This is a genomic window from Kitasatospora sp. NPDC088742, assembly GCF_055584905.1.
Map to the genome: position 1 here is coordinate 1 of NZ_JBVJLD010000064.1, position 44,164 is coordinate 44,164.

Here is a 44,164-nt window from a genome sequence, read left to right on the forward strand (position 1 = left end):
CCGCCTTCCAGCGGGCCCTCCGGGCGCTTCGTTCTTTCGTGTTTCAAGCTTATCAGATGCTTTCCGCTCCGTTTTACCGGAGTTTCGCTTTCCGACTTCGCTTTTCGCCTTTCGGCGCTCCCGAACTCTAGCAGAGTTTTTCTGGCCGCTTTTCCGCTCTCGAATTCGATTCGGGAGTTTCCGCTCGGCCCTCGGGGCAACTCGGACTACGTTAGGGCACCGCATCGTCCGCGTCAAACACGAGGGGCCGGATCTGGCTGGATCCGGCCCCTCGGTGGCGTACTGGCTGTTCAACCGCCGTGCGGTTTCGGCCAGTCGTCGTTACTGCGGTGCGACCTCGATGGCCGCGATGTTGCGCTTGCCGCGGCGCAGGACGAGCCAGCGGCCGTGGAGGAGGTCGGAGGTGGCCGGGGCGGCCTCCTCGTCGGCCACCTTCTCGTTGTTGAGGTAGGCGCCGCCCTCCTTGATGGTGCGTCGGGCGCCGGAGCGGCTGGGGGCCAGGCCGGACTCGACCAGGAGGTCGACGATCGGGAGCAGCTCGGGGACCGTGGCCTTGGGGACCTCGGCCAGGGCCGCCGCCAGGGTGGCGGGGTCCAGGTCGGCCAGGGCGCCCTGGCCGAAGAGGGCCTTGGAGGCGGCGACCGCGCGCTCGTACTGCTCGGCGCCGTGGACCAGGGTGGTGAGCTCCTCGGCCAGGGCGCGCTGGGCGAGGCGGGCCTGCGGGCGCTCGGCGGTCTCCCGCTCCAGCTCCTCGACCTCCTCCTTCGAACGGAAGGAGAAGATGCGCAGGAAGTTGGCCACGTCCCGGTCGTCCGCGTTCAGCCAGAACTGGTAGAAGGCGTAGGGGGTGGTCAGCTCCGGGTCCAGCCAGATGGTGCCGGACTCGGTCTTGCCGAACTTCGTGCCGTCGGCCTTGACGATCAGCGGGGTCGCCAGGGCGTGGGCGGACTTGCCCTCGGCCTTGCGGATCAGGTCGGTGCCGGCGGTGAGGTTGCCCCACTGGTCGCTGCCGCCGGTCTGCAGGGTGCAGTCGTAGCGGCGGTTGAGCTCCAGGAAGTCCATGCCTTGGAGGACCTGGTAGCTGAACTCGGTGTAGGAGATGCCTGCCTCGGAGTTGAGCCGTCGGGCGACGGCCTCCTTGGCGATCATGTTGTTGACCCGGAAGTACTTGCCGATGTCGCGCAGCAGGCCGATGGCCGAGATGCCCGAGGTCCAGTCCAGGTTGTTGACCATGCGGGCGGCGAACTCGCCCTCGAAGTCGAGGAACTTCGAGATCTGGCCACGCAAACGCTCGACCCAGGCGGCCACCGTCTCGGGGTCGTTGAGGACCCGCTCGGCATTGGGCTTGGGGTCGCCGATCAGGCCGGTGGCGCCGCCGACCAGACCGAGCGGGAGGTTGCCGGCCTGCTGGATGCGACGCATGGTCAGGATCTGGACCAGGTTGCCGAGGTGCAGGCTGGGGGCCGTCGGGTCGAAGCCGCAATAGAACGTGACCGGGCCGTCCGCGAACGCCTTGCGCAGTGCGTCCTCGTCGGTCGAAAGGGCGATCAGCCCTCGCCACCGCAGCTCGTCGACGATGTCCGTCACGGTCACGCTTCTCCTTCGGTCGGGCGCCCCGCCGCGTGCTCGGGTCCGTTCGGTCGGGCCCGGCGGGGGGGACGGTTCCAGCGTGCAAGAGCCTACGCGGTCCGGGCCAGCGGGTTTCCGCTCCGTCCGGACGGCCGGACGCCGGGGCGCGGAAATTCCGTTGTTCGCGGCAGGGGCGGACGTTCAGAGTGGAGTACCGCCGACCGGCGGACAGGTTCTGGACGGGCGTGCCGTCGGGCACGGTCCGCAGGAAGGTGGCCCGAGGTGCGCAACACGCTGGTGCTGAACGCGAGCTACGAACCGCTGACGACGGTGTCGCTCAAGCGTGCCGTGGTGCTGGTACTGCAGGACAAGGCGGTGGTGGAGCACGCCCATCCGCTGGGCATGGTGCGCGGTTCGGGGCTGTCCGTACCGGTGCCCCGGGTGATCAGGCTCCAACGGTACGTACGGGTGCCGTTCCGACAACGGGCCCCGTGGTCGCGGCGGGGGGTGCTGGCGAGGGACCAGTTCCTCTGCGCGTACTGCGGGCGGCGGGCCACCACGGTGGACCACCTGCAGCCGAAGTCGCGGGGCGGGGCCGACTCCTGGCTGAACACCGTCGCGGCCTGCGCGGAGGACAACCAGCGCAAGGCGGACCGGACGCCGGAGCAGGCGGGGATGCGGCTGCTGCGGCAGCCGTTCGAGCCGACTCCGGAGGCCACGCTGATGCTGGCGCTCGGGCTGCGCGGCTCCGACATGGCAGAGCTGGCCCCGTGGCTGCCGGCGGCCGCGATGGCGGTCGCTTGAGGGCGGCCGGAGCGACGGTGAGAGTGACACACAGAGCCCTGGTGGGCCGACCCGGTCGGGGGACAGGTCGGACCGCCAGTGAGGTCGGGAGCTGACGGGCCGTCGGCTCCCGGCACGGGGTCAGGGGCTCAGCCCTTGGCCTGGAAGGCGGTGGCGAGGCCGAAGTTGGTGGAGTGCTCAGGCACCGCCACGACCTTGCCACCGCCCGTCAGCAGTCGGCCCGAGGTGAGCAGGGAGCCGGTGCCCTGGGCGAAGCCGCCGCCGGCGGCCGCCCGGCCGTCGGTCAGGGGGTAGCGGCTGAGGTGGGCGGGCTGGTCGATGCGTTCGTCGGTGGCCAGCAGCAGGGCCCCGTCGGCGAGGCCGACCGGGGCGGTCTTGCCCTTCTCGCTGACCGGGGTCTTCCACTTCTGCTTGCCGGTGGTGAGGTCGTAGGCGACCGCCACCGGCTGTCCGCCGTTCCCGGGGGTGAGGGTGGTGGCCAGGGTCTGCTCGTGGAAGAAGACCGAGGGGGTGGCGGAGAGCGCGCCCCGGGTGGCCTCCAGGCGGCCGCCGTCGGTGCTGAGCGGGATCTCGGTGGCCGGGTCGCCGCTGTCGCCCCAGGCGAAGATCCGGTCGTCGGCGGGGGCGCCGCCGGTGGTGAGCACGACGGCCGGTTCGGCGGAGAGCACGGTGACGGTCTTGGGCTGGTTGTTGAGGCCGCGCCACCAGTGCACCTTGCCGTCGGCGGCGTTGAGCGCGACGGCCTGGTCGTTGGGGTTGCTGTCGGCGCAGGTGCTGTGGAGCAGCACCCGGTTGCCGGCCGCGGTGCCGCTCAGGGTGCAGTACTGGCCCTGCCCGGCGTATGCCCAGAGGTCCTTGCCGTCGGCGGCGGCCCAGGCGGCGGCGCGGTCGTCGCCGACCACCACGATCCGGTCGGCCAGCACCGCGGCGTGGGCGGTGTAGTTCTCCTTGGCGTCCGAGACGGGCTTGGTCCAGGCGTTCTTGCCGGTCTTGGTGTCGACGGCGGCGAGCAGGGTGCAGGGGCTCTTCGGGTCGGCGGAGGTGCGGAACAGGGCGGCGCCCAGGCCCTCGGAGTTGACGGTGGGTGAGAGGCCGCAGGGGACGGCGCCGTCGGCGGGCGGGGTGGCCGTCCAGGTGGGCCTGCCGTCCGCGAGGGCGTACGCGTGCACGCCGGTGGAGTCGGCGCGGACCACGGCGTCGGCGGTGATCCAGCTGCCGAGCAGGGTGTCGTCCGCCCCGGCGGCCGGAGGGGTGGCGGGCTGGGCGGTCCAGGTCTTGGCGTGCGCCACGCTGAAGGTCTTGGGGGCGGCGGCGGGGCCAGCCGCGGCGGTCTCCTCGTCCTGGTCGCCGGTGACCGTCAGCGCGGCGGCGACCAGGACGAGGAGGGCGGCGACGCCGGCGCCGGTGCGGATCGCCAGGGCACGCTTGCCGGGGGCGTGCTCGCCGGAGAGGGCGGAGCCGACCAGGTCCTTGACGCGGTCGACCGGTGAGCCGCCGGAGGCCTTGGCGGGGGACTTGGCAGCGGCCTTCCCCGAGGAGCCCTTGGCAGACGAGCCCTTGGCGGCGGCGCGGGCCGCGCGGCGTCCCTGGGCGGGCAGGGCGACGGCCGGGGCCACGGCGGCCTCGGCGGCGGACACGTCCGGCGCGGGCTCGGGCAGGGGCGGGGGCGCGAAGGCCGGTGCGGCCTGCGGTTCCTGGTAGTCCGTCGGGGCGTACGGCGAGGGGTCGTAGTACTGCTGCCCCGCGTACTGCTCCTGCGGCTGGTACTGCGGCTGCTCCTGGGTCGGGTACCAGCCCGGCTGGTAGTCGTAGCCGACCGGGTCCGGCCCGGCGGGGCCGGGGTAGTCCTGGGCCATGCGATCCGTCCGTCCGAGTGCGTGGTGCGGGGGCCAGCTTCTCACGCCCTCGGGGGCATCCCGCCCGGAACCGGCGCTTTTCGGGCATCCTGGCGGCGTGCGACGGGGTGTCAGAGGGCGCGCAGCGCCTGGTCGATGCGGGCGGCCATGGTGAGGTCGAGGGCGGTGAGGCCGCCCGCGCTGTGGGTGGAGAGGACGAACCGCAGGGTGCGCCAGCGGATGTCGATGTCGGGGTGGTGGTCGAGCGCCTCGGCGTCCACGGCGACCCGGTCCACCACGGCGATGGCGGTGGGGAAGCTCGCGGTCTCGGCGGTGCGGACGATGCTGCCGCCCTCCCGGGTCCACTCCGGGAGGGCGGCCAGGCCCTCGGTGATCTGAGCCTCGGTCAGCGGGGTGCGGTCTGTCATGCCGTCAGGCTATGCGCGGCGGCCCGCCGTGGTGCTCAGGTGAGGAGCATCCGGGTCACGGCGACCAGGCCGACGGCCACGATCAGGCAGCGCAGGGCGAGCGGGGAGAGGCGGCGGCCGACCTTGGCGCCGATCTGGCCGCCGGCGGCGGAGCCGACCGCGATCAGGCCGACCACCAGCCAGTCGATCTCGGAGGTGAAGAGGAAGAAGACCGCGGCCACGCCGTTGACGACCATGGCGAGCACGTTCTTGATGCCGTTGAGCTTCTGCATCGGGTCCTGGAGCAGCATGCCGAGCAGGGCGATCAGCAGCACGCCCTGGGCGGCGCCGAAGTAGCCGCCGTAGATCCCGGCCAGGAAGACGCCGGTCAGCAGGACCGGGCCGATGCCGCGCGGCTCGCCGCCCTCGCGGGTGCGGGCGGCCATCGCGCGGGCGACCCGTGGCTGGATCACGACCAGCACCAGGGCGAGCAGGATGAGCACCGGCACGATGGCGTCGAACGCGGAGCCGGGGAGTTCGATCAGCAGCCAGGCGCCGAGCAGGCCGCCGAGCAGTGAGGCGGCGCCCAGGCGGAGCAGCTGGGGCGCGGTGCCCTTGAGTTCGTCCCGGTAGCCGATGGCGCCGCTGAGGCTGCCGGGGACCAGGCCGATGGTGTTGGAGACGTTGGCGGTGACCGGTGGCACGCCGAAGGCGAGCAGCACCGGGAAGGTGATCAGGGTGCCGGAGCCGACCACGGTGTTGATGGTTCCGGCGGCGACCCCGGCGAGCAGGACCGCGAGGTCCTCCCAGAGCGTCATGCGTGTTCCCCTCCCTGGTCCGGTCCACGGCCCCTCGAGGGTGCTCGCAGCCGGACGTCCGGACGATTGGTCCGCTGATCATGCATCAGGGCGGGGCCCGGCGGATAGGGGCGTCCGGTACGCGAACAGGCCCGCCCCCGGTGCGGGGGCGGGCCTGTCCGGAAGGCGGTGCGGCCTACTCGGGGTCGAGCGTGGGGTACTCGCGGCTGGGCTCCACCCGGGGGCGGGCGGCGCCCTTCTCGGTGTCGACCGGGCGGGGGCCGGCGGCCGGCGGGACGGACGGGCGGTCGACCGGGACCTGGGTGGGCGCCGCGGCGGGGGCGGCTCCGCCGGTGAGGCCGGTGAAGGCGCCGCCGAGGCCCTTGAGCGCGTCGCCGACCTCGCTCGGGATGATCCAGAGCTTGTTGGAGTCGCCCTTGGCCAGCTCGGGCAGGGTCTGCAGGTACTGGTAGGCGAGCAGCTTCTGGTCGGCGTCGCCGTCGTGGATCGCCTCGAAGACGGTCCGGATCGCGGCGGCCTCACCGTCGGCGCGGAGCACGGCGGCCTGCGCCTCACCCTCGGCCTTGAGCACCTCGGCCTGCTTGTCACCCTCGGCGCGGAGGATGGCGGCCTGCCGCGCGCCCTCGGCAGTGAGGATCGCGGCGCGCTTGTCGCGGTCGGCGCGCATCTGCTTCTCCATCGAGTCCTGGATGGAGGTGGGCGGCTCGATCGCCTTGAGCTCGACCCGGTTGACCCGGATGCCCCACTTGCCGGTGGCCTCGTCGAGGACGCCGCGCAGCCCTGCGTTGATCACCTCACGGGACGTCAGGGTGGACTCCAGGTCCATCGAGCCGATGATGTTGCGCAGCGTGGTGACGGTGAGCTGCTCGATCGCCTGGATGTAGCTGGCCACCTCGTAGGTGGCGGCCCGGGCGTCGGTGACCTGGTAGTAGATCACCGTGTCGATGTTCACCACCAGGTTGTCCTGGGTGATCACCGGCTGCGGCGGGAAGGGGACGACCTGCTCGCGCAGGTCGATCCGGTTCCGGACGCGGTCGATGAACGGGACGACGATGTTCAGACCCGCGTTCAGCGTGCGGGTGTAGCGGCCGAACCGCTCCACGATCGCTGCGCTGGCCTGCGGGATCACCTGGATCGTCTTGATCAGTGCGATGAAGGCCACCACGACCAGGACGATCAGGACGATCAGGACGGGTTCCACGCGTTCTCCCCTAGACGACCAGGGCGGTGGCGCCCTGGATTTCGACGACGTCGACCTGCTGTCCCGGCTCGTAGACACTGCCGGGGTTCAGAGCACGGGCCGACCAGATCTCGCCGTTCAGCTTGATCCGCCCTCCCTGCCCGTCGACCTGCTCCTGCACGATGGCGGTGGCCCCGGTGAGCGCCTCGATGCCCGTCCGGATCTGCGGCCCCTTCTTCAACTGGCGCCGCACGATCGGCCGGACGAACACCAGCTGGGCGGCCGAGGCCCCGACGAAGATCAGCACCTGCCCGGTCAGGCCGACACCGAGCGCCGCCGCCCCGGCGGCCACCCCGGCGCCGATGGCGAACATGGCGATCTCCGGCATGGCGGTGAGCACCAGCGGTATGCAGAGTCCGACGGAGGCCAGGAGCCACCAGATCCAGCTGTCCACGAGTCCATCCTAGGGAGGTGAGGTCTCTCCCGGCGGAAAGTTCCCGCAGGTGGACGGGCGGAAACCGGCCGCGTGTGCGACCGGCCCAGGTTCAGTCCTCGTTCCGCGCGTTCAGCGCGGCGTACAGCGCCGTTCAGCCGAGCGGGAGGCCCTGGGCTGCCCAGCGGTCGCCGTGGCGCTCCAGGGTCAGCGGCAGGCCGAAGCAGAGCGAGAGGTTTCGGGCCGTCAGCTCGGTGTCGATCGGGCCGGCGGTGAGCACCTTGCCCTGACGGATCATCAGGACGTGGGTGAAGCCGGGGACGATCTCCTCCACGTGGTGGGTGACCATCGCCATCGCCGGGGCGAACTCGTCCTGGGCCAGCGCGCCGAGACGGCGGATCAGGTCCTCGCGGCCGCCGAGGTCCAGGCCGGCGGCCGGCTCGTCGAGCAGCAGCAGCTCGGGGTCGGTCATCAGGGCGCGGGCGATCATGGTGCGCTTGCGCTCGCCCTCGGAGAGGGTGCCGAACTTGCGGTCGACGTAGGCCGACATGCCGAGCCGGTCGAGCAGCGCCAGGGCGCGGTACGAGTCGGTGTTCTCGTACTCCTCGTTCCAGGTGGCGGTCATGCCGTAGGCGGCGGTGAGCACGGTCTGCAGCACGGTCTGCTGGGCGGGGAGCTTGTCCAGCAGCGAGGCGGAGGCCAGGCCGATCCGGGCGCGCAGCTCGAAGACGTCGACCTCGCCGAGCTTCTCGCCGAGCACGGCGGCCTTGCCGGTGGTGGGGTGCAGGTAGGTGGAGGCGACCTGGAGGAGAGTGGTCTTGCCCGCCCCGTTCGGGCCGAGGATGACCCAGCGCTCGCCCTCGGAGATCGACCAGGAGACCTGGTCGACCAGCGCGCGCCCCTCCCGGACCACGGATACGTCCACCAGTTCCAGCACGTCGCTCATGCCTACGCCTTCCCCAAAGCAAGAAATATTCGGCGGTGTCCGAGGGCCCCGGGCGCCGGGCCCTCGGGATTGCTGTCCAAACCTACGCCACGCAGATGGCCGTACTTTCCGTAGGCTGGCCGGATGCCTGCCTTTGCCGCCGACAATCCGGCCGACAATCCGTACGAAGAGCCGCGCTCCGGACGCCTGGCGGCGTGGGGCAATGCGCTGCTGACCGGCCACACCTCGCCCGACCACGCGGCCACCGCCGTGGCCGGGGCCGACGACGGCCACCGGGTGGCCGGGCTGCCGGGTGACGCCGAGGGCGAACTGCACGGGCTCACCTGGGCGCTGGGGCGGCTGAGGGTGCTCGGCGCGACCGGGCTGCGGCTGGCCCTGCCGGTCTCCGGGCACCCGCTCGGGCTGACCGGCCCGGCCGGCTTCAACGACGCCGCGATGGTGGCCGGCGAGGCGGTGCTCGCGGTCGGCCTGCCGATCGGCTTCGTCCCCGAGGTGGAGGTGTACGGACCCGCCGGTGACCAGGGTGTCCGGGTGCTCTGGCGCTGCTCCGCGGTCAACGACGGGCCGCCGGCTGACGTGCCGTCACTGCACGAGGCGGAGCGGGAGCTGGCCGACGGGCTGCGCGAGACCACCCTGATGCTCACCAAGCTGGACGTGGCCGGTGCCGGTCCGCAGGCGCTGCGGGCGCTGGACCAGTGGCGCCGCCGGGGCCACACCGAGCTGCTCGCGCCGGGCTACCCGCCCCGGGCGGTACGGGTGCTGGAGTCGGCCCGGCAGATCTCCGCGCTGCTCTGGATCGCCCTCGGGCACGGCGACGGCGCGGCGGTCTCCGCCTCCGAGATGGCCTCCCGGCGGGAGGTGCTGGCCCCCCTGGGCCGCACCACGCGACGGGCCAAGGCGGCGGCGTACAACGCCCTGGTGGACGATCGGGACTGACCCCGCCCGGACGATCGGCAGGCGGCCGACACCCCGTCAGGTCGGCATGGCAGACTCCCCCGCCGGATCACCGATCACTCGTGGGGGAATCGTTCCATGCACGCCACTCGACGCAGTCTCCTGTTCGCGGCGGCCGGGGCCGGTGCGGCCGGCCTGGCCTCGGCCACGCCGGCCGCCGCGGCCACCACCACTCCCTGGATCGACGTGACCGCCGCGCCCTACGGCGCGGTGGGCGACGGCACCACGGACGACACCGACGCGGTCAACCGGGCGCTGGCCGCCTGCCCCGTCGGCGGCGTGGTGCACCTGCCGGCCGGGGTGTACGCCACCTCGGCCCCGCTGGTGGTGCCGCCCGGCGTCACGCTGCGCGGCAGCCACGGCACCCACCTGGACCTGCTGGCCTGCTCGGTCCGGCCGCTGGCCTCGTTCGCCGGCGACGCGGTGATCCGCTTCGTCGACCAGGCAACCGGCGGCTACCCGCTGGTGAGCAACGAGCAGCGGCTGACCGAGCTGACGGTGGACGGCTCCCGGCTGCCGGCCGGGAACACCGTGGCCGGCATCCGGGCCGTCGGCTACGTGCACGGCGTGGTGCTCCAGGACGTGGCGGTCTTCAAGGTCGGCGGCAACGGCGTCACCGCCTCCTACAACTCCTCCGGCATCGCCTACAGCTGGCGCGGCACCCGGGTGGTGGCCGACGCCTGCGGCGGCTTCGGCTTCAACCTCTCGATGACCGACTGCACCTGGATCGACCTGGAGGCGATCGGCTGCGGCAAGAGCGGCTTCTACGTCAACAACGCCGCCAACTCACACTTCGTCAGCTGCCGGGCGGAGTGGAACGGCCACCACGGCTTCGAGTTCACCGGTGGCTGGACCACGGGCAACGGCGCGGGCGGCAGCTCGGCCACCAACCTCTCCACCGACCGCAACGCGTACAGCGGCGTGCTGGTGAACGCCACCGGCACCGGGCCGCTGGTGTTCAACGGCCTGATGCTCCGTCGGGACGGCCGCAACGGCGGGAGCGGGGGCGGCGGGTACGCCGGGTTCCAGGCGCTCGGGACCACCCTGCCGCTGGTGGTCAACGGCCTCGCGGTCTTCCCCGGCACCGACGACGGCGGCGGCAACGCCTCCACCCCGCAGTACGGCCTGTCGGTGACGGCCTCCTCCTTCGTCTCCGTCTCCGGCGGCTACCTCCAGGCCACCGAGGCCCCGGTGCTGGACGGCGGCGGGAACGGGCTGCTGCGCCTGGACCCGGGCCTCGGGCTGGCCACCGGCCCGACCTCCGCGCCGGTGACGGCGGACCGCAACCGCTGGGGCGCCACCGCCGCGTACGGGGTCGCGGTGGCCCAGGACGACCGGACGGCGCTGGCGCTCGACAACAGCGGCTCCAACGTGAACCAGCCGCTGGTCCGGCTGCAGACCGGCACCGCCGCGAGCAACGTGCTCAAGTCCGCCGTGGCCGGGGAGGCCAGGACCCGCTTCGCGCTGGGCGTCTCCGGCCGGATGGAGTGGAGCGACGGCACCGCGGCGGCCGACACCGTGCTCCAGCGCTCCGGGCCCGGGGTGCTCCGCACCGACCAGGCCCTGAGCCTGGGCCAGGGCCTGCGGGTGAGCGAGGGCGGGAGCAGCGCCCGGATGGGCACGCTCACGCTGAACGGGACGGCCGAGGTGACGGTGGCCACCACCGCCGTGACGGCGAAGAGCCGGGTCTTCCTGACCGCGCAGTCGGTGGCCGGGAGCAGCGCGACCCCGGGGGTGGCGTACGTCTCGGCCCGGATCGCCGGTGTGTCCTTCGGGGTTCGGGGGACGGCCGGGGACACCTCCGTGGTGGCCTGGATGGTGGTCGAGCCCGCCTGAGGCCTCGTCAGGTCGCCGCGTTGCGGACCGCCCAGAGGGCGGCCTGGGTGCGGTCGGCCAGGTCGAGCTTCATCAGGATGTTGCTCACATGGGTCTTCACGGTCTTCTCGGAGAGGTGGAGCGCCCGGGCGATCTCGCGGTTGGAGCGGCCGTCGGCGATGTGCGAGAGCACCTCGCGCTCGCGGTCGGTGAGGCTGCCGCCGCGGCCCTGCGGGGCGCGCGGGGTGTCGTCGGAGAGCAGGGCGGTGGCCAGCTCCGGCTGGAGCAGGACGTGGCCGGCGTGCACCGAACGGATCGCTCCGGCCAGGGCCTCCGGGTCGACGTCCTTGTAGACGTAGCCGCAGGCGCCGGCGCGCAGGGCGGGCACCATGGTGCGCTGCTCGGTGAAGCTGGTGACGATCAGCACCTTGGCCTCCGAGCCGCCCTCGCGGAGCAGCTTCAGCGCCTCGATGCCGTCCACCTTCGGCATCTTGAGGTCCATCAGGACGACGTCGGGGGCGAGGGCGAGGATCCGCTCCACGCCCTCGGCGCCGTCGGCGGCCTCCCCGACCACCTCGATGTCGTCCTGCACCTCCAGGAAGGTGCGCAGGCCCCGTCGGACCACCTGGTGGTCGTCCACCAGCAGCACGCGGATCGGTGACGTGGTGTCAGGCACCGGGGACCTCCAGCTCGATGACGGTGCCCCGGCCGGGGGCGGATTCCAGCGACAGCGCGCCGCCGACGGCCGCCGCCCGGTCCCGCATGGAGACCAGGCCGAGGTGGCGGCCGGCCCGGCGGACGGCGTCCGGGTCGAAGCCGTGGCCGTCGTCGGCCACCCGCAGGCGGGCGCCGCGCGAGGCGGTGCCGGTCAGGGTGACCTCGACCTTCCCCGCGCCGGAGTGGCGCAGCGCGTTGTGCAGCGCCTCCTGGGCCACCCGGAGCACCGCGGCCTCCTGGGCCGGGGGCAGGGCACGGACGCCGTCGGCGGTGAAGCGGACGGAGGCGGTGTGGGCCCGGTCGAGGACCTGGACCTGGGAGGCCAGGGTCGGCACCAGGCCGTCCTCGTCCAGCGCGGCGGGGCGCAACTCGACCACCACGGTGCGCAGTTCGTCGGCGGCCTCGGCGGCGAGGCGGGCCACCTCGGCCAGTTCGGCGCGGGCCCGGTCCGGGTCGCGGTCGACCAGCTTGGCGGCGGCCTTGGCGGTCAGGCGCAGCGAGAACAGCTTCTGCGAGACGGCGTCGTGCAGGTCGTGGGCGATCCTGGCCCGCTCGCCGGCCAGGGTGAGCTCGCGGCTGCGCTCGTAGAGGCGGGCGTTGCCGAGGGCGATGGCGGCGTGGGCGGCCAGGATGCGCAGCAGTTCCTCGTCGTGGGCGGTGAAGCCGCCCTCCTTGTTGGCCAGGAAGACGGCGCCGAGGATCTCGGTGCCGTCCACGATCGGGACGCCGAGGAAGTCCTTCATGTCCGGGTGGGCGCTCGGCCAGCCCTCGAAGTCGGGGGCGTGCCGGACGTCCGCCAGCCTGGTCGGCTCCATCCGGTGGAGCATGGCGGCGAGCACGCCGTGCTGACGGGGCAGCGGGCCGATCGCCTTCCACTGCTCGTCGCTGACGCCGTCCACCACGAACTGGGCGAAGCCGCCGTGGTCGTCCGGCACGCCGAGCGCGGCGTACTCGGCGCCCAGCAGGGCGCGGGCCTCGGCGGTGATCCGCCGCAGCACCTCGCGCACCTCCAGGTGGCGGCTCATCGCCAGCACGGCGCTGCTGACGGCCTCGATGCCGCTGAGGTTGGGGTCGCAGGCGGGCTGGTCACACGGTTCCGGCATGGGGCCACGCTACCGCCGGGGCCCGGGGCCGGGCATGAGGCATCGGGTCTAGGTCCATGGTCCCGGTCCTGGTGGCGGGTACCTCCGCAGGTCCTCAGCCGCGCTGCATCACCTCGGGCTCGTGGCGGCGCTGGAGCCGGGCCAGCAGCAGGCCGAGCAGGACCGCGAAGACCACCAGCACCAGCCAGTTCAGCACCAGCTGCCCGCCCTCGTGGGCCCAGAGGCCGTCCGGTTCGGGGGCGGTCGGCGAGATCCGGCCCAGGTCCAGCGTGGTGGCGCCGGACGCGACGCCCCAGCGGGCCGGCATCAGCCAGGCGAACTGCTCCAGGCCGGGCTCGTCGTAGAGCCGGAACACCGCGCCGGTGAAGACCAGTTGGACGATCGCGAACATCACCAGCAGCGGCATGGTCTTCTCGCTGGTGCGCACCAGGGCGGAGATGACCAGGCCGACCATCATCGAGACGAAGCCGAGCAGGGTCACCCCGATGCCCAGCTCCACCCCCGGAGCACCCGTCAGCAGCAGCCCCTCGGACGGGAGTTCGCGCGCCCCGAAGCCGATCGCCGAGATCAGCCCGCCCTGCAGCAGGCTGACGGCGCCGAGCACCACCACCTTGGAGGCCAGGTAGGCGGATCTGGACAGGCCGGTGGCCCGTTCCCGTTCGTAGACCGGCCGTTCCTTGATCAGCTCGCGGACGGAGTTGGCCGCCCCGGCCAGGCAGGCGCCGACCGCCAGCACCAGCAGGATCATCCGGGCGCCGCCGTTCACCGCCTTCGGGCCGGTGCCCTCGCAGGCGATCAGGCCGCAGGGGTCCGGGATCACCGCGCTCACCCCGCCGAGCACCAGCGGCAGCAGCAGGGAGAGCGCCAGGAAACCGCGGTCGGTGCCGAGCACGGTCAGGTAGCGGCGGACCAGGGTCCAGAGCTGGGCGCCCCAGCTGCGCGGGCGGGGCGGGGCGGCGCTGCCGCGCCGTACGGGGAGGGCGGGCAGCGGGGTGGCGATCGAGTCGGCCGAGTACTCCTTGTGGTGCGGGGAGCCCCGGTAGCGGCCGGCCCAGTCGTGGCCGGGGTGGTTCTCGAAGGCTTGGAAGACGTCCGCCCAGCTCGGGTAGCCGAAGAAGTACAGCGCCTCGGCGGGCGGCCCGAAGTAGGCCACCGAACCTCCCGGGGCGAGCACCAACACCCGGTCGCAGAGCCCGAGTTCGGCCACCGAGTGGGTGACCACCAGGACGGTGCGGCCGTCGTCGGCCAGGGTGCGCAGGGTCTGCATCACCTCGCGGTCCATGCCCGGGTCCAGGCCGGAGGTCGGCTCGTCCAGGAAGATCAGGGAGGGTTTGGTGAGCAGCTCCAGGGCGACGCTCACCCGCTTCTGCTGCCCGCCGGAGAGCGCACTGATCCGCTGGTCGGCCCGCTGGTCCAGGCGCAGCTCGTACAGCACCTCCTCGATCCGGCGCTCCCGCTCGGCCGCCTCGGTGTCCCCGGGGAAGCGCAGTTCGGCGGCGTAGCGCAGGGCGGCGCGCACCGTCAGCTCGCGGTGCAGGATCTCCGACTGCGGCACCAGGCCGATCCGGGCCCGGAGTTCGGCGAACTGCCGGTAGAGGTCGCGCCCGTCGTACAGCACCTGGCCGGCGTCGGCCGGGCGGTAGCCGGTGAGCGCGCGCAGCAGGGTGGACTTGCCGGAGCCGGACGGGCCGACCACCGCGACCAGCGACTTCTCCGGCACGGTGAAGCCGACGTCGTCCAGCAGGGTGCGGCGGCTCCCCTTGTGCTCCACCTCGACGGTGAGGTGACGGGCCGAGAAGGTCACCGCGCCGTCGTCCACGTACTCCTGGAGCTGGCCGCCGACCAGGGCGAAGCTGGAGCGGCCGACGGTGAGGCGGTCCTGCTCGCCGACCCGGGCGCGCTGCACCGGCAGGCCGTTCAGGTAGACCCCGTTGTTCGCCCCGAGGTCGACCACCTCCCATTCGCCGTACGGAAGTTGACGCAGCTCGGCGTGGTGGCGGGAGACCAGCAGGTCAGTCAGCACCACGTCGTTGTCCAGCGCCCGACCGAGGCGGATGGTGCGGGTGTACGCGGACAGGCTGCGCACCACCGTCGGGGGCTCCTGGCCCGCGAAGGCGGCCGCCGGGAAGGCCGGCCTGGGTGCCTCGCCGCGCTCGGTGACGGCCGCGTGCCAGGGCACCGGCGGGGCCGCGAAGCTCAGCACCGGACCACTGGCCGCGCTGCCCAGGCGGAGCTCGGTGCCCGGCTGGAGCGGGATCCGCGCGGTGCGCTCGTCCCGGTGGAAGGTGCCGTTGGTCGAGCCCTCGTCGGTGAGGTGCCAGCCGCCGCCCTGGTGGCCGATGGTGGCGTGCCGCCAGGAGACCCGGGCGTCGTCGATCCGCAGATCGGCCGCCGGGTCGCGGCCCACCGAGTACGTCCGCGCCGCATCGAGGCGCACCCTCCGCCCGCCGACCACCACTTCGAGCTGTGCCACGTCCCGCTCTTCCCCCCGCTGGTCCCGACCCCTGACGGGGCGCCATCTTTCCAGTACCCCCGGACGGGCACTGTCAGCCGGTCACTGTTCGCCCACCGTTCGTCCGCCCGTTGGTCCAGAGGGCGGACGCCGTTGCGGGCACGGTCCGGCCGTTCGGTAGCGTGGGAGGCACCATGAACGCTGCGCCCCTCCCCCCGCTGCCCCGGTCGTACGACGATGAGCGCACCTTGCTGGTCAAGGTCTTCGGCAAGGACCGTCCCGGCATCACCTCCGGACTGTTCTCCACGCTCGGCGCGTTCGGCGTCGACGTGATCGACATCGAGCAGATGGTCACCCGGGGGCGGATCACCCTCTGCGCCCTGATCGCCACCCCCGAGGGCGGCCCCGGGGCCGAGGGCGCGCTGCGCGCGACCGTGCACCGCTGGGCCGAGGAGCTCAAGCTCCAGGCCGAGATCATCTCCGGCACCGGCGACAACGCCCCGCGCCGTGAGGGCCGCTCCCACGTCACCGTGCTCGGCCACCCGCTCACCGCGGCCGCCACCGCCGCCCTCACCGGCCGGATCACCGACGCCGGCGGCAACATCGACCGCGTCTTCCGCCTCGCCAAGTACCCCGTCACCGCCGTCGAACTGGCCGTCTCCGGCGTGCCGACGGAGGAGCTGCGCTCCGTCCTGGTCACCGAGGCCGCCGCCCAGCGGGTCGACATCGCCGTGGTGCGGGCCGGATTGCAGCGCCGTGCCAAGCGGCTTGTCGTGATGGACGTGGACTCCACCCTGATCCAGGACGAGGTGATCGAGCTCTTCGCCGCGCACGCCGGCTGCGAGGAGGAGGTCGCGGCCGTCACCGCCGCCGCGATGGCGGGCGAACTCGACTTCGCCGAGTCGCTGCGCGCCCGGGTCGCCCTGCTGGCCGGCCTCGACGCCGCCGTCACCGAGAAGGTCCGCTCCGAGGTCCGCTTCACGCCGGGCGCCCGCACCTTGGTCCGCACCCTGCGCCGCCTCGGCTTCCAGGTCGCCATCGTCTCCGGCGGCTTCACCCAGGTCACCGACCACCTGGTCGAGCAGCTCGGCCTCGACTACGCCGCCGCCAACACCCTCGAGGTGGTCGACGGCAAGTTCACCGGCCGGGTCACCGGCGAGATCGTCGACCGCGCCGGCAAGGCTCGCTGGCTCGCCCGCTTCGCCGAACAGGCCCGCGTCCCCCTGGAGCAGACCGTCGCCATCGGCGACGGCGCCAACGACCTCGACATGCTCAACGCGGCCGGCCTCGGCGTCGCCTTCAACGCCAAGCCCGTCGTCCGCGAAGCCGCCGACACGGCGGTCAACGTCCCCTTCCTCGACACCGTCCTCTACCTCCTCGGCATCACCCGCGAAGAGGTCGAGGCCGCCGACGCCCTCGACGGCACCCCCCACGAGGACTGAGCGCCCGACGTCAGAGGCCCCGACCGTGGTTCCGGTCGGGGCCTCTGACGTGGCGTCAGTCCTCGTGGGGGGTGTGGAAGGTGTCGAGGGTGGCGATGCCGGGTTCGACGGTCTTCCAGGGGGTGGTGAAGGAGAGGACGGCGATGGCGGCGGTGGGGAAGCCGCCGTGGGAGAGGCGGGTGAGGGCGTCGGGGTCGCCCTGGTCGCCGGCGAGGATCTGGGTGAGGCCGAGGACGCCCGGGTTGTGGCCGACCAGGATCAGGTCGTGGTGGTCGTCCGGGGTCTCCTGGAGGACCGCGATGATCTCGCCGGGGCTGGCCTCGTAGATCCGGTCCTCGTAGACCGTCTTGCGGGGACGCTTGGGGAGCTCGTGGGCGGCGAGCTTCCAGGTCTCCCGGGTGCGCAGGGCGGTGGAGCAGAGCACGTAGTCGGGATTGATGCCGGAGTCGGTCAGCCAGCGGCCGGCTTCCGGAGCCTGGTGACGGCCCCGGTCGGCCAGCGGCCGCTCGTGGTCGTCCACGCCGTTGGGCCAGTCGGCCTTGGCGTGGCGGAGAACGATGATCCTTCGGAGGGTGTCGGCGCTCATACCCAGAGCTTTCCAGAAAACCCCCGGTCGGGCGCGGCGCTCCCGGTGCCCGCCACCCCTTGGGGTGGCGGCGTCAGCCCATGTTGTTGGCGACGACGGCGAGGATCGAGATCAGGACCACCAGGCCGGCGATCAGGCCGAGGAGCTGGAGGAGCTTCTTCTGGCCGTTCGGGGGGTTCGGTTCGAGGACGGGCATGGGAGGAGTCTCGCATCCGTTTACGGCCGGGCCGGAGACCGGGGTGGTCAGCCCTCGTCCTCGACGTGGCGGGCCTTGCCGGCCCGGATGCCGAAGGCCATCTGCGGGACCAGCAGCAGGGCGAGGAAGCCGAGCGGCAGGTACCACTGGCCGGTGCTCTGGTAGATCGAGCCGACCAGGATCGGGCCCGGGATGGAGATCAGGTAGCCGAGGCTCTGGGCGAAGGCGGAGAGCTGGGTGACGCCGCCGGGGGTGCGGGCGCGCAGGCCGATCATGGTGAGGGCGAGCGGGAAGGCGCACATCGAGAGGCCGACCAGGACCGCCCAGAGCCAGGGGACGGTGCCCGCGGCGAGGGCGAGGCCGGTGAAACCGGCGATGCCGCACAGGCCCAGGACCACCACGAAGAGGCCCTGCTCGCCGCGCCGGGTGGCCAGGTTGGGGAGGACGAAGGAGGCCGGCACGCTGATCACCATCACCAGGGCGAGCAGCACGCCCGCGCTGCCGTCCGAGACCCCGGCGTCCTTGTAGATGGTGGGCAGCCAGCCCATGGTGGCGTACGCGCTGGTGGCTTGGAGGCCGAAGAAGGCGCCGAGCGCCCAGGCGGTGCGGCTACGGGTGATCGGGAGCTTGCCGGCGGCCGGGGAGGTGGCGGGGGCGGCCGCGGCCGAGCGGCGGGTGTCGCGGCGGAGCAGCAGGGTGACCAGCCAGAGCAGCAGCGCGGCGACCGCGAGCAGACCCCAGACCCCGAGGCCCTCGCGCCAGCTGCCGCCGAGGGCGGTGGTCATCGGGACGGTGAGGGCGGCGGCGGCCGCGGTGCCGACCGAGAGCGCCATCGAGTAGAGGCCGATCATCGGGCCGACCTGGTCCGGGAAGTAACGCTTGATCACCACCGGGATCAGCACGTTGGCCACCGCGACGCCGGCCAGGGCGACGGCGGTGAGGAGGAGGAAGACCGCCGTACCGCCGGCGAATGAGCGGGCCAGCACGCCGAGCGCGATGGCGCCGAGCCCGGCCGTGACCACGACGACCGGGCCGACCCGGCGGGCCAGCGCGGGGGCGGCCAGGCCGAAGGCGGCGAAGCAGAGGGAGGGGACGGCGGTGAGCAGACCGGCCACCGTGCCGCTCATGTGCAGGTCCTCCGTGACCTGCTTGAGCATCGGGCCGAGGCTGGTGACCACCGGGCGGAGGTTGAGCGCGGCGACCGCGACGGCGAGGGCGAGCAGCCAGCCGAGTCGGTGGGCGGCGGGGCGGCGTTCGGAGGAGCGCTCGGGGGTGCGTGCGACCGGGGTGGCGGTCTCGGCGGCGGTGGTCTTGGCGGTCGGCATGCGCCCCATCATAGAATGATGGGATGAATTTTGGGCACCCCGGTATCCTGATCGGGTCCACCCACAGAAACTGACAGGGAGTCCGATGGCGCTGTCGACCACCCGCCGCACCCCGCTCTCCGACCAGGTGATCGCCCAGCTCCGGGCCCAGATCACCTCCGGCGAGTGGCCGGTCGGGTCACGCATCCCGACCGAAGCGGCACTGGTGGAGCAGTTGGGGGTCGCCCGGAACACGGTCCGCGAGGCCGTCCGGGCGCTGGCCCACAACGGGCTGCTGGACATCCGGCAGGGCTCGGGGACGTACGTGCTCGCGACGAGTGAGCTCGCCGGGGTGATGCACCGTCGCTTCGCGGACGCGGATCAGCAGCAGGTGGCGGAACTGCGGGCGGTGCTGGAGACCTCGGCGGCGGGGCTGGCCGCCGTGCGGCGCACCGACCGGGACCTGGAGCTGATCGGGATCGCGCTGGAGCGGCGGGAGGTGGCGTGGCGCTCCGGGGAGACGGAGGACTTCGTGCAGGCCGACGCCGCGTTCCACCAGGCGGTGGTGGCCGCCGCCCACAACGACGTGCTGGCGGCGGTGTACGCGGACCTCGGCGAGGTGACGCGGGCTCACCTGCGGCACGACGTCGGTCCGGAGCTGATCGCCGAACGGTACGTCAGCCACGACGGGATCCTGGAGGCGGTGCGGGACCGCGACGCGGCGAAGGCCTCGGTCGAGGCGGGGCGGGCGATCGGCGTCTGCAGCGACACCTGACGGGCAACCACCTGCTCGACGACGGTTCGCGCGAGGGCAACCACGTACGAGCCAAGGGGCGCGAGGAACTGCGCGCGGCGGAAGGAGCTGAGCTTCGCTTCTCCCGATTCGCGCAGTTCCTCGCGCCCCTGTTCTGGCTGAGCCAGGTGCACTCGGCTCGCGCCCACGCGGCGGAGCCGCGCAGCGGTGCCTACCGTCAGGCGCCGATGGCGTGGAGGCCGCCGTCGACGTGGACGATCTCGCCGGTGGTCTTGGGGAACCAGTCGGAGAGGAGGGCGACGACGCCGCGGCCGGCCGGCTCGGGGTCGGCGAGGTCCCACTTGAGGGGGGAGCGGGTGTCCCAGACGGCGGCGAGGTCGCTGAAGCCGGGGATGGACTTGGCGGCCATCGAGCCGAGCGGGCCGGCCGAGACCAGGTTGCAGCGGATGTTGCGCGGGCCGAGGTCCCGGGCGAGGTAGCGGCTGGTGGCCTCGAGGGCGGCCTTCGCGGGGCCCATCCAGTCGTACTGCGGCCAGGCGAACTGCGCGTCGAAGGTGAGGCCGACCACCGCGCCGCCGTCCTGCATGAGCGGGAGCAGCGCCGTGGTGAGGGACTTCAGCGAGAACGCGGAGACGTGCATGGCGGTGGCCACGGACTCCCACGGGGTGTGCAGGAAGTTGCCGCCGAGGGCGTCCTGCGGGGCGAAGCCGATGGAGTGGACGACGCCGTCCAGGGTCGGCAGACCGGCCTCGCGGACCTTGTCGGCGATGCCGGCCAGCTCCTCCTCGCTGGAGACGTCGAGCGGCAGGACGGTGACCGGCTTCGGCAGCTTCTTGGCGATGCGCTCGGTGAGGCTGGGGCGGGGGAACGCGGTGAGGATGATCTCCGCGCCCTGCTCCTGGGCCAGCTTCGCGGTGTGGAAGGCGATGGAGGACTCCATCAGCACACCCGTGATGAGGATGCGCTTGCCCTCGAGGATTCCACTCATGTTCAGTGACCCATGCCCAATCCGCCGTCGACGGGAATGACGGCTCCGGTGATGTACGCGGCCTCTTCGGAGGAGAGGAAGCGCACGGTAGAGGCGATCTCGGCGGGGGCGGCGTAGCGGCCCAGCGGCACGCCCGCGACGATCTCCTTGCGGCGCTCCTCGCTGAGCACCGCGGTCATGTCGGTGTCGACGAAGCCGGGGGCGACCACGTTGACGGTGATGTTGCGGGAGCCGAGCTCGCGGGCCAGGGAGCGGGCGAAGCCGACCAGGCCGGCCTTGGAGGCGGCGTAGTTGGCCTGGCCCGGCGAGCCGGTCAGCCCGACCACCGAGGAGATCAGCACGACCCGGCCCTTGCGGGCGCGCAGCATCTTGGCGGATGCGCGCTTGACCACCCGGAAGGTGCCGGTGAGGTTGGTGTCCAGGACGGAGGTGAAGTCCTCCTCCGACATCCGCAGCAGCAGGGTGTCCTTGGTGATGCCGGCATTGGCGACCAGCACCTCGACGGGGCCGTGGGCGGCCTCGACCTCGGTGAAGGCGGCGTCCACCTGCGCGGCGTCGTTGATGTCGCAGCGGACGGCGATCGCCTCGAACTTGGCCAGCTCCTCGGGCAGCTCGCCCGAGCGGCTGGTGATCGCGACCTTGTCACCCCCCTCGGCGAAGGCCAGGGCGATGGCAAGACCGATGCCCCGGTTACCTCCGGTGACGAGAACCGAGCGGCTCACGGACACACCTCTTCTCCTTGGTTGACCGGGCGGCTCCGGATCGGCACGTGGGGTGGCCGATGGGCCGCGGCGGTACGCGGTGCGCGACGCGGTGCGCGCGTACGCAGTGTGACGCTATCGGTCATTTCCGGCCAGGGGCGAATCGGTCTCCCACAGGTCCACCCGGCCCGAACTGTCGCCTTCCGACAATGCGTGGACATGCCGGGCCGCCCGGTCCTGACGTTCCGCGACCGCGCGGCCACCCGGGTCTCAGCGGAACCGCCAATACGGCGGAGAGCGGCCCGGAGCGGGAACAACGGGCCCGGTCGCCGCCGTTGGCCACGTGGGCCGCCGTCGGCCGGCCCGTCGCCACGGACCGAGAGAGCGTAGAACCGGATGAGCAAGGAACGATCGGGCAGCCGGAAGACTCTGCTGCTGGCCGCCCTGACCGCCGCGGCCGGGGCCGCCGCCTGGACCTTCCGCGAGGTGCCCGTCGCCTTCGGCCGCCGGCCCGACCCGGCCGACCCGCGGGTGCGGAACTCCCCGCAGTACCGGGACGGCGTCTTCCACAACGCCCCGTCCGAGCTGGCCCGCCCCTCGGTGGGCTCGCCGGCCGACACGGGCACGCTGCGCCGGATGCTGTTCGAGCGCGACGGCCTGCCGACCGGCCCGGTGCCGCTGTCCCGCTTCGACGGCGGCCCGCACCAGGACGTGACCGAGGGCGTGCGGCTGACCTGGTTCGGCCACGCCTCGGCGCTGGTGGAGATCGAGGGCAGCCGGGTGCTGCTGGACCCGATCTGGAGCGACCGCTGCTCGCCGTCCCAGCACGTCGGCCCGAAGCGGCTGCACCCGGTGCCGGTGGAGCTGGAGGACCTCCCGCCGGTGGACGTGGTGCTGATCTCGCACGACCACTACGACCACCTGGACATGCCGACCGTCCAGCGGCTGACGAAGAGCCAGTCCGCGCCGTTCGCCGTGCCGTTGGGCATCGGCGGCCACCTGCGCAGCTGGGGCGTCCCGGAGCACCGGATCATCGAGCTGGACTGGGACGAGACCTGCACCCTGGGGGACCTGACCGTCACCCTCACCTCCGCGCACCACTTCTCCGGCCGCGGCACCACCCGGAACACCACCCTCTGGGGCTCCTGGGTGATCGCCGGGCCGACCAGGAAGGTCTACTACACGGGGGACTCCGGCTACTTCGAGGGCTACGCGAGGATCGGCGAGCAGCACGGCCCGTTCGACGCGGCCCTGGTGCAGATCGGCGCGTACGACGCGGCCTGGGCCGACATCCACATGACCCCGGAGGACGCGGTGCTGGCCCACCGCGAGCTGCGCGGCGGGCTGCTGGTGCCGGTGCACTGGTGCACCTTCCGCCTGGGCCTGCACCCGTGGGCCGAGCCGGTGGAGCGGCTGCTGGTGGCGGCCAAGGAGCACGCGGTGCCGGTCGCGGTGCCGCGCCCGGGCCAGCGGGTGGACGTGGACAGCCCGCCGGAGCTGGACGGCTGGTGGGAGACGGTGGCCTGACGGCCCGTCGGCTGACCCGTCGTTAATCTGCTGGCCCCGGAACCCTGGGCGGTCCATGATGCGGTAGGGGTGCCCCGTGAGCGGGGCACCCCTACCCTCCGTTCGTCCCCCGACCCAGGGAGCCCGATGCCCCCGACGCCCAGCGCCGGCCACACTCCAGGCCGCGCCGTCGACCCGCTGTTCCTCGCCTATCCGCTGCGCACCCTCGCGGACGCCGCGCTGAGCCGGGCGAAGCAGCTCGGCGTCTCGCACGCCGACTTCCGCCTGGAGCGGGTCCGCTCCGCTTCCTGGCGGCTGCGTGACGCCCGCCCCTCCGGCTCCTCCGACACGGTGCAGCTGGGCTTCGCCGTCCGGGTGCTGCTGGACGGCGCCTGGGGCTTCGCCGCCGGGGTGGACCTGACCCCGGAGGCGGCGCAGCGGGTGGCCGAGCAGGCCGTCGCGGTGGCGAAGCTGTCCGGCGGCATCAGCCGGGCGGCCGGCGGCACCGACCTGGTGGAGCTGGCCGAGGAGCCGGTGCACGCGGACGTCACCTGGGTCTCCTCGTACGAGGTGAACCCCTTCGAGGTGCCGGACGCGGAGAAGACCGCGCTGCTGGCCGAGTGGAGCAACCGCCTGCTGGCGGCCGACGGCGTCTCGCACGTCTCGGCGAGCCTGCTGACGGTGCAGGAGAACAAGTTCTACGCGGACACCGCGGGCACCGTCACCACCCAGCAGCGGATCCGGCTGCACCCGACGGTGGAGGCCACCTCGGTCGACGAGCGCACCGGCGCCTTCGACTCGATGCGCTCGATCGCGCCGCCGGCCGGCCGGGGCTGGGAGTACCTGCTCGGCACCGGCTGGGACTGGAACGCCGAACTGGCGGAGCTGCCGGGCCTGCTGGCCGAGAAGATGAAGGCCCCGAGCGTCACGGCCGGCCACCTGGACCTGGTGATCGATCCGTCCAACCTCTGGCTGACCATCCACGAGTCGATCGGCCACGCCACCGAGCTGGACCGCGCGCTGGGCTACGAGGCCGCCTACGCGGGCACCTCCTTCGCCACCTTCGACAAGCTGGGCTCGCTGAAGTACGGCTCCGAGCTGATGCACGTCACCGGTGACCGCACCGCCGAGCACGGCCTCTCCACCATCGGCTACGACGACGAGGGCGTGGCCACCCAGTCCTGGGACCTGGTCAAGGACGGCGTCCTGACGGGGTACCAGCTGGACCGCGCGATGGCGAAGCAGAAGGGCCTGGGCCGCTCCAACGGCTGCGCCTTCGCCGACTCCCCCGGCCACGTGCCGGTGCAGCGGATGGCCAACGTCTCGCTCCAGCCGGTGGCCGGCGGCCCCGACACCGCGGGCCTGATCTCCCAGGTGGAGAACGGCCTGTACATCGTCGGCGACCGGTCCTGGTCGATCGACATGCAGCGGTACAACTTCCAGTTCACCGGCCAGCGCGCCTTCGCCATCCGCAACGGCGAACTCGCGGGCCAGGTCAAGGACTTCGCCTACCAGGCCACCACCACCGACTTCTGGGGCTCGATGAGCGCCGTCGGCGGCCCCGAGACCTACGTGCTCGGCGGTGCCTTCAACTGCGGCAAGGCCCAGCCGGGCCAGGTCGCCGCCGTCAGCCACGGCTGCCCGTCCGCGCTCTTCCGCGGCGTCAACGTGCTCAACACCCAGCAGGAGGCGGGTCACTGATGCCCATCGTCCACCCGCACGAACTGGTCGAGCGCGCGCTCGGGCTCTCGCAGGCCGACGGCTGCGTCGTCATCGCCGACGAGGAGACCACCGCCAACCTCCGCTGGGCCGGCAACGCCCTGACCACCAACGGGGTCACCCGGGGCCGCCGCCTCACCGTGATCGCCACCGTGGACGGTGCCGAGGGCACCGCCTCCGGCGTGGTGGCCGCCGAGGCCGTCACCCTGGACGAGGTGGAGGCGCTGGTGCGCGCCGCCGAGGCCGCCGCCCGCGAGGCCGGCCCGGCCGAGGACGCGCAGCCGCTGCTGCCCGGCCGCGAGCCGTCCGCCGACTTCACCGCGGCCCCGGCCGAGACCTCCGTCGAGGTCTTCGCCGCCTTCGCCCCGGCGCTCGGCGAGGCCTTCGCCCGGGCCCGGAAGGAGGGCCAGCTGCTCTACGGCTTCGCCCGCCACGAGGTGGTCTCCAGCTACCTGGGCACCTCCACCGGCCTCCGGCTGCGCCACGACCAGCCCACCGGCACGGTCGAGCTGAACGCCAAGACCGAGGACCTGTCGGCCTCCGCCTGGGTCGGCGCCGCCACCCGGGACTTCACCGACGTGGACGTGGCCGCGATGCACGCCGAGGCCACCAAGCGGCTCGGCTGGGGCCGCAAGAAGATCGACCTCCCGGCCGGCCGGTACGAGACGCTGCTGCCGCCCGCTGCCGTGGCCGACCTGATGGTCTACCTGAGCTGGTCCTCCGGCGGCCGGGACGCGGCCGAGGGCCGGACGGTCTTCTCCAAGGCCGGCGGGCAGACCCGGCTCGGCGAGCGGCTCGCCCCGCTGCCGCTGACGCTCCGTTCGGACCCGGCCCAGCCGGGCCTGGAGGCGGCACCGTTCGTGCTGACGCGCTCCTCCGACGGCGACAGCTCGGTCTTCGACAACGGCCAGCCGCTGCCCCCCACCGACTGGATCAAGGACGGGGAGCTGGCCAACCTGCTGACCTCCCGTCACACCAGCGGCCTGACCGGCCTGCCGCTCACCCCGGCCGTCGACAACCTGGTGCTGGAGACGGCCGACCAGGACGCCGCCCCGACCCTGGACGAGATGATCGCCCGGACCGAGCGCGGCCTCCTGCTGACCTGCCTCTGGTACATCCGCGAGGTCGACCCCGCCACCCTGCTGCTCACCGGTCTGACCCGGGACGGCGTCTACCTGGTGGAGAACGGCGAGGTCGTCGGCGCGGTGAACAACTTCCGCTTCAACGAGTCCCCCGTGGACCTGCTGGGCCGCATCACCGAGGCGGGCAAGACCGAGCCCTGCCTTCCCCGCGAGTGGGGCGACTGGTTCACCCGGGCGGCCATGCCGCCGGTCCGGGTGCCGGACTTCAACATGAGCTCGGTCAGCCAGGCGAGCTGAGGAGATGTAGGAAACCGTGGACGAGAAGCGCACCGTACGGGTCTCCAAGACCCTCTCCCGGGTCCTGAGGCACGACCCGTCCTCGATCGGCGTCACGCTGGACGAGGCCGGGTGGGTCCCGGTGGAGACCCTGCTCGCCGCCCTGCGCCGCAAGGGCACCCGGATCACCCGGGACGAGCTGGACCACGTGGTGGCGAACAACAACAAGAAGCGCTTCGCGTACTCGGAGGACGGCTCGGCGATCCGGGCCAGCCAGGGCCACTCGGTGGCGGTCGATCTCGGTCTGGCCGCCGCCGAGCCCCCGGCGGTGCTCTACCACGGCACCACCGGGGCCCACCTGGACGCGATCTTCCGCGAGGGCCTGCGCCCGATGAGCCGTCAGGACGTCCACCTGTCGGCGGACACCGAGACGGCCGTGCGGGTCGGTTCCCGGCACGGCCGTCCGGTGGTGCTCACGGTGGACGCGGCGGCGCTGCACGCGGCCGGACACGAGTTCCGGATCTCCGCGAACGGCGTCTGGCTGACCGACGCCGTACCGCCGGGCTTCCTCGGACAGCTGGCCGCCTGAGGTGGCGTCAGGCTCCGGTCAGGACTTCTTCCTGGAGCTCCAGACCGGCGCCACCACCACGATCAGCAGCACCGCCGCACCGAGCTGGAAGGCGTGCCGCCACCAGTCGAAGCCCCGGGTGTCCGCCACCCCGAACAGGTGCGCCACCAGGTTCCCGACGATCGCGCCCACCATGCCGAGCAGCATGGTCAGCCAGAGCGGGATGTCCTGCTTCCCCGGGATCAGCAACCGGGCGATGCCGCCCAGGATCAGACCCTCGATCAGCGCCGAGATGATCGCCCACATAGTCAGCTCCCGGAGGCCGCGGCCGCCGACCCTCGGCGGTGCTCCTCCCCGTGGATCACAGTTTTTGCCCCGCCCGGCCCACCCGCACCCCGGGTGGGCCGTTCCCGTGCCCCCACCCTCCTCGGGCGGCGTCGGCGGGCGTACCGTGAGAGCACCGCACCGGGCCGGAGTGCGGGGGCTGACGAGGGCGGTTAGAGGCATGGGCAAGCGGGACGAGGTCTTCCGGATCACCCGGGCGCGGAGCGCGCTGAGCGAGGACGTCCGGGGCCGCCAACGGCGGTACGTGATCTCGATGCTGGCGCGCACCCTCTGCGTGCTGCTCGCGGTGGTGATGTGGAACGTCGAGCGGTTCGTCGCCTACGGGGCGCTGGCCGGCGCGGTGCTGCTGCCGTACTTCGCGGTGCTGATCGCCAACGCCGGCCGGGAGAAGGCCCCCGGCCTGCCGAGCACCTTCGCGATCCCGGCCGACACCCCCCTGATGCTGGGCCCGGGCGGCACCGGCGGCGGCGGTGACCAGCCCCGCGCCTGAGGCTCTCTGCCCGGTTTGACGGCTGTTCAGCCGATTTGCCGGACAGAAAGCTCAGAACAAGCTCAGATTAATCTCGACGGACCTAGCCACGTGGGCGGTCCGGCGTGACATACTGCGTACGCGCTCCGCATCCCCCGTCGGAGCGACTGACCGACGCCGGGCGGCTCCCCCCGTGGCTGCCCGGCGTCGTCGTGTTCGGGTACTGGGAACGGCAGCTCCATGGACAGCCCCTCGCTCAACCTCTTCGGCCCGGCGGACGGCCCCGAGGGCCCGCCGGTCTGCTCGGCCAAGGGCTGCCGGAAGCCCGCCGCGTGGGTGCTGGCGTGGAACAACCCCAAGCTGCACACCCCGGACCGCCGGAAGACCTGGCTCGCCTGTGAGGACCACCGGGAGAGCCTGGGCCAGTTCCTCGGCGTGCGGGGCTTCCTGAAGGACACCGTCGCCCTCGCCGACTGGCAGGACCCGGAAGGGGCCTGACGGCGCGTCAGCCGCCTCAGCCCCTCAGCAGACCCCTCAGCCGCCGATGGCGGACATCGGGCGGTCGGGCTGGAGGAAGTCCGGGTCGTCGATCCCCGCGCCGGCCTTCTTGCCCCACATCGCGGCCCGCCAGAGCGCGGCCAGCTCGGCGTCGCTCGAGCCGTCCCGCAGGGCGGTGCGCAGGTCCGTCTCCCCGGTAGCGAAGAGGCAGTTGCGGACCTGGCCGTCGGCGGTCAGCCGGGTGCGGTCGCAGGCCCGGCAGAACGGCCGGGTGACGGAGGCGATCACACCGACGGTGGCCGGGCCGCCGTCGACCAGCCAGCGCTCGGCCGGGGCGGCGCCGCGCACCGAGGAGGGCTCGGGGGTGAGCTCGAAGCGGGTGCGCAGCCGGTCCAGGATCTCCTCGGCGGTGACCATCTGCGAGCGGTCCCAGCCGTGCTGGGCGTCCAGCGGCATCTGCTCGATGAAGCGCAGCTGGTAGCCGCGCTCCAGGCACCAGCCGAGCAGGTCGGGCGCCTCGTGCTCGTTGACCCCGCGCATCAGCACCGCGTTGAGCTTCACCGGGGTGAGCCCGGCGGCCTCGGCGGCCGTCAGGCCGTCCAGCACGTCGTGGTGGCGGTGACGGCGCGTCAGGGTGTGGAAGAGCTCCGGGTCCAGGGTGTCCAGCGAGACGTTCACCCGGTCCAGGCCGGCCGCCTTGAGGGCGGTGGCGGTGCGGGCCAGGCCGATGCCGTTGGTGGTGAGGGAGAGCTCGGGGCGGGGCTCCAGCGCGGCGCAGGCGGTCACGATGGAGACCAGGCCGGGGCGGAGCAGCGGCTCGCCGCCGGTGAACCGGACCTCCCGGACGCCGAGTTCGCGCACCGCGAGGGAGACCAGCCGGACGATCTCCTCGTCCGTGAGCAGGTCGCTCTTGCCGAGCCACTGCAGACCCTCCTCGGGCATGCAGTAGGTGCAGCGGAGGTTGCAGCGGTCGGTCAGGGAGACCCTGAGGTCAACGGCCTGCCGTCCGTAGGTGTCGAGGAGCACGGTACTCGGCCCCCTTCCCTGGAGCGCGACTGGCCCGGCCGCCTGTCGGTGGGCCGGGCCAGCTTAACGCCGTGATCCCTCACGGCCACGTTCCATCCGGTGGGCGGGACCGACCGGCTGCGACTAGGTCAGCTCTGTCAGTGTGCGCCCAGGCCGGTGAGCGAGCGGACCTCCAGCTCGGCGGCCTTGGCCGGATCGGCCTTCTCCTTGGCCAGCACGGTGCCCAGCCAGCCGGCCAGGAAGCCGATCGGGATCGAGACCAGGCCCGGGTTCTCCAGCGGGAACCAGTGGAAGTCGCTGTGCGGGAAGAGCGAGTTCTTGCCGCCGGAGACCACCGTGGAGAAGAACACCAGGGTGACCGAGCTGATCAGGCCGGCGTAGACCGAGCTGACCGCGCCGGTGGTGTTGAACCGCTTCCAGAACAGCGAGTAGAGCAGGGTCGGCAGGTTGGCCGAGGCGGCCACCGCGAAGGCCAGCGCCACCAGGGCGGCGGCGTTCAGCTTGTCGGCGAAGAGGCTGAGCACGATCGCCACCGCTCCGATGCCGATCGCGGCCAGCTTGGCCGAGCGGACCTCCTCCTTCTCGTCCGCCTTGCCCCTGCGGATCACGTTGGCCCACAGGTCGTGGGCGAAGGAGGCAGAGGAGGCCAGGGTGAGACCGGCCACCACGGCCAGGATGGTGGCGAAGGCGACCGCCGAGATGACGGCCAGCAGGATCGCCCCGCCGGTCGTGCCGGCCCCGCCGCCGAGGTACTCGGCGAGCAGGGGGGCGGCGGTGTTGCCCGAGGCGTTGGAGGCCTTGATGTCCTTCGGCCCGACCAGGGCGGCGGCGCCGAAGCCCAGCGCCAGGGTCATCAGGTAGAAACCGCCGATGATGCCGATCGCCCAGAGCACCGACTTCCGGGCCACCTTCGCGGTGGGCACGGTGTAGAAGCGGACCAGGATGTGCGGCAAGCCGGCGGTACCGAGGACCAGGGCCAGGCCCAGGCTGAGGAAGTCCAGCTTGCTGGTGCCGCTGACCCCGTACTTGAGCCCGGGCTCCAGGAAGGCCGAGCCCTTGCCGGCCTTGTCGGCGGCGGCCTGGAGCAGGTGGGAGATGTTGAAGTCGAACTTGGCCAGCACCAGGACGGTCATCAGCCCGGCGCCCGCGATCAACAGCACCGCCTTGACGATCTGCACCCAGGTGGTGCCCTTCATGCCGCCGATGGCGACGTAGATCACCATCAGCGCGCCGACCGCCACGATGGTCCAGCGCTTGGCGCCGTCCCCGCTCACCCCGAGCAGCAGGGCGACCAGCGAACCGGCGCCGACCATCTGGGCCACCAGGTAGAAGACCGACACGACGATGGTGGAGATGCCCGCGGCGGTGCGCACCGGGCGCTGGCGCATCCGGAAGGCCAGCACGTCGGCCATGGTGTAGCGGCCGGAGTTGCGCAGCGGCTCGGCGACCAGCAGCAGGGCGACCAGCCAGGCCACCAGGAAGCCGATCGAGTACAGGAAGCCGTCGTAGCCGAACAGCGCGATGGCCCCGGCGATGCCGAGGAAGGAGGCGGCGGACATGTAGTCGCCGGAGATCGCCAGGCCGTTCTGGAAGCCGGTGAAGCCGCGGCCCCCGGCGTAGAAGTCGGCCGCGTCCTTGGTCTGCCGGCCGGCCCAGATCGTGATGCCCAGGGTGGCGAGCACGAAGAGGCCGAACAGGCTCATGGTCAGGCCGCGGTGCTCGGTCGCGGCGGTGGCCAGCGCGGTGGCTGCCTGGGCATTCATTCGGCGGCCTCCCGCGGGCTCACGACGGTGGCGCGCTCGCGGATCGCGGCGGCCTTCGGATCGAGTCCGCGGTCCGCGTACCGGGCGTACCAGGCGGCGATGCCGAAGGTGGAGGCGAACTGGAGCAGGCCGAGCAGCAGGGCCATGTTGACCGCGCCGAAGAGCTTGATCGCCATGAAGTCGTGGGCGTAGCTGGAGAGCAGCACGTACAGCAGGTACCAGAGCAGGAAGCCCGCCGTGACCGGGAAGACGTACCCCCGGAACGCCCTCCTCAGGGCGGCGAACTCCTCGCTCTGTTCAATGAGTTGGACTTCCGTGGGCGTGGTCTCGGCAGTTGCAGGGGTTTCCACTCGGCGTCTCCTGTGATGTGTCGGCGGCACAGTGGGGAACGAATGGACGTGAGGGGCGTCACAGTCGCGATGCCGCTGCATGCTAGGGCCTGCCGAGGCGTACACGACAGACCCCGGGCCGAGGAACCGCTCCACAACGTCAGGAAGGCGGCACCGCCGCAGCGGTACCGCCTTCCTGAGGGGACGTCAGGCTCCGGTCCGTCAGAAGCTGATCCGGACCTTCAGCGCCTCGCGGTCCTCCATCGCCCGGTAGCCCTCCGGCACGCCGTCCAGGCCGACGGTGCGGTCGAAGACCAGGCCGGGCTCGATCCTGCCCGACAGCACGTCCGCCAGCAGCTCGGGGATGTACGCGCGGGCCGGGGCGACGCCGCCGCCGACCCGGACGTTCCGGTTGAACATCTGGCTGATGTCCACGCCCGCGCTGCCGCCGTGCGGCACGCCGACGTAGCCGACCCCGCCGCCGTCGCGGGTGATCGAGATGGCGGTGCGCATCGACTCCTCGGTGCCGACCGCCTCCAGCACGGCGTGCGCGCCCTGACCACCGGTCAGCTCGCGGACCGCCTCGATCGCGGCCTCCCCGCGCTCGGCCACCACGTCGGTGGCGCCGAACTTGCGGGCTATCGCGGTCCGGGCCTCGTGCCGGCCGAGCGCGATGATCCGCCCGGCGCCCAGGCGCTGCGCCGCCAGCACGCCGCACAGGCCGACCGCGCCGTCGCCGACCACGGCGACCGTCGCGCCGGGCCTGACGCCCGCCGCCAGGGCGGCGTGGTGGCCGGTGCTCATCACGTCGGAGAGCGCCAGCAGGTGCGGCAGCAGCGCCTCGTCGGTGGCCGCCTCCTTGGGCAGCTTCACCAGGGTGCCGTCCGCGAACGGCACCCGGACGGCCTCGCCCTGGCCGCCGTCGGAGCCCGGCTCGCCCCAGAAGCCACCGTGCGGGCAGGAGGTCTGCAGCCCGTCCCGGCAGTAGTCACAGACGCCGTCGGACCAGACGAAGGGGGCCACCACCAGGTCGCCGACCTTGGTCGTGGACACCTCGGAGCCGACCGCCTCGACCACGCCGAGGAACTCGTGGCCGATCCGCTGGCCGGGCTGACGCTTCGCCACGCCGCGGTAGGCCCAGAGGTCGCTGCCGCAGATGCAGGCGTTCAGCACCCGGACCACCGCGTCGGTGGGCTGACGGACCTGCGGGTCGGGCACCTCCTCGATCCGGATGTCGTGGGGGCCGTGGATGACGGTGGCGCGCATGAGGGGTCTTCCTTCGTGCTGGTGTGCGGGTGGTGCCGCCCGGTAGGACGCTCTCCCTCCCCCACGGTATTCCTGATGGATCCCGATGTCGGATTCGCCACTTTCCGGGCGACCGGCCGCCCCGAGGGGGCCGTTCGGCCAACGGTGTGGGCGCGCGCCCTTAAAGTGGTTCTCCATGTACGCGATCCAGCCCCCGGACGACGAGCCCGTCTGGGCCCCGCCGTTCCCGGCCCAGCGCACCCCCGAGGACGGCCCCGGCTTCGCCGTGGTCGACGTCGAGACCACCGGCCTCGGCCGGCAGGACCGGGTGATCTCCGCCGGTGTCTACCAGCTGGACGCGCACGGCGAGGTGACCGACCACTGGTACACCCTGGTCAACCCCCAGCGGGACCCGGGGCCGACCTGGATCCACGGCCTCACCAGCGCGGCCCTGGCCGGCGCCCCGACCTTCCCGGAGGTGGCCGCCGAGTTCGCCGAGCGGCTGGCCGGGCGGGTGATGGTGGCCCACAACGCGCTCTTCGACTGGAACATGATCTCCCGCGAGTTCTCCCGGGCCGGGCTGCGCGCCCCGGTCGAGCAGCGGATCTGCACCATGGTGCTCTCCCGCGACCTCGGCCTGCCGCTGCCCAACGGCAAGCTGGCCAGCCTGGCCGCCCACTTCGACGTCCACCAGCGCCAGGCCCACAACGCCCTCGACGACGCCCGGGTACTGGCCGAGGCCTTCCGCCCCAGCCTCCAGCTGGCCCGCCAGTTCGGCGTCCCGCTCCCGCTCACCAACTGCGTGGCCGTCACCGACTTCGACGACTCGCCCGCCGCGGCCTCCTCCTCCCGCTCCTACGGCTCCTCCTACCGGGCCAGCCGCAAGCGACCCACCTGCCCCTACCCCAACCCGGGGCGCTGGGTCGACGGCCGCCCGCTGATGCAGGGCATGCGGGTCGCCATCACCGGCGACACCGCCACCGACCGGGAGCTGCTGGAGGACCGCGCGATCGAGGCCGGCCTCCACATCGCCTCCTCGGTCAGCCGCCTCACCAGCCTGCTGGTCACCAACGAGGCCGGCAGCTGGAGCGGCAAGGCCCGCAAGGCCCGCGAGTACGGCACCCCGGTCATCGGCGAGGACGCCTTCCTCCACCTCCTCCGCGAGGTCGCTCCGCACTCGGCGTAGACGGACAACGGCGCGCGGCAGGGCAGCGACCCAGGGGCGCGAGGAACTGCGCGCCGGCGGACGGCACCACGTGCAACTGGCTCGCCTGCCCCGACCTCACGCTGGGCCGCCTTCCGTACTCGCGCCCGCGCGGCGGAGCCGCAGGTCAGCAGAGCCTCGCGCCCCTGCCCCCCACGGGGTGGCCCCCGGTGTGTGATCGCGGTGTGAGGGCGCGTAGTTTGCCGTTGTGTACCGTTTTCTGCTGTCCCGGCGCTGGGCGTTGATCGTCCTCTTCGTGCTGTTGCTGATCCCGACCATGGTCCGGTTGGGCTTCTGGCAGTACCACCGCCACGAGGCCCGGGTCGCCCGGAACGAGCTGATCGCGCAGAGCCTGACCGCCCCCGCCGTCCCGTTCGACTCGCTGTCCCGGCCCGGCACGGCCGTCCCGAAGGACCTCAGCTGGCGGACCGTCAACGCCACCGGTCAGTACGACCCGGCGACCGAGTTCGTGATCCGCAACCGCACGGAGCCCGGTGGCAGCAGCATCGGCTACTTCGTGATCACTCCCCTCCACCTCGCCGACGGCGCCGGCACCGTGCTGGTCAACCGCGGCTGGGTGGACTCGGCCGGCGACGCCACCAGTTACCCCACCATCCCGGCCCCGCCCGCCGGCCAGGTGACCGTCACCGGGCGGCTGCGCGGCGACGAGACCGCCGAGAGCAAGAGCCTCAAGGCCCGCGGCAAGCTGCCGGACCGTCAGTACCAGCTGATCAGCAGCACCGAGCAGTCCGACCGCCTCGCCACCCCCGTGCTCGGCGGCTTCATGGAGCTCACCGCCTCCGCCCCGGCCCAGGGCGACGCGCCGATCCTGCTCGCCGAGCCCGACCACTCCTCGATCGGGCCGCACATGGCCTACGCCGTCCAGTGGTGGCTGTTCGCCGCCCTGGTCCCGGTCGGCCTGGTGGTGCTGGCCCGCCGCGAGGCCCGCGACCTCGCCGCGGCAGCGGGCAAGGCCGACGCGACGGAACCCGAGCCGGTCGCGACCTGACGATCCGTCCGGGGCCCGGGTGCGGCAGGATGTGGCCCATGGATCTCGGACTTCAGGACAAGGTGTACGTGGTCACCGGGGCGACCCGGGGCCTCGGCTTCGCCACGGCTCGTGAACTGCTCGCCGACGGCGCCCAGGTGGTGGTCAGCGGCCGTACCAAGGAGGCGGTGGAGGCAGCCGCCTCCTCCCTGAACGCCCCCGGCCGGGTGCTCGGCGTGGCGGCGGACAACGCCGACCCCGGGGCGGCGGCCCAGCTGGTGCACGCGGCGGTCGCCGAGTTCGGACGGCTGGACGGTGTCCTGGTCAGCGTCGGCGGCCCGGCGGCCGGGACGGTGCTGGAGACCACCGAGGCGCAGTGGCAGTCGGCGTTCGAGTCCGTGGTGCTGGGCGCGCTGCGGATCGCCCGCACCGCCGCCGCCTCGCTCACCGAGGGCGGGGTGATCGCCTTCGTGCTCTCCACCTCGGTCCGCCAGCCGGTGCCCGGCCTCGGCATCTCCAACGGCCTGCGCCCGGGCCTGGCGATGGCCGCCAAGTCGCTGGCCGACGAGCTCGGCCCGCGCGGCATCCGGGTGCTCGGCCTGCTGCCCGGCCGGATCTCCACCGACCGCATGCGCGAACTGGACACCCTCAGCGGTGACTCGGCCGCCGCCCAGGCCCGGGCCGCGGCCACCATCCCGCTCGGCCGCTACGGCACCCCGGAGGAGTTCGGCCGGGTCGCGGCCTTCGCCCTCTCCCCCGCCGCCTCGTACCTGACCGGCGTGATGATCCCCGTCGACGGCGGCGCCCTGCGCGGCCTCTGACGGCCCCTGCGGCCCCCTCAGGTCACGCGGGGCTTCGCCCCGGCCCGGCGCGGCGGGCTGGGCGGCCGGACCACCCGCAGCCGCAGCTCGGCCGGGAGGTCGCGGGCCAGGGTGGTGCGGGCGTGGGCGAGCGGTCCGTCGTGCAGGTGCTCCAGGGTGGCGGCCGGGTCGGCGTCCGGGGTGAGCCGGACGGCTGCGCGCAGCCGCAGCCGATTCGAGGTGCCGGTCAACTGGGCCCGTACCCGGGCGACTTCGGGCAGGGCGATGGTCTCGGTCTCCACCGCGTCGGCCAGCGCCCGGGCCCGCAGCCGCAGGGTGAGGCCGGGGGCCGCGACCGGCAGGGTGACGGCCGGGGGCCCGCTGCGGCGGGCCTGGGCGAACAGCCACCAGAGGCCGCAGGCCACCGTGAGCCCGAGCACCGCGAAGACCACCGGCCACCACCAGGCCTCGCCGGACCACCTGGTCCGCGAGGCGTCGCTGAACACCGGCTGGTCCGGCGAGGTCAGCGGCCACCAGCCCGGCGGGGTCCACCCCAGCCGTGCGTAGAGGTCCAGCCCGCCGGCCAGCACCAGGACGCCGCCCGCCGCCAACGCCACCCCGGCCAGCAGCAGGACGGCGCGGTTGACCGTGCCCCGGCTCATCGGCGCCCCCGTCCGGTCCGTACGTCCAGGCGGTGCTCCCCGGCCAGTGGCACCCGGGCCAGCTCGGCCCGCAACTCCCGCTCCACGGCGGCCGGTTCGGCCTCGCCGTCGATCCGCACCACGGTCCGGCCACGGCCGGTGCGGACCCGGACCGAGCCGACCCCGTCGATCCGCCGGGCCCACCGGGAGACCAGGGCGGAGACCCCGGCCCGGTCGATCACCGCGCCCGGCCGGGTCAGCGCCAGCCAGCGTCGCTGACCGGGCGTCAGCGCCAGTACCAGGAGGCCCAGCCCGAGCAGGACGGCGGCGCCCGCCGCGATCAGCACCACCGGATCGTCCAGGTGACGCCGCGCCAGCTCGTCGGCGGTCTCCGACCGCCACGGCCCGGCCGTCCGCCCGGCCCGCACCGCCGCCGCGTCGTACAGCAGCGCCCCGGCGACCACCAGCCCGGCGACCACCACCAGCCCTGCCCAGAAGGTCCGGTCCGAGCGCAACCGCCGCACCTTGGGCGGGAGTTGCACCTCCGTCGGCTCAGCGGCCACGCGGCACCAGCCGTTCCACCACGACCACCACCTCGCCGACGGTCCGCCCGGTCAGCTCCGACAGCCGCTCCCGTACCGCCGCCCGCACCCGCTCGGCCGAGGCCGCCAGATCGGCCGGAAACGGCAGCTCCACCCCGACGGTCAGCCGTACCGAGCCGTGCAGCTCGGCCACGGCGGTGCGCTGCACCGTGCCGTCGCCCTCCTCGGCCAGCGCCTGACTCGCCGCCAGCGCGGCCAGCCGGGTGAACACCCGGTCAGCGATCCGGAGTTGACCGCGCTCGACCGCCGGCACCGGCGCCGCGGTGGTCAACGACGCCGGTCCCGGCCGCGCAACAGCTCACCCAGGTCGCTCAGTTCGAGGTCGCCGTCGATCAGCCGGCCCGCCACGAAGCCGACCGCGCCGAGCGCGGCCACCAGGAGGAAGGCGGCGAACCCGCCGAAGTACCCGGCGAAGCCCAGGGCCATCCCCACCACCAGCCCGATCAGGCCGAGATTCACGCCGTCATCCCTTCGCTCACCGGTCTACCGAACCCTGACCCGGCGGCCGCTGTCGGCCTCGGGCTGCTCGTCCTCGCCCTCGTCCGGCTCGTCGGGCAGGTGGACGTCGTTGACGGCGATGTTCACCTCGACCACCTCAAGGCCGGTCATCTTCTCCACCGCCGCGATGATGTTCGCCCGCACCTCGGCCGCCAGCTTGGGGATCACCACGCCGTACTCCACCACCAGGGCGATGTCGATGGCGGTCTGCTTCTCGCCCACCTCGGCCTTGATCCCCCGGCCCACGCTCGACTTGCCCCCGGGCACCCGGTCCCGCATCGCCCCGAAGGTCCGGGAGAACCCGGACCCCAGGGCATGGATCCCGCTCACCTCCCGGGCGGCCATGCCGGCGATCTTCTCGACCACCCCGACGGCCAGGGCGGTGCGGCCACGCTCCTCCGCCGCGTCGGGCTTCGCGGTGTCGTTCTTCGCCAGGACGGCGGGCGTCGGGCTCTCGGGCATCAGTGACTCCTCGCGGTACGGGTCCAGCTATATCGCAAACCAGCCCAACTCTGACATTCCGCCACTCCCCCCGCCCGCTTTGAGGTCCGTACGGCCCAAGCGCCTCCAGCCGAACGCGCGGAAGGGCAGCGACCGAGGGGCGCGGGGAACTGCACGCGGGGGAACGGCAGCAGGTGCAACTGGCCCACCTGCCCCGATCCCACGCCGGCCCGCCTTCCGGACCCGCGCAGTTCCTCGCGCCCCTGAGGTCGCCGCCCTACCGGGCGCCGAGGGGCCCTCAGTCGCCGAGGCCGGCGAGGTCGCGGAGGCGGCGGGCCTGGGCAGCGCGCTCGGCGGTGCGCTGCTCGTCGTAGGTGCGGGAGGCGGCGCCCTGGAGGAGGGCCTTGGTCTCGATGACGGCGCTGCGCGGGGCGGCCAGCAGGGCGGCCGCGAGGTCGCGTGCGGCGGCGTCGAGCTCGGCGGCGGGGACGGCGAGGTTGGCCAGCCCGGTGGCCACGGCCTCCTCCGCGCCGACCTGGCGGCCGGTCGCGCAGATCTCCAACGCCCGGGCGTAGCCGACCAGTTCGGTGAGCGGCTTGGTGCCGGCCAGGTCGGGGACCAGCCCGAGGGAGGTCTCCTTCATGCAGAAGCGGACGTCGTCGGCGACCACCCGGATGTCGCAGCCGAGGGCCAGCTGGAAACCGGCCCCGACCGCGTGGCCCTGGACGGCGGCGATCGAGATCAGGTCCGGGCGGCGCCACCAGGTGAAGGCCTCCTGGTAGGAGGCGATGGTCTCGTCGAGGTCCTTGTCGTCGGCCGCGGCGAGCTGGAGGAAGTTCCGCTCACCGGGGATGCCCTCGGGGGTGAACATGGCCCGGTCGAGCCCGGCGGAGAAGGCCGGGCCCTCGCCGCGGAGCAGGACGATCCGGACGGTGCCGGGCAGGCTGCGGCCGATGCCGGCGAGCGCGCGCCACATGGCGGGCGACTGGGCGTTGCGGCGGTCGGGGCGGCAGAGCGTCACCACGGCGGTGTCGCCCTCGACTTCGAGCCGGACCCCGGCCTGCTCCAGGAGTTGCGGGTCGAGGTCGGCGGCGGGGCTGGTCATGATGCGGTACCTCCGGCAGCGGGGTGACTGGCTACCGGAGAGTAACAAAAACCGGCACCGCCGGACAGTACTCCGATCGGAGCGCCCGTCGGTGCCGGGAACGACGATCGGCGGTCCGGGATTCCGGCCGCCGATTCGTCTGGAGCTGGGAGCTGAGTGGTGGTGCGTGCAATGGTGGTGCGTACGGTGTTGACGGCTCGTCAGGAACCGGAAGCCGCAGTGGTCTTGCCCTTGCCTCGCGTGGCACCGCCACGGCCCCGGAGATTGACTCCGGACTCGCTGAGCATGCGGTGCACGAAGCCGTAGGAACGGCCGGTGGATTCCGCGAGCGCACGAATGCTCGCTCCGGAGTCGTACTGCTTCTTGAGATCGGCCGCGAGCTTCTCACGCGCGGCACCAGTCACCCGGCTGCCCTTTTTCAGAGTCTCGGCCACCCGTGCCTCCTCGTAACTGTGCTGCTCGGTCAGATTCCCATGATCACCCATAGCCAGGCTCCTGGCCACCCATTCGACAAGGTCGATACCGGGAAAGCGCAGTCTGCCGGTCGTGATCGCAGCGCACAAGGGCGCTCACCAAGAGTGCTCACGCCCCCTCGGGCGGCACACGGAAGGATGTGGTGAAGGGAGAAAGAGCTGATCAGCACGGGCAGGCGGGGGGATGAACACCGCCCTGCCACGAGTGGAACTCCTCAAACGGAATCCGGGAGTCTCCCATTCCCGGATTCCGTCAGAGACCGGCTTTTCTACGTCAGATTAGTGAGGAAGCGTCTACTCGACGCCCTCACTCCGCCAGTCAGGCCAGCGAGACCAGGTCCTGGTAGGCCGGGCTCCAGAGGTCCTCGACGCCGTCGGGGAGCAGGATGATCCGCTCCGGCTGGAGCGCCTCGACCGCGCCCTCGTCGTGGGTGACCAGGACCACCGCGCCGGCGAAGGTGCGCAGCGCGCCGAGGATCTCCTCGCGGCTGGCCGGGTCGAGGTTGTTGGTGGGCTCGTCGAGCAGCAGCACGTTGGCGGAGGAGACCACCAGGGAGGCCAGCGCGAGGCGGGTCTTCTCACCACCGGAGAGCACCCCGGCCGGCTTGTCGACGTCGTCACCGGAGAACAGGAAGGAGCCGAGGATCTTCCGGATCTGCACCAGGTCCGTGTCGGGGGCGGCGGAGCGCATGTTCTCCAGCACCGTCCGCTCGGGGTCGAGGGTCTCGTGCTCCTGGGCGTAGTAGCCGATCTTCAGGCCGTGGCCCGGGATCACCTCGCCGGTGTCCGGCTGCTCCACTCCCGCGAGCATCCGCAGCAGGGTGGTCTTGCCGGCGCCGTTGAAGCCGAGGATGACCACCCGGGAGCCGCGGTCGATGGCCAGGCCGACGTCGGTGAAGATCTCCAGCGAACCGTAGGACTTGGAGAGCCCGCTGGCGGTCAGCGGGGTCTTGCCGCAGGGGGCCGGGTCCGGGAAGCGGAGCTTGGCGACCTTGTCGGAGACCCGGGCCTGCTCCAGGCCGGAGAGCAGCTTCTCGGCGCGGCGGGCCATGTTCTGCGCGGCCACCGTCTTGGTCGCCTTGGCGCGCATCTTGTCGGCCTGCGCGTTGAGGGTGGCGGCCTTCTTCTCGGCGTTGGCGCGCTCGCGCTTGCGGCGCTTCTCGTCGTCCTCGCGCTGCTGCTGGTACTGCTTCCAGCCCATGTTGTAGATGTCGATGGCGGCGCGGTTGGCGTCCAGGTAGAAGACCTTGTTGACGACCGTCTCGACCAGGTCGACGTCGTGCGAGATGACGATGAAGCCACCCTTGTAGGTCTTCAGGAAGTCCCGCAGCCAGACGATCGAGTCGGCGTCGAGGTGGTTGGTCGGCTCGTCGAGCAGCAGGATGTCGGAGTCCGAGAAGAGGATCCGGGCCAGCTCGACGCGGCGGCGCTGACCACCGGAGAGGGTGTGCAGCTCCTGGCCCAGGATGCGGTCCGGCAGGCCGAGCGCGGCGGCGATGGTGGCGGCCTCGGCCTCGGCGGCGTAGCCGCCCTTGGTGAGGAACTCGGTCTCCAGGCGGGCGTACTTCTTCATCGCGTTGTCGCGGGTGGAGCCCTTGCCGTTGGCCATCCGCTCCTCGTTCTCGCGCATCTTCTTGAGCACGGTGTCGAGGCCGCGGGCGGAGAGGATCCGGTCGCGGGCGAGGACGTCCAGGTCGCCGGTGCGCGGGTCCTGCGGCAGGTAGCCGACCTGGCCCGAGCTGGTCACGGTGCCGGAGGCGGGCAGGCCCTCGCCGGCCAGGACCTTGGTGAGGGTGGTCTTGCCGGCGCCGTTGCGGCCGACCAGACCGATCCGGTCGCCGGGGGCGATCCGGAAGGAGGCGGACTCGATGAGGACGCGGGCACCGGCACGCAGTTCGAGCGCGTTGGCGGCAATCATGGCTGGGTTACTCCTGGGACTGGCGGGGGGCAGCGGACGGCGGACGTGTGGCGGGCGCTGCGCGCGCTAATGCCGGGAGGGAACAGCCATGCGGGCCAGTCTACCGGCAGCCCGGAGGAACCCTTGAGGGATTAAGGACGGCGTGAGTGGTGATGCCCCAGGGGCGCGGGGAACTGCGCGCTGGGGACCGGCAACACCTGCAACTGGCTCACCTGCCCCGACCTCACGCTGGTCCGCCTTCCGGACTCGCGCAGTTCCTCGCGCCCCTGGGTGGCCCCTTCGGGGCCACAGGTCAGCTGGTGGGACAGCCCGGGCGGGGGTGGAGGGCTGCGAAGTCGGTGGTGCAGGTGGATTCGGGGGTGGCGATGCGGGTGTCGTAGACCCGGGTGCCGAGGATCGGGCCGTCCTCGATGGAGACGCGCTGCTCGTCGAGGCGGCGCAGCTGGACGTTCGGGCCGGCGCCGAGTTGGAAGCCCTTGGCGTTGATCTTGAAGCCGGTCACGCCGCCGGGCAGCTGGCCGCCCGCGCCGGTGGTGCCGGTGCAGGAGCGCGGCACCAGGACCGCGTAGTCGGTGTGCACGGCCCGCAGCGGGTCGTAGGAACAGCCGGACAGCGGGCGGGAGTTGAACCGCAGGTCGCCGTCACTGTCGCGGAAGCCCATGGTCAGCGCCGGGGTCACCACGGCGACCCAGCCGCCCTCCGGGTCGTTCACCGGCTGGAGCGCGGCGGCGGCCCGGCGGACCGAGGTGGCCAGCTTCTCGGCCTCGGTGCGGCTGCCGGCGTCCTTGGCGTCGGTGCCCTCCAGCCAGTCGCTCAGGCCGGGCACGGCGCGGTGCCAGCGGACCTCGTGGTCGCTCGGCCGGACGGAGGTGACCATCCCGTCGTCCCAGACCACCACGGCGTTCTCGCCGACCATCGACAGGTGCAGGGCGGTCGCGCCCTCGCGGCGGTAGGACCAGAGGTGCTCGTCGGTCAGCCGGTCGTAGGCCTCCAGGCCGGGGCCGACCTTGAGCTCCAGGGCACCGGAGTCCCGGGACTGCGCGCCCACCGGGCTGGCGTCGACCGCGCCCGGCTTGACCAGGACGTCGCCGAAGGGGACGGGCTTGTTGGCGTGCGCCGCGGCACCCGCGCCGAGCACCACGAGGACGGCGACGGCGGGCAGCACGGATCGTCGGACGGGGGCAGGCAGCTTCCAGGACACGGGCGGAGCGTACCCGGGCCGGGCGTGCTCCGTCAGCCAGACTCGGCCGCCCACCCGGAAGACCGACGGGTTCCCCGAGGTCCGCACGACCCCCTCCGGACCTGGGATTCTCGGCGGGCGGGCGCCCTCGGGCGAGGCTAGGGTGCGACTGCTGTCACCCGACGGACTGTTACAGAGGTGGTACTCGATGCAGTTTGACGACCAGGCGGATCTGGACACCTCTCAGGTCCAGGACCGGCGCGGGATGTCGGGCGGCGGGAAGGTCGCGGTGGGCGGCGGGGCGGTCGGTCTGATCGGTCTGGTCCTGGCCCTGCTGCTGGGGGTGGACCCGAGCAGCGTCGGGATCGGCGACGGCGGCTCCGGCACCTCCGCGGGCACCACCACGGCGAACCAGGTGGACGACACCTGCAAGACCGGCGCGGACGCCAACCGGCGGCAGGACTGCCGGATCGTCGGTGTGGTCAACAGCGTGCAGGACTTCTGGCGGCAGGAGTTCACCCGGCGGGCCGGGGCCTACTCCCCCGCCCAGACGGTGCTCTTCACCAACCAGGTGAACACAGCCTGCGGGACGGCCGGTTCGGCGGTCGGCCCGTTCTACTGCCCGGGTGACCGGAAGGCCTACTTCGACCTCGGCTTCTTCAACGAGCTGAGCAGCCGCTTCGGCGCCAAGGGCGGCCCGTTCGCCGAGGCCTACGTGGTGGCGCACGAGTACGGGCACCACATCCAGAACCTCACCGGGCAGATGAAGAAGGTCGGCAACGACCGGCAGGGTGCGGACAGCGGCTCGGTGAAGCTGGAGCTGCAGGCGGACTGCTACGCCGGGGTCTGGGCGTACAACGCCACCCGCGCGCCGCTGGCCTCCACCGGGCGCCCCCTGATCACCTCGCTCACCGAGGCCGACATCGCGGCCGGCCTGGACGCGGCCGCCGCCGTCGGGGACGACCGGATCCAGCAGCAGGCCCGCGGCCGGGTCAATCCGGAGACCTGGACGCACGGTTCCTCGGCCCAGCGCCAGCAGTGGTTCACCACCGGGTACCGGTCCGGGGACATGGCCCGCTGCAACACCTTCGGCTGATCCCTCCGGACGGCCCGCCCGCGACCTACCACTATCGAGTGACATGAGGCTTTTCTGACGGTCTGTGGGATTACCGTCGTGCCTACGGGCCTGCCCGGGCCCGCAGGCACGTCCCCCGAGGAGAAGACCCATGCGAATCGGCCGCCTCACCCTGGCCGCCGCCGCGCTGCTGCTGGTGACCACCGCGAGCGTCCCCGCCGGCACCCCGCTGAGCCAGACCGAGCGGCACACCTCGCTCTCCTCGGACGCGATCGAGCCGCGCGGCGCGGCACCCCGTCCGAACGTCCAGCGGGCCAAGCACGAGCCGCCGTTCGGCGCCTTCGTCGGCTCCTGGGACAACTACATCCCCAACATCGCCCGGATGGCCACCTGGCTCAAGGGCGCCAACATGCAGGTCGGCCACACCTACCTGGCCGGGAACGGCTGGAACGACGTCGAGGGCGAGACGGTGGTGCTCGGCCTCTGGTCGCAGTGGAAGCTGGCCGACCCCCAGCGCAAGCTGGTGCTCGGCGTGCCGATGCTGGTGCCGAACGAGAACAACGCCCCGGACGCCGAGGTGGCCCGGCTGCTGGCCCGGGGCAACAAGGGCGAGTTCGACCAGCACTTCCTCAAGCTGGCCCGCAAGCTGGTCGCGCTCGGCGGGCACGACACCATCCTGACCCTGGGGTGGGAGATGAACGGCATCACCTACACCAGCCGCTGCAAGCCCGACCCGACGGCCTGGAAGGCGTACTGGCGGCGGATCGTGACGGTGATGCGCTCGGTGCCGGGGCAGCACTTCAAGTTCGACTTCAACCCGACCCGGGGGCTGGACGCGATCCCCTGGACCAGGTGCTACCCCGGCGACGACGTGGTCGACATCATCGGCATGGACAGCTACGACCAGCCGGCCGGCGCCACCTTCGACGAGTTCGTCTCCGAGCCCTACGGCCTGCAGGACCAGGTGGAGTTCGCCGCCAAGCGCGGCAAGCCGGTGTCGTACCCGGAGTGGGGGCTGTTCCGCAACGGCGACAACCCCGAGTTCGTCCGGCGGATGGTGGACTGGATCCGCACCCACGACACCGCCTACCAGACCGTCACCGACTACTGCCCGCACGGCTTCTGGCAGTGCGACCGGAACCCGCGCTCCAGCCGCGTCTACCGCGATCTGATGACCGGCTCCAAGGGAGCCACCACCCCGTCAGCCGCGCATCCGGGCCAGTAGCACCCGCTTCAGCCCCGGCATCCGGGTCCGCAGCTGGTGCGCGAGCGCCAGCCGGACCCGGACCCGGACGGCCCGGGCCACCGCCCAGGGCGCCAGCCGGCCCGGGCCCAGCACCAGCCGCTGGTTGGGGAGTTGGTCGGGACGCCAGCGTTGCTTGTACGGCTCCTGGCCGCGCAGCAGGCTG

The 44,164-nt window shown here is 72.7% G+C and carries 45 protein-coding genes and 1 pseudogene; 16 read left to right on the top strand and 30 right to left on the bottom strand.

What is annotated here, in order from left to right; all coding sequences use genetic code 11:
* Window positions 1-321 precede the first annotated feature (321 nt).
* A complete protein-coding gene (gene tyrS, locus ACZ6ZR_RS34325; RefSeq protein ID WP_465649198.1) occupies window positions 322-1,587 on the bottom strand; it encodes a tyrosine--tRNA ligase in 1,266 nt (421 codons plus the stop codon).
* Between the two features lie 264 nt (window positions 1,588-1,851).
* Here tyrS and ACZ6ZR_RS34330 point away from each other — a divergent pair, with 264 nt between their 5' ends.
* Window positions 1,852-2,373 carry an HNH endonuclease gene (locus ACZ6ZR_RS34330; protein ID WP_465649200.1) on the top strand — a complete coding sequence of 174 codons (522 nt, stop codon included), beginning with the start codon at window positions 1,852-1,854 and terminating at the stop codon, window positions 2,371-2,373.
* Between the two features lie 128 nt (window positions 2,374-2,501).
* Here the strand turns inward: ACZ6ZR_RS34330 and ACZ6ZR_RS34335 are convergent, their stop codons facing one another.
* The 6 genes from ACZ6ZR_RS34335 to ACZ6ZR_RS34360 all read right to left on the bottom strand — a co-directional run bounded on the left by ACZ6ZR_RS34335 (window position 2,502) and on the right by ACZ6ZR_RS34360 (window position 7,992).
* A complete protein-coding gene (locus ACZ6ZR_RS34335; RefSeq protein ID WP_465649202.1) occupies window positions 2,502-4,229 on the bottom strand; it encodes an outer membrane protein assembly factor BamB family protein in 1,728 nt (575 codons plus the stop codon).
* 110 nt (window positions 4,230-4,339) lie between these two features.
* Window positions 4,340-4,636, bottom strand: a complete 297-nt coding sequence (locus tag ACZ6ZR_RS34340) for a 4a-hydroxytetrahydrobiopterin dehydratase (protein ID WP_465649204.1) — start codon at window positions 4,634-4,636, stop codon at window positions 4,340-4,342.
* 35 nt (window positions 4,637-4,671) lie between these two features.
* On the bottom strand, window positions 4,672-5,433 hold the full coding sequence (locus ACZ6ZR_RS34345) for a sulfite exporter TauE/SafE family protein (protein WP_465649206.1): 762 nt from the start codon (window positions 5,431-5,433) through the stop codon (window positions 4,672-4,674).
* 175 nt (window positions 5,434-5,608) lie between these two features.
* Window positions 5,609-6,634, bottom strand: coding sequence for an SPFH domain-containing protein (locus ACZ6ZR_RS34350; protein WP_465649208.1), 1,026 nt, complete (start codon window positions 6,632-6,634; stop codon window positions 5,609-5,611).
* 10 nt (window positions 6,635-6,644) lie between these two features.
* Complete coding sequence (locus ACZ6ZR_RS34355) at window positions 6,645-7,067, bottom strand: NfeD family protein (protein WP_465649210.1); 423 nt, start codon at window positions 7,065-7,067, stop codon at window positions 6,645-6,647.
* Window positions 7,068-7,200: 133 nt separating this feature from the next.
* Entirely contained in the window at window positions 7,201-7,992 is a 792-nt protein-coding gene (locus ACZ6ZR_RS34360; RefSeq protein WP_465649212.1) for an ABC transporter ATP-binding protein, read from the bottom strand.
* Between the two features lie 123 nt (window positions 7,993-8,115).
* On the opposite strand from ACZ6ZR_RS34360, the gene ACZ6ZR_RS34365 reads away from it, so the two are divergent.
* Both ACZ6ZR_RS34365 and ACZ6ZR_RS34370 read left to right on the top strand, forming a co-directional pair.
* Window positions 8,116-8,928: a hypothetical protein gene (locus ACZ6ZR_RS34365; RefSeq protein WP_465649214.1), complete on the top strand. Its 813-nt coding sequence runs from the start codon at window positions 8,116-8,118 to the stop codon at window positions 8,926-8,928.
* Window positions 8,929-9,024: 96 nt separating this feature from the next.
* On the top strand, window positions 9,025-10,782 hold the full coding sequence (locus tag ACZ6ZR_RS34370; protein WP_465649216.1) for a right-handed parallel beta-helix repeat-containing protein: 1,758 nt from the start codon (window positions 9,025-9,027) through the stop codon (window positions 10,780-10,782).
* Between the two features lie 7 nt (window positions 10,783-10,789).
* Here ACZ6ZR_RS34370 and ACZ6ZR_RS34375 read toward each other — a convergent pair whose 3' ends face one another.
* The 3 genes from ACZ6ZR_RS34375 to ACZ6ZR_RS34385 all read right to left on the bottom strand — a co-directional run bounded on the left by ACZ6ZR_RS34375 (window position 10,790) and on the right by ACZ6ZR_RS34385 (window position 15,054).
* Window positions 10,790-11,437, bottom strand: coding sequence for a response regulator (locus ACZ6ZR_RS34375; RefSeq protein ID WP_465649218.1), 648 nt, complete (start codon window positions 11,435-11,437; stop codon window positions 10,790-10,792).
* Window positions 11,430-12,581, bottom strand: a complete 1,152-nt coding sequence (locus ACZ6ZR_RS34380) for a GAF domain-containing sensor histidine kinase (RefSeq protein ID WP_465649220.1) — start codon at window positions 12,579-12,581, stop codon at window positions 11,430-11,432. The genes ACZ6ZR_RS34375 and ACZ6ZR_RS34380 overlap by 8 nt, the downstream gene beginning before the upstream one ends.
* A gap of 94 nt (window positions 12,582-12,675) precedes the next feature.
* Window positions 12,676-15,054 carry an ATP-binding cassette domain-containing protein gene (locus ACZ6ZR_RS34385; RefSeq protein WP_465649222.1) on the bottom strand — a complete coding sequence of 793 codons (2,379 nt, stop codon included), beginning with the start codon at window positions 15,052-15,054 and terminating at the stop codon, window positions 12,676-12,678.
* 173 nt (window positions 15,055-15,227) lie between these two features.
* Here ACZ6ZR_RS34385 and serB point away from each other — a divergent pair, with 173 nt between their 5' ends.
* Window positions 15,228-16,475, top strand: coding sequence for a phosphoserine phosphatase SerB (gene serB / locus ACZ6ZR_RS34390; RefSeq protein WP_465649224.1), 1,248 nt, complete (start codon window positions 15,228-15,230; stop codon window positions 16,473-16,475).
* A 55-nt stretch (window positions 16,476-16,530) separates the two neighbouring features.
* Here the strand turns inward: serB and ACZ6ZR_RS34395 are convergent, their stop codons facing one another.
* From ACZ6ZR_RS34395 to ACZ6ZR_RS34405, 3 genes are all read right to left on the bottom strand, one after another.
* Window positions 16,531-17,061: a SixA phosphatase family protein gene (locus ACZ6ZR_RS34395; RefSeq protein ID WP_465649226.1), complete on the bottom strand. Its 531-nt coding sequence runs from the start codon at window positions 17,059-17,061 to the stop codon at window positions 16,531-16,533.
* Window positions 17,062-17,134: 73 nt separating this feature from the next.
* On the bottom strand, window positions 17,135-17,257 hold the full coding sequence (locus ACZ6ZR_RS34400; protein ID WP_465649228.1) for an SGM_5486 family transporter-associated protein: 123 nt from the start codon (window positions 17,255-17,257) through the stop codon (window positions 17,135-17,137).
* 47 nt (window positions 17,258-17,304) lie between these two features.
* On the bottom strand, window positions 17,305-18,582 hold the full coding sequence (locus tag ACZ6ZR_RS34405; protein ID WP_465649230.1) for an MFS transporter: 1,278 nt from the start codon (window positions 18,580-18,582) through the stop codon (window positions 17,305-17,307).
* An 85-nt stretch (window positions 18,583-18,667) separates the two neighbouring features.
* Here ACZ6ZR_RS34405 and ACZ6ZR_RS34410 point away from each other — a divergent pair, with 85 nt between their 5' ends.
* Entirely contained in the window at window positions 18,668-19,336 is a 669-nt protein-coding gene (locus ACZ6ZR_RS34410; RefSeq protein WP_465649232.1) for a FadR/GntR family transcriptional regulator, read from the top strand.
* Between the two features lie 196 nt (window positions 19,337-19,532).
* Here ACZ6ZR_RS34410 and fabI read toward each other — a convergent pair whose 3' ends face one another.
* Together fabI and fabG are read right to left on the bottom strand one after the other, a co-directional pair.
* Entirely contained in the window at window positions 19,533-20,303 is a 771-nt protein-coding gene (fabI, locus tag ACZ6ZR_RS34415) for an enoyl-ACP reductase FabI (protein WP_465649234.1), read from the bottom strand.
* Between the two features lie 2 nt (window positions 20,304-20,305).
* Window positions 20,306-21,025 carry a 3-oxoacyl-[acyl-carrier-protein] reductase gene (gene fabG / locus ACZ6ZR_RS34420; RefSeq protein ID WP_465649236.1) on the bottom strand — a complete coding sequence of 240 codons (720 nt, stop codon included), beginning with the start codon at window positions 21,023-21,025 and terminating at the stop codon, window positions 20,306-20,308.
* 375 nt (window positions 21,026-21,400) lie between these two features.
* Between fabG and ACZ6ZR_RS34425 the strand changes: the two genes are divergently transcribed.
* The 4 genes from ACZ6ZR_RS34425 to ACZ6ZR_RS34440 all read left to right on the top strand — a co-directional run bounded on the left by ACZ6ZR_RS34425 (window position 21,401) and on the right by ACZ6ZR_RS34440 (window position 26,176).
* On the top strand, window positions 21,401-22,531 hold the full coding sequence (locus ACZ6ZR_RS34425; RefSeq protein WP_465649238.1) for an MBL fold metallo-hydrolase: 1,131 nt from the start codon (window positions 21,401-21,403) through the stop codon (window positions 22,529-22,531).
* A gap of 126 nt (window positions 22,532-22,657) precedes the next feature.
* Window positions 22,658-24,211 (top strand): TldD/PmbA family protein, encoded by a 1,554-nt coding sequence (locus tag ACZ6ZR_RS34430; protein WP_465649240.1) that lies wholly within the window; start codon window positions 22,658-22,660, stop codon window positions 24,209-24,211.
* Window positions 24,211-25,608, top strand: coding sequence for a metallopeptidase TldD-related protein (locus ACZ6ZR_RS34435; protein WP_465649242.1), 1,398 nt, complete (start codon window positions 24,211-24,213; stop codon window positions 25,606-25,608). The genes ACZ6ZR_RS34430 and ACZ6ZR_RS34435 overlap by 1 nt, the downstream gene beginning before the upstream one ends.
* Window positions 25,609-25,624: 16 nt before the next feature.
* Window positions 25,625-26,176, top strand: coding sequence for an RNA 2'-phosphotransferase (locus ACZ6ZR_RS34440; RefSeq protein WP_465649244.1), 552 nt, complete (start codon window positions 25,625-25,627; stop codon window positions 26,174-26,176).
* An 18-nt stretch (window positions 26,177-26,194) separates the two neighbouring features.
* Here the strand turns inward: ACZ6ZR_RS34440 and ACZ6ZR_RS34445 are convergent, their stop codons facing one another.
* The gene (locus ACZ6ZR_RS34445) at window positions 26,195-26,461 is read right to left on the bottom strand and encodes a GlsB/YeaQ/YmgE family stress response membrane protein (protein WP_465649245.1); all 267 of its coding nucleotides are present in this window, start codon (window positions 26,459-26,461) and stop codon (window positions 26,195-26,197) included.
* Window positions 26,462-26,660: 199 nt separating this feature from the next.
* On the opposite strand from ACZ6ZR_RS34445, the gene ACZ6ZR_RS34450 reads away from it, so the two are divergent.
* Together ACZ6ZR_RS34450 and ACZ6ZR_RS34455 are read left to right on the top strand one after the other, a co-directional pair.
* The gene (locus ACZ6ZR_RS34450; RefSeq protein WP_465649247.1) at window positions 26,661-26,990 is read left to right on the top strand and encodes a DUF3099 domain-containing protein; all 330 of its coding nucleotides are present in this window, start codon (window positions 26,661-26,663) and stop codon (window positions 26,988-26,990) included.
* A 219-nt stretch (window positions 26,991-27,209) separates the two neighbouring features.
* On the top strand, window positions 27,210-27,467 hold the full coding sequence (locus ACZ6ZR_RS34455) for a hypothetical protein (RefSeq protein ID WP_465649249.1): 258 nt from the start codon (window positions 27,210-27,212) through the stop codon (window positions 27,465-27,467).
* 36 nt (window positions 27,468-27,503) lie between these two features.
* Here ACZ6ZR_RS34455 and moaA read toward each other — a convergent pair whose 3' ends face one another.
* The 4 genes from moaA to ACZ6ZR_RS34475 form a co-directional block, all read right to left on the bottom strand.
* Window positions 27,504-28,493, bottom strand: a complete 990-nt coding sequence (gene moaA / locus ACZ6ZR_RS34460) for a GTP 3',8-cyclase MoaA (protein ID WP_465649251.1) — start codon at window positions 28,491-28,493, stop codon at window positions 27,504-27,506.
* A gap of 137 nt (window positions 28,494-28,630) precedes the next feature.
* A complete protein-coding gene (locus tag ACZ6ZR_RS34465; protein ID WP_465649253.1) occupies window positions 28,631-30,256 on the bottom strand; it encodes a solute symporter family protein in 1,626 nt (541 codons plus the stop codon).
* Window positions 30,253-30,606, bottom strand: a complete 354-nt coding sequence (locus ACZ6ZR_RS34470; RefSeq protein ID WP_465649255.1) for a DUF485 domain-containing protein — start codon at window positions 30,604-30,606, stop codon at window positions 30,253-30,255. The genes ACZ6ZR_RS34465 and ACZ6ZR_RS34470 overlap by 4 nt, the downstream gene beginning before the upstream one ends.
* 201 nt (window positions 30,607-30,807) lie before the next feature.
* Window positions 30,808-31,851, bottom strand: coding sequence for a zinc-dependent alcohol dehydrogenase family protein (locus tag ACZ6ZR_RS34475; RefSeq protein WP_465649257.1), 1,044 nt, complete (start codon window positions 31,849-31,851; stop codon window positions 30,808-30,810).
* Between the two features lie 175 nt (window positions 31,852-32,026).
* Here ACZ6ZR_RS34475 and ACZ6ZR_RS34480 point away from each other — a divergent pair, with 175 nt between their 5' ends.
* The 3 genes from ACZ6ZR_RS34480 (at window position 32,027) to ACZ6ZR_RS34490 (ending at window position 34,843) form a co-directional block, all read left to right on the top strand.
* On the top strand, window positions 32,027-33,016 hold the full coding sequence (locus tag ACZ6ZR_RS34480) for a DEDDh family exonuclease (protein WP_465649259.1): 990 nt from the start codon (window positions 32,027-32,029) through the stop codon (window positions 33,014-33,016).
* A 226-nt stretch (window positions 33,017-33,242) separates the two neighbouring features.
* Complete coding sequence (locus ACZ6ZR_RS34485; RefSeq protein WP_465649261.1) at window positions 33,243-34,043, top strand: SURF1 family cytochrome oxidase biogenesis protein; 801 nt, start codon at window positions 33,243-33,245, stop codon at window positions 34,041-34,043.
* Between the two features lie 38 nt (window positions 34,044-34,081).
* The gene (locus ACZ6ZR_RS34490) at window positions 34,082-34,843 is read left to right on the top strand and encodes an SDR family oxidoreductase (RefSeq protein WP_465649263.1); all 762 of its coding nucleotides are present in this window, start codon (window positions 34,082-34,084) and stop codon (window positions 34,841-34,843) included.
* A 17-nt stretch (window positions 34,844-34,860) separates the two neighbouring features.
* On the opposite strand, the gene ACZ6ZR_RS34495 is transcribed toward ACZ6ZR_RS34490, so the two are convergent.
* The 9 genes from ACZ6ZR_RS34495 to ACZ6ZR_RS34535 form a co-directional block, all read right to left on the bottom strand.
* A complete protein-coding gene (locus ACZ6ZR_RS34495; RefSeq protein WP_465649265.1) occupies window positions 34,861-35,484 on the bottom strand; it encodes an Asp23/Gls24 family envelope stress response protein in 624 nt (207 codons plus the stop codon).
* Entirely contained in the window at window positions 35,481-36,026 is a 546-nt protein-coding gene (locus ACZ6ZR_RS34500; RefSeq protein WP_465649267.1) for a DUF6286 domain-containing protein, read from the bottom strand. Before ACZ6ZR_RS34500 ends, ACZ6ZR_RS34495 begins: the two co-directional genes overlap by 4 nt.
* On the bottom strand, window positions 36,016-36,336 hold the full coding sequence (locus tag ACZ6ZR_RS34505; RefSeq protein WP_465649269.1) for a hypothetical protein: 321 nt from the start codon (window positions 36,334-36,336) through the stop codon (window positions 36,016-36,018). The genes ACZ6ZR_RS34500 and ACZ6ZR_RS34505 overlap by 11 nt, the downstream gene beginning before the upstream one ends.
* Complete coding sequence (locus ACZ6ZR_RS34510) at window positions 36,333-36,524, bottom strand: hypothetical protein (RefSeq protein ID WP_465649288.1); 192 nt, start codon at window positions 36,522-36,524, stop codon at window positions 36,333-36,335. Before ACZ6ZR_RS34510 ends, ACZ6ZR_RS34505 begins: the two co-directional genes overlap by 4 nt.
* Before the next feature lie 24 nt (window positions 36,525-36,548).
* Window positions 36,549-37,025 carry an Asp23/Gls24 family envelope stress response protein gene (locus ACZ6ZR_RS34515; RefSeq protein ID WP_465649271.1) on the bottom strand — a complete coding sequence of 159 codons (477 nt, stop codon included), beginning with the start codon at window positions 37,023-37,025 and terminating at the stop codon, window positions 36,549-36,551.
* A 277-nt stretch (window positions 37,026-37,302) separates the two neighbouring features.
* Window positions 37,303-38,109, bottom strand: a complete 807-nt coding sequence (locus ACZ6ZR_RS34520) for an enoyl-CoA hydratase/isomerase family protein (RefSeq protein WP_465649273.1) — start codon at window positions 38,107-38,109, stop codon at window positions 37,303-37,305.
* A gap of 200 nt (window positions 38,110-38,309) precedes the next feature.
* Window positions 38,310-38,543: a helix-turn-helix domain-containing protein gene (locus tag ACZ6ZR_RS34525; RefSeq protein WP_465649275.1), complete on the bottom strand. Its 234-nt coding sequence runs from the start codon at window positions 38,541-38,543 to the stop codon at window positions 38,310-38,312.
* Window positions 38,544-38,901: 358 nt separating this feature from the next.
* A complete protein-coding gene (locus ACZ6ZR_RS34530; protein WP_465649277.1) occupies window positions 38,902-40,500 on the bottom strand; it encodes an ABC-F family ATP-binding cassette domain-containing protein in 1,599 nt (532 codons plus the stop codon).
* A gap of 292 nt (window positions 40,501-40,792) precedes the next feature.
* A complete protein-coding gene (locus tag ACZ6ZR_RS34535; RefSeq protein WP_465649279.1) occupies window positions 40,793-41,701 on the bottom strand; it encodes a hypothetical protein in 909 nt (302 codons plus the stop codon).
* Window positions 41,702-41,888: 187 nt separating this feature from the next.
* On the opposite strand from ACZ6ZR_RS34535, the gene ypfJ reads away from it, so the two are divergent.
* Both ypfJ and ACZ6ZR_RS34545 read left to right on the top strand, forming a co-directional pair.
* The gene (ypfJ, locus tag ACZ6ZR_RS34540; protein WP_465649281.1) at window positions 41,889-42,776 is read left to right on the top strand and encodes a KPN_02809 family neutral zinc metallopeptidase; all 888 of its coding nucleotides are present in this window, start codon (window positions 41,889-41,891) and stop codon (window positions 42,774-42,776) included.
* A gap of 130 nt (window positions 42,777-42,906) precedes the next feature.
* A complete protein-coding gene (locus ACZ6ZR_RS34545; RefSeq protein WP_465649283.1) occupies window positions 42,907-43,980 on the top strand; it encodes a glycoside hydrolase family 26 protein in 1,074 nt (357 codons plus the stop codon).
* On the opposite strand, the pseudogene ACZ6ZR_RS34550 reads toward ACZ6ZR_RS34545, so the two are convergent.
* A pseudogene (locus tag ACZ6ZR_RS34550) lies at window positions 43,957-44,164 on the bottom strand (GNAT family N-acetyltransferase); the annotation flags it as partial. The gene ACZ6ZR_RS34545 and the pseudogene ACZ6ZR_RS34550 overlap by 24 nt on opposite strands.

Excerpts from the sequence above, each read along its gene's own strand:
- ACZ6ZR_RS34335 (WP_465649202.1), bottom strand. The coding sequence starts at position 4,229 with ATGGCCCAGGACTACCCCGGCCCCGCCGGGCCGGACCCGGTCGGCTAC.
- ACZ6ZR_RS34340 (WP_465649204.1), bottom strand. The coding sequence starts at position 4,636 with ATGACAGACCGCACCCCGCTGACCGAGGCTCAGATCACCGAGGGCCTG.
- ACZ6ZR_RS34345 (WP_465649206.1), bottom strand. The coding sequence starts at position 5,433 with ATGACGCTCTGGGAGGACCTCGCGGTCCTGCTCGCCGGGGTCGCCGCC.
- ACZ6ZR_RS34360 (WP_465649212.1), bottom strand. The coding sequence starts at position 7,992 with ATGAGCGACGTGCTGGAACTGGTGGACGTATCCGTGGTCCGGGAGGGG.
- ACZ6ZR_RS34365 (WP_465649214.1), top strand. The coding sequence starts at position 8,116 with ATGCCTGCCTTTGCCGCCGACAATCCGGCCGACAATCCGTACGAAGAG.
- ACZ6ZR_RS34370 (WP_465649216.1), top strand. The coding sequence starts at position 9,025 with ATGCACGCCACTCGACGCAGTCTCCTGTTCGCGGCGGCCGGGGCCGGT.
- ACZ6ZR_RS34380 (WP_465649220.1), bottom strand. The coding sequence starts at position 12,581 with ATGCCGGAACCGTGTGACCAGCCCGCCTGCGACCCCAACCTCAGCGGC.
- serB (WP_465649224.1), top strand. The coding sequence starts at position 15,228 with ATGAACGCTGCGCCCCTCCCCCCGCTGCCCCGGTCGTACGACGATGAG.
- ACZ6ZR_RS34395 (WP_465649226.1), bottom strand. The coding sequence starts at position 17,061 with ATGAGCGCCGACACCCTCCGAAGGATCATCGTTCTCCGCCACGCCAAG.
- ACZ6ZR_RS34400 (WP_465649228.1), bottom strand. The coding sequence starts at position 17,257 with ATGCCCGTCCTCGAACCGAACCCCCCGAACGGCCAGAAGAAGCTCCTC.
- ACZ6ZR_RS34405 (WP_465649230.1), bottom strand. The coding sequence starts at position 18,582 with ATGCCGACCGCCAAGACCACCGCCGCCGAGACCGCCACCCCGGTCGCA.
- ACZ6ZR_RS34410 (WP_465649232.1), top strand. The coding sequence starts at position 18,668 with ATGGCGCTGTCGACCACCCGCCGCACCCCGCTCTCCGACCAGGTGATC.
- fabI (WP_465649234.1), bottom strand. The coding sequence starts at position 20,303 with ATGAGTGGAATCCTCGAGGGCAAGCGCATCCTCATCACGGGTGTGCTG.
- ACZ6ZR_RS34425 (WP_465649238.1), top strand. The coding sequence starts at position 21,401 with ATGAGCAAGGAACGATCGGGCAGCCGGAAGACTCTGCTGCTGGCCGCC.
- ACZ6ZR_RS34430 (WP_465649240.1), top strand. The coding sequence starts at position 22,658 with ATGCCCCCGACGCCCAGCGCCGGCCACACTCCAGGCCGCGCCGTCGAC.
- ACZ6ZR_RS34435 (WP_465649242.1), top strand. The coding sequence starts at position 24,211 with ATGCCCATCGTCCACCCGCACGAACTGGTCGAGCGCGCGCTCGGGCTC.
- ACZ6ZR_RS34445 (WP_465649245.1), bottom strand. The coding sequence starts at position 26,461 with ATGTGGGCGATCATCTCGGCGCTGATCGAGGGTCTGATCCTGGGCGGC.
- ACZ6ZR_RS34450 (WP_465649247.1), top strand. The coding sequence starts at position 26,661 with ATGGGCAAGCGGGACGAGGTCTTCCGGATCACCCGGGCGCGGAGCGCG.
- ACZ6ZR_RS34455 (WP_465649249.1), top strand. The coding sequence starts at position 27,210 with ATGGACAGCCCCTCGCTCAACCTCTTCGGCCCGGCGGACGGCCCCGAG.
- ACZ6ZR_RS34465 (WP_465649253.1), bottom strand. The coding sequence starts at position 30,256 with ATGAATGCCCAGGCAGCCACCGCGCTGGCCACCGCCGCGACCGAGCAC.
- ACZ6ZR_RS34475 (WP_465649257.1), bottom strand. The coding sequence starts at position 31,851 with ATGCGCGCCACCGTCATCCACGGCCCCCACGACATCCGGATCGAGGAG.
- ACZ6ZR_RS34480 (WP_465649259.1), top strand. The coding sequence starts at position 32,027 with ATGTACGCGATCCAGCCCCCGGACGACGAGCCCGTCTGGGCCCCGCCG.
- ACZ6ZR_RS34490 (WP_465649263.1), top strand. The coding sequence starts at position 34,082 with ATGGATCTCGGACTTCAGGACAAGGTGTACGTGGTCACCGGGGCGACC.
- ACZ6ZR_RS34495 (WP_465649265.1), bottom strand. The coding sequence starts at position 35,484 with ATGAGCCGGGGCACGGTCAACCGCGCCGTCCTGCTGCTGGCCGGGGTG.
- ACZ6ZR_RS34515 (WP_465649271.1), bottom strand. The coding sequence starts at position 37,025 with ATGCCCGAGAGCCCGACGCCCGCCGTCCTGGCGAAGAACGACACCGCG.
- ACZ6ZR_RS34520 (WP_465649273.1), bottom strand. The coding sequence starts at position 38,109 with ATGACCAGCCCCGCCGCCGACCTCGACCCGCAACTCCTGGAGCAGGCC.
- ACZ6ZR_RS34530 (WP_465649277.1), bottom strand. The coding sequence starts at position 40,500 with ATGATTGCCGCCAACGCGCTCGAACTGCGTGCCGGTGCCCGCGTCCTC.
- ypfJ (WP_465649281.1), top strand. The coding sequence starts at position 41,889 with ATGCAGTTTGACGACCAGGCGGATCTGGACACCTCTCAGGTCCAGGAC.
- ACZ6ZR_RS34545 (WP_465649283.1), top strand. The coding sequence starts at position 42,907 with ATGCGAATCGGCCGCCTCACCCTGGCCGCCGCCGCGCTGCTGCTGGTG.